Origin of the sequence: Streptomyces antimicrobicus (assembly GCF_020532625.1) — a bacterium.
GTDB classification, from domain to species: Bacteria; Actinomycetota; Actinomycetes; order Streptomycetales; family Streptomycetaceae; genus Streptomyces; species Streptomyces antimicrobicus.
The window spans coordinates 1-54,780 of sequence record NZ_JAJAUY010000028.1; the positions used below are offsets into that span (position 1 = coordinate 1).

Genomic DNA, 54,780 nt, shown 5'->3' on the forward strand with positions numbered 1-54,780 from the left:
CGGCGCCCGAACCCCGGCCTCCGCTGCCGCGCCGCCGGGCCCAGTCCCATCTCGCCCCGCAGCTGCGCGACACCCCCGCGCCGCGCCGCCCTGCCGCCGACGACGCCGAGGCCCCCGTGCACGACCCCCAGCTCATGGCGGCCTTCCGACGCGGCTTCGGCCGTGCCCAGTCGGAGAGCCCGTAAGCGATGGCCGGTCCTCGTCGTGCCCCCCGCGCCTCTCCGCCCGCCCCTGCCCCCGCCCCCGCCCACAGCCCCAGCGACAGCCACGAGACCCCCCGCGATCCGTACGAGGAGCACCTGCCCATGGCCGGCGAAACGATGACCACGACCAGTCAGCTGTCCGACCTCGACTGGCTGCTCAGCGGCCTGGTGCAGCGCGTGCCGTACACCCGTAGCGCCGTGCTCCTGACCAACGACGGCCTGGTCACCTGCCACCACGGGCTCGACGCCGACAGCGCCGACCACATGGCCGCCCTGGCCTCCGGCCTCTACTCCCTCGGCCGCAGCGCCGGCGCCCGGTTCGCCGACGGTGCCGAGGTCCGGCAGGTCGTGGTCGAGCTCGACTCCGCCCTGCTCTTCGTCTCGGCCGCCGGTTCGGGCACCTGTCTGGCGGTCCTCGCCGATCGGGAGGCCGACGCCGGGGTGCTCGGCTACGAGATGGCGATGCTGGTCAAGAGCGTCCGCCCGTACCTCGCGGCACCGCCCCGCCGGCCGACCGCCGCGCCGGAGCGGTGACCGCCATGAGCGCCACGAGGGCCACGGGCGCCACGAGCGCCGTCCGGGCCGCGAGAGCCGCGAGAGCCACCGGCACCGGCACCGGCACGCGAACCGGTCCCCGCGACACCCCCTGGCTGGACGACTCCGCCGGCCGCGTCATGCGCCCGTACACCGCCACCTCCGGCCGGACCCGCCCCGACGTGGCCCTGGACCTGCTGTCGCTGGTCAGCGCCACCGGAGTACGGCCGCGTACGGCGCTCGGCCCGGAGCACAGCCATGTGCTCCGGCTGTGCGCGGCGGCCGCCGCGCCGTCCGTCGCCGAGGTGGCCGCGCAGCTGCGGCTCCCGGCCGTCGTGACCAAGGTGCTGCTGGGCGACCTGATGCGCTACGGCGCCGTCACGGCCCGCGCGCCCCGCTTCCTGAACGACCCTGCCGACGACCTGACTCTGCTGAGGGCGGTGCTCGATGGACTGCGCAGACGTCTGTGAGGCCGGGCCCGGCACCCGGCCGCTGCCCGCCCCGGAGGGGCGCGGCGCCCAGGGGCCCGGCCCGGACCGCTCCGCGCCCCCGCCCGCCACCTTGAAGATCCTGGTCGCGGGTGGGTTCGGTGCGGGCAAGACCACCTTCGTCGGAGCCGTCAGCGAGATCGAGCCGCTGTGCACGGAGGAGCTGCTCACCGGCCTGAGCGAGGCCGACGACCCGCTGGAGGGGGTCGAGTCGAAGACGGCCACGACCGTGGCGCTGGACTTCGGCCGGATCACCCTGGACTCCCGGCACGTCCTCTATCTCTTCGGCACGCCCGGGCAGCAGCGCTTCTGGTTCCTGTGGGAGGAACTGTGCGCGGGCGCCCTCGGCGCGGTGGTCCTCGCCGACACCCGCCGGCTGGCCGACTGCTTCCCCGCCGTCGACTTCTTCGAACGCCGGGGCATCGGTTTCGTCCTCGCCGTCAACGAGTTCGACGGCGGCCACCGCTACACGGCCGACGAGGTGCGTGAGGCGGTCGGGCTCGCGCCCGAGGTGCCCGTCGTTCGGTGCGACGCGCGCCTGGCGAGCTCCGGCACGAGGGCCCTGGCCGCCCTCGTCCACCATCTGCTGACCACCGCCAGGCATCCGCGATCGGGGGGACCGACATGACGTACTACGAATCCACCGGACACCTGCTGCTGACCCCCGTGGACCGGGAGGCGCCCGCCCGGGTGCTCCGGTTGCGCGAACTAGGGCTCGGGGACCGGGTCGACGCCGACCTGGACGCCTTCGCCCGGCGCGTCGCGCGCACGCTCGGCGCGCCGTACGCGGGGGTCAACTTCATCGACGAGGAACGGCAGTTCTTCGCCGGGCTGCACCACGCCCCGGACGCGCCGCCCAGCGGCTATCCGGCCCGGGTCCTGGCCCGTGACCACGGGTACTGCCCGCACGTGGTGGTCCGGCGGCGGGCGCTGGTGCTGGAGGACGTCCGCGACTTCGCGCGCTTCGCGGGGAACGCCGTGGTGGACGAGAGCGGGGTGCGCTCGTACCTCGGCGCGCCGCTCGTGGACCGCCAAGGGGTGGTGCTGGGGACCGTGTGCGCGGTGGACGTCACCCCCCGCCGCTGGGGGACGGAGGGGCTGGGCACGATCAAGTCGCTGGCCGCCGACCTGGTCGCGGACTTCCACGCCCGGGAGGACGCCCTGCGAGCCGGTTGAGCCACCGGCCCGGGCGCCCGCCGCCCGGGCCCTCAGCGCCGGGCGCCGGACTGCCGGAAGGCGGTGATCCGCTCGCGCAGGGAGCGGGGGTCCAGGCCGTGGGCCGCGGTGTGCTCCTCGACGGTGCCGTAGCGGCGCAGCTCGGCGCGGCCGACGCCGAGGCCCAGCACCCGGTGCGGGAGGTCCGCCAGGGCGTCGTTCGCGGCCGCCGTCGAGGTGCCCGCCAGGTACGGCTCGACCAGGACCACGTCCGCCGGACCGGTCCCGACCGCCGCCCGCAGCGCGGCGGAGTCGAAGGGCCGGACCGTGGTCGCGTAGAGCACGGTCACGTCCATGCCCTCGGTCGCGGCGAGGACGTCGTCCAGCGTGGGTCCGACCGCGAGCACCACCCCGTCCGACCCCTCCCGGACGGTCAGGAAGCCGGCGCCGTCGACCGGCCTGGGGGCGCCGTTGGACAGCTGGGAGAGCCGGACGTACACCTTTTCGTCCCCGTCGGCGTACGCGTGCCGCAGCAGCGCCTCCGCCTCGTCCGGGTGGCCGGGGACGTGGATCGTCCAGCCGTCCAGGGTGTCCAGCAGCGCCACGTCGCCGGGTGACATGTGCGTGAACCCGCCGGCCGGCCAGTCGTACGAGGCGCTGGCACTGACCAGGACCCCGCCCGTGCCCTGGTGCCCGAAGTCGAGCTTGACCTGCTCGAACGGCCGCTCCACCAGGAAGCTGGCGAAGGTGTGCATGACCGGGCGCAGGCCGGTCAGCGCGAGGCCGCCGCCCACCCCGACGAGCAGCTGCTCGCGGATGCCGACGTTGATCACCCGCTCCGGGTGCGCCCGCTGGGCGGGGCGGAAGCCGTCCATGCTGATCTCGGCCAGCACGAGGGCCAGCCGCGGATCCTCGTCCAGCAGGTGCGACGTGACGGTGATGAAGCGTTCACGCATGGTGTCCATGGATGTGTCTCCCCCTCAGGCCTTCTTCTCGACACGGGCGACGACGGCGTGCGGCCGGCCCGGGTGCGGCGCGGTGAAGGCGGCGTACAGCGCCGCGTGGTCCCGGCCGTCCACGCTCACGGCCGACCAGCCGGCCGCCTCGAACCGGGAGGCGATCCCGCCCCGCCAGCCGTGGGTGGCCGAGTCGTTGTCGATCACGACCGTGTGCAGCCGCTCCAGTCCGGCGGAGCCGGCGTAGGCGATCGCCTCGTGGTTGCTGCCCTCGTCGAGTTCGGCGTCCCCGATCAGCGTCCACACCGCCGGCTCGCCGAGCCCCTGGGCGCGCAGTCCCAGCGCACTGCCGACCGCGAGCGGCAGGCCGTGCCCGAGCGAGCCGCTGCCGATCTCCACACCCGGTACGAGGGTGCGGTCGGGGTGGTGGCCGAGCGGGGAGTCGTACCCGCCGAATCCGCTGAGCCACTCCACCGGGAGGAAACCCTTCGCGGCCAGCACCGCGTAGTAGGCCATCGGCCCGTGCCCCTTGGAGAGCAGGAACCTGTCCCGCTCCGGGTCCGAGGCGGTGGCGGGCGTCACCCGCAGCACCCGGTCGTAGAGCACCCAGAGCACGTCGAGCGTGGACGTGGCCGCCGGCCCGTGCTTCTCGGCGCCGGTCATACGGGCCATGAGCGGCCCCAGATCCTCGTAGCGGAACCTCGCGTCCGCCGTTGTCTGCGTCATGAAACGATCTTTCAACCTCAACCGAAGTCGAGGTCAACCCCGTCCGCCGCGAAAAGGTGCGCGCGACCACCCGGGGATGTGCGGTATTGTTCTCATGCGCGTTCGCCCGGGGGAAACCCCAGGTCAACGGCATCGGGACGTGGCGCAGCTTGGTAGCGCACTTGACTGGGGGTCAAGGGGTCGCAGGTTCAAATCCTGTCGTCCCGACTCTGCTTTCGCAGGTCGGAGGCCGTTCTCTCATCGCTGGGAGGACGGCCTTTCGTGCGTCCGCCGCGTGGCCGCCCCTCAGGAGTCCGTGTCGGGCGCGGCCGGGGGGTCCGATAGCATGTTCGGACTATTGGTGATCGTCTTCAAGGTAACGGCCGGCTGAAACATTGATGTCTACGAGCTTCGCCGCGCTGCGCCGACCGCGGGTCCTGCTGTGGGCCGCGGCGAGTGCGGTGGCCGTCGGGTTTCTGGTCGCGCTGGAGGTCGCCGCCCGCGGGTACGGCGTGCCGGGGCCGGTCACCATGCAGGCGCGCGAGGTCATCTTCGCACCTCAGTCGGGGACCGTGCTGTACGCCGGCATGGCCCTGATGATGGTGGTGCTCACCTGGCGGCAGAGGTTCCTCGCCGTCGGGGCCGCGATCGGGATCGACGTCGTCTTCTGGCTGGTGCGGCGGGCCGTCGGCGCCGAGATGATGTTCGGCAACGGCGCCCTGTGGGTGACCCTCGGCTGCGCCGTCCTCGCACTCACCCGCCGCACCGGCCGCGAACGGCTCCTGCTGCTGAAGGGCGTCGGGCTGGCGCTGCTGCTCGTGGCCGGACGCAAGACCGGCTACACCTGGCTGCTGATCACGTCGAAGACCCGCCCGATGGTGCTCGACCAGTACGTGGCGACCGCCGACCACGCCCTGGGCAACCCCTCGTGGGTGGTCGGGCGGCTGGTGGAGGCCACCGGCGCGGTCGGCGCGAACGTCCTCGAATGGGTGTACATACAGCTGGCCGTCGCCGCGGTCGCCGTCGCGCTGTACCAGCTGCGCCACGTGGCGACCGAGCGCCGCCTGCCCACCCATCACCTGGTGCGCACCTTCCTCGTCATCGGCCTGCTCGGGCCGGGCATCTACATGATCTTCCCGGTGGTCGGGCCGATCTTCGCCTACGGCGCCGACGGCGGCCACTGGGCGGTGGCCGACCTGTGGCCGAACACGACGCCGCCGGTCGGCACGCCCCTGCCGATGCCGTTCGACGAGGTCACCCCCCGCAACTGCATGCCCAGCCTGCACACGGCGTGGGCCACCGCGATCTTCCTGCACTCCCGCAAGGGTCCACGGGCGCTGCGCTATGCAGGAACGTTTTGGCTGATCGCCACGCTCGGCGCGACGCTCGGCTTCGGCTACCACTACGGCGCGGACATCGTCGCCGGCGTGGTGTTCACGCTCACGATCGAGGCGGGGCTGCGCGCGTTCGACCGGGGCTGGGACCCGGCGGGCATCCGGCTGGTCGCCCATGGCGCCCTGGTCTTCGCCGCGCTGCTGGTCGCCTACCGCTGGCTGCCGCAGGAGATGGCCGCACTTCCCTGGCTCTTCGGGCCGCTGGTCCTGCTGGCGATGAGCTCGGTGATCTACGGCTACGCGCGCACGACCAGGCGGTGGGAGCGGCAGGAGCTGCCGGCGGGCCTGCCGGGTCAGCGGCGGCGAGCGCTCGCCGGAGCGGGGACCGGGACCCGACCCGGCGCGGAGCCGGACTCCGACCCGGACCCGGGCCCGGAGTCGGAGTTGGTGCGGTCCAGCTCGCGCCTGTGAAGGCCGCCCCGCGCTCGTCGCGGGGTCAGGGCGTGTCCCAGGTGACCGGCAGACGGTGCACGCCGTAGATGTTCATGCCCGTCCGCAGCGGCACCTCCTCGGCCGGCACGGCCAGCCGGAGGGTCGGGAAGCGGCGCAGGAGCGCCGGCAGGGCCACCGTCAGTTCGACGCGTGCCAGCTGGGCTCCCAGGCACTGGTGGATCCCGTGCCCGAAGGCGAGGTGGCCGGTCGCCTTGCGGCGCAGGTCGAGCACGTCCGGGTCCGGGAAGCGGGCCGGGTCGCGGTTCGCGGCCTCGTAGGACAGCGTGACGCTCTCGCCCGCCCTGATCAGCCGGCCCTCCACCTCGACGTCCTCCAGCGCGGACCGCACGCTCGTGGGGGCCACGGTCAGGTACCGCAGCAGCTCCTCGACGGCCTGGGGCGCCAGGTCCGGGTCCGAGCGCAGGGCCTCGGCCTGCTCCGGCTCGGCGAGCAGCGCGAACGTGCCGTGGGAGATCATGTTGGCCGTGGTGTCGAGCCCGGCCGCGAGCAGGAAGCCACCGATGCCGACGAGCTCCTCGTCGGTCAGGTCGGAGTCCCGGGCCAGGTCGCCGAGCAGGTCGTCCGAGGGCTCGGCGCGCTGGGCCGCCACCAGCTCCGCCATGTACTCCTGGAGCCCGGTCATCGCGGCGTACCGTTCCTCCGGGGCCACGTCCATCGTCATCACCGTGTCCGCGTGCCGCTGGAACCGCTCGCGGTCGGCGTACGGCACGCCCAGCAACTCGCAGATGACGAGGGCGGGCAGCGGCCGGGCGAAGGCCTCGACGAGGTCGGTGCCGGGGCCCTGGCGCTCCAGCGCGTCCAGGTGCTCGGCGGTGATCTCCTCGACGCGCTCGGTGAGCAGGCGCATCCGGCGGACCGTGAACCGGCCCATCAGGAGCCGCCGGAAGCGGGTGTGCTCGGGGGCGTCCATGCCCGTCATGTCGCCGACCGGCGCGGGCGGGAGCGGGCCGTCGGGGGCGCCCTCGGGGAAGGGGTGGTGCATCAGCTCGTAGCGGGAGCTGAACCGCGGGTCGCCCAGGACCGCCCGCACCGCGGCATGGCCGGTGGCCAGCCAGCCGCTGTGGCCGTCGGGGTACGTCATCCGGGTCAGCGGGGCCCGCTCGCGCAGCTCGGCCAGTCCGGCGGGCGGGTCGAAGGGGCAGCCGGCGGCGCGCCGGGTGGGGAGGGTGACGGGCTCGGCGGGGTCGATGGGCTCGGTGGGCTCGGGGCGCGGCGTTGCTTCGTGCTGCATGGGGTGCTCCAGGTGGCTCGGGGTGCCGAACGGGTGGGTAGAGCGGGTCAGCGGTGCAGGTCAGCGGTGCGGGTCAGCGGTGCGTGGTGCGGGTGAAGGCGGAGCGGGCCCAGAGGTAGCCGGCCAGGGTGAGGCCGGCGCACCAGGCGACGGCGACGTAGCCGCTGGAGCCGATGCCGGTGCCCGTCAGCAGCCCGCGCAGGGTTTCGATCACCGGGGTGAACGGCTGGTACTCGGCGAACCAGCGCAGCCCGGCCGGCATCGAGTCGGTCGGCACGACGGCGCTGCCGAGGAACGGCAGGAAGGTCAGCGGCAGCGGGATGTTGCTCGCCGACTCCGGGGTCCTGGCGATCAGCCCGACGGCGGCCGACACCCAGGTCAGCGCCAGGGTGAGCAGGGTGAGCAGGCCGAGCGCGGCGGCCCACTCGACGAGGGAGGCGTCGGGGCGGAAGCCCATGGCGACCGCGGCGACGATCACCACGGCGATGGCGGCCAGGGTCTGGACGGTGCTGCCGACGACGTGCCCGGTCAGGAACGCGGCGCGCGAGAGGGACATCGTGCGGAACCGGTTGACGATGCCCTCGGTCATGTCGACGCAGACGCCGACCGCCGTGGCCACGGCCCCGGACGTGGCGGCCATCAGGATGATCCCGGGTGCGACGTAGTCGATGTACTCGGTGCCCGAGCCCGTGCCCGCGCCGCCGGTGGGCGCCCCCGCGATCCCGGCGCCGAGCGCGCCGCCGAAGGCGTAGTTGAAGAGCAGCAGCATCATCATCGGCATCAGGACGACGGAGAAGGTCATCGCCGGATAGCGCAGCGCGTGCTTGGCATTGCGCCGCAGCATCGTCAGCGAGTCGCTGACGGCGTACGAGAAGGTGCTCATCGGGCCATCTCCGCGGTGGTGTCGGGGGTTCCGTGACCGGTGAGGGTCAGGAAGACGTCGTCGAGGTCGGGGGTGTGCACGGTCAGGGACTCGGCCTGGACCGCCGCGTCGTCCAAAACGTCGAGCACGGCGCGCAGGGCCGGGATGCTGCCGTCGCTGGGGATGCGCAGCGTCAGTTCCTCGGGATCGCGGGCCGCGGCGCGGAACTGCCCGGCGGCGGAGTCGAGTTCGGCGAGGCTCGCGAACCGCAGCCGGATGTGCCCGCCCGGCACGATGCGCTTGAGCTCCTCGGCGGTGCCCTCGGCGACGAGCCGCCCGTGGTCGAGCACGGCGATGCGGTCCGCGAGTTGGTCGGCCTCCTCGAGGTACTGCGTGGTGAGGAGGACGGTCACCCCGTCGGCGACGACGAGATCGCGGATGATCTCCCACATGGTGCGCCGGCTGCGGGGGTCGAGCCCGGTGGTCGGCTCGTCGAGGAAGATGATGCGGGGGTCGCCGACCAGCGTCATCGCCAGGTCGAGCTTGCGGCGCATGCCGCCGGAGAAGGTGGACACCGGCTTGCGGGCGGCCTCGGTGAGGTCGAACCGCCGCAGCAGCTCGGCCGCCCGCCGGCGGCCCTCGCGGCGGGGCAGGTGCCGCAGGTCGGCCATGAGGAGGAGGTTCTCCTCGGCGGTCAACAGGTTGTCGAGGGCCGCGAACTGGCCGGTGACCCCGATCAGGGACCGTACGGCCGCCGCCTCCCGCCGGAGGTCGTGGCCGCCGATCCGGGCCTCGCCGGCGTCGGCGGCCACGAGCGTCGAGAGGATCTCGACGGTGGTGGTCTTGCCGGCGCCGTTGGGGCCGAGGAGGGCGAAGACCGACCCCTTGGGGATGGTCAGGTCGATGCCGTTCAGGACGGACTTGTCGCCGTAGGACTTGCGCAGGCCGCGGGCGGAGATCGCTGTGGTGGTCATGGACGACCGCTCCTCAGATGTAATTTCGCATGTGACATTTCATTGGGCGTTACATGTCCGGACGTGGGAGGCTCCGCTCGTGCGAGGGGTGCCCGGGCGCCGTGGTGCGCCCGGGGGTGGGCGGGGGCGGGGGACCGGTGGTCGGGCCAGGTCGCCTCGCCGCTCGATGAGGGCGGCGGCGACGGCTGGTCGTCAGGCGCGGCGGATGACGATGTCGCCGATGCTCGTGCGGGCGTGGATCTCGACGGTCTCCTCGGCGCCGCCCGGTCCGTCGGCGGCACCGAGGGCGTTGCGGACGGTGCCGAGCTTCGAGTTGACGTCCAGCCAGGCCGCGGAGGACCGCCGGATGCCGATCTCCAGGTCACCGGCGGCGGCCTGGAGCTGCACGACGCCGCGCGCGACGTCGTGCAGCCGGATGGCGCCGTTGGCGGACCTGGCCTCGACCGAGCCGTGCGCGACGCCGACCGTGATGTGACCGTTGGCGTTGTTCACCTTGAGGTCCCCGGTGACCGCGCCGATCGTCGTCTCGCCGTTGCCGTTCTTGACCGTCGCCGCGCCCGCGATCTCCGCGACGTCGATCCGGCCGGCCCCGATGATCTCGGCGTCGCCGGTCGCGCGGCCGATGCGGATGTCCCCGTGCTCGGTCCGCAGGGTGACGACGCCCGCCTCGTCGAGGCGGATGTCCCCGAGGGAGGTCTTGACGTGGCAGTCGCCGAGCGGTCCTTCGCAGACGTGGTCGCCCATCGGGGAGGTGCTGCGCAGGTGCGAGCCGGCGGGCAGTTCGAGGGTGACGTCGATGGAGCCGGTCCTGCCGAACAGGGAGCGCTTCTTGGGGCCCTTGACGGTCAACGTCCCGTTGGCGTACGTGACCTTGGTCTGCTGGGCGGCGCGTACGTCGGCCTCCTCGGTGCCGTTGCTCGGGAGGACCTCGACGACCGTGTCGCGGCGCTCGGACGCGCGGACGCGCACGTCGGCGATGTCGAATTCCAGGACCGCGGTGATCGGTGCGGGGGTGTCGTAAGAAGGCATGGCTGTCCCGTCCTGTGGGCTCCCGAAGGGGGAGCGCTGGAGTGTGGTGGAGGGCCGGAGCGCGGGCAGGGCCCGCCGGGCGGCCCGGCCGCCCGCCCGGTCGGGGGGCGGCCGGGCGGTACGGGCGGCCGGGCGGACCCGGCCGTACGCCGCCCCGCCGGGCTGGCCTAGCGGACCCAGCCGCGGTAGCTCTGGCCGGTGCGGGGGCTGCGGGTGGGCGCCGCCGCCGGCGCGCCCGCGGGCGCCGTGCCCGCGGCGCCGCCCGGTTCCAGGGCGAGGGCCACGGCGCGGACCAGCCAGGCGTTGACGGACAGCCCCTCCTGCCCCGCCGCGTCCTCCACCCGGGCCTTGAGGTGGGCCGGGAGGCGGAAGTTGATGCGGGCGGTGCCGCCTTCGTCGGCGTCCGGCGCCAGGGGTGCCGATGGCGCCACGGGTGGCACCACAGATGGCGCCAAGGATGACGCCATCGGCCGTGCCATGTCGCCCACCCCCGGGCCGGTCGCCTCCGGTGCGGGCGGCGGCGTCACGACGAATTCGGGGTCGAGCCCCCGCAGTCGAACGTCCACGGAGCCCGGCGCCAGGTCCCGGGTGATCTCCTCCGAGGCCGCGGACAGCGCGTTGAGAAGAGTGAGCCGGGCGGCCGACTCCAGGGGCGCGGTCAGCCGTTCGGCCAGGGTGCGGGCTTCGTCCCCGCCGGCATCGGCGGCGACCGCCAACTCGTGGCGGAGGTGGTCGACGTAGGGGGTCAGGTCCATGGGTCCATAGTGGCACCACAATGGCGCCATGGCAAGCGAATGTGGCGCCACATGGCGCCATGTGGTGCCAGGGTGGCGCTCGGGTGTGCCGCTGAGGCAGGCAGGGGCGCCGCCGCGCGGCCGGTGGGGGGCTGTTGCGGGCCGCATCCGGCCCCTTACAGTGCGTGATGCGGAGATCGCGGTGATCGCGGTGGTGGCGGTGATCGCGGTGGTGGCAGGGCGTGACCGGCGGGGTCGGTCGGGGAGGGGCGGTGGCGGGTGGAGCGCGTGGTGGCGGAGACCTTCCCCGGCGGCCGCCGGGTTCCCGAGCTGGAGCCCGCCCTCGTCCGCGCATGGCGGGCCGGGGGAGGGGAGCTGGTCCACCTCTTCGCGCGGGCGCGCGAACGGCTCGGCGGCATCGCCGCGTTCCGGCTCGGCGACGCGCACCCCACCGTCCTCGTCACCGACCCCCGGGCCGTCCAGCACGTGCTGGCGCTGCGGGCCGACCGGTACGTGAAGCGCTCGCACCGCGCCCGGCTGCTGATCGGCGACGGCGTCCTCGCCGCGACGGGCGAAGCCTGGCAGCGCCAACGCCGCCTGCTGCAGTCGCAGTTCACCGGCCGCGGCATGCGCCGCCACGAGCAGCGGATCGCCGGGGCCGCCCGGACCACCGCCGCGCGCTGGGCGGCGTACGCCCGCACCGGCGAGGTGTTCGACGTCGGCGACGAGATGCGCCGCTTCGCGCTCGACACCATCTGGCGCTCCTTGACCGGCCACGCACTCGACGCCGCCACCGAGCGCGAACTGTCAGCCGTACCCGCCGTGGTGGCCGCCCTGCCGCAGCTGCCCGCGGACGGCACCGCCACCCCGGACGCCGTCGCCGCCGACCTGGCCCGCATCGACGCCGTGGCACACCGCGCCCTCGCCGCCGCCCGCACCGGCTCGGCCGGTCCCGACGGGCCGGGCCTGCTGCACGTCCTGCTCGACGCGGCCGGGACACGGCCCGAGTACACCGACCGGCTGATCCGCGACGAGCTGGTCACCCTCCTCGTCGCCGGACACGAGACCACGGCCTCGACCCTCACCTGGCTCCACCTCCTGCTGGACCGGCACCCGCGGGCGCGCCGGCGGGCACTCGCCGCCGGTCCCGCCGGCTCCCCGGCGCGGCGCCGGGCCGTGCAGGCGCTCGTCCACGAGACGCTGCGCCTGTATCCGTCCGCCTGGATACTGCCGCGCTGCGCCGCCGAGGACGACGTCCTCGCCGGCTACCGGGTCGAGGCCGGCACCGACGTGCTGGTCTGCCCCTACCTCACCCACCGGGACCCCGAGCTGTGGCCGGACCCGGACCGCTTCGACCCGGCCCGGTTCACCGCGCCCGGCGGCCGCCCCTCCCACCCGGGGAGCTACTACCCCTTCGGGGTCGGGCCGCGGGCCTGTCTCGGTCTGCAGTTCGCCCTGCGCGAGTCGACCGCCCTGCTGGAGCACCTCCTGCCCCGGTACGCCCCGCGGTTGCTGTCCGTGCCCGCCGGGGCGGCGTACGGCATCACCGTCCGCCCGGACGGTCCCGTGCCGGCCACCCTCACCCAGGACTGACCACCCCGTCCGGGACCGACCGGCTTCGCGGGGCGGCTGCGGCCCGGTCGCCGGGGGCGCGTTTGGCACCGCAGCGCCCGGGCAGGCGCCGGGAACCATCGACCGAGGCCCTGGAGGACGCGATGTCGACCGGAACCTTGCTTGCCATCATCATCCCCTCCGCGGTCGTACTGATCGCCCTCGTCGTGGGGCTTTGGATGTTCTTCCGGCACCGCCGGCTGCAACGGGAGTTCGGCACGGAGTACGAACGCGTCCTGGACGAGACGGGCGGCACGCTGGCGGCCGACCGCGAACTGCGCTCCCGCCAGCAGCGGCACGACGACCTCGACCTGCGCGACCTTCCGGCGGACACCCGGCGGCAGTACGCGGAGGCCTGGACCCGGGTCCAGGAGCACTTCGTGGACCAGCCCGACGAGGCGGTCGACGAGGCCGACGCCCTGGTGACCCGGGTGATGCGGGAGCGCGGCTATCCCACCGAGGGGTACGAGCAGCGCGTGCGTGACCTCTCCGTCGAGCACGGACGGACGCTGGAGCACTACCGCAGCGCGCACGAGGTGCACGAACGCCAGACCCAGGGCCGCGCCACGACCGAGGAACTGCGCGGCGCGATGGTCCACTACCGGGCCCTGTTCGACGAGCTCCTGGTCCCCGCGGGGCCGGCCGGCAGGAACGACACACGCGAATGAGGTGAGCACGATGCGGCACGAGAGCGAGTCCGGGGCCGGCACGGCGGGAGCGGGCGGCGACGCACTGACGACCGAGGACCTGGCGAACCCCGGCACCTCGAACGACACGGGCACGGACATGGGCACGGGGACGGGCGCGGGTGCGGACACCGACACGGGCACCGACACCGCGCTCGACACGGGCGCCGGCTCCGCCACGGGCACCGACACCGGCTCCGGCACCGGATCCGGTACCGCGGTCTACCCGGGTGAGGCGACGGCGTACGACCGTGACGACGTGAGCGGCACCGGCGGGAGCGACGACAGCGCCGAGGGCAGCGGCGGCGGCGACCTCGCCGACGAGGAACCGCTGATGTCGGAGTCCCGGGCCGCGGACTTCCGCGACCAGTGGAGCAACATCCAGGGCGGCTTCGTCGACGACCCCAAGGAGGCCGTCCACGCGGCGGACGCCCTGGTCGCCTCCGTGATGCAGCACCTGGCCAGCAGCTTCGCCGAGCACAAGGAGTCGCTGGAGAAGCAGTGGCAGAGCGGTGAGGAGGTCGCGACCGAGGACCTGCGCCTCGCCCTCCAGCGCTACCGGTCCTTCTTCAACCGCCTGCTCAGCACCTGAGGTGGTGCGCAATGGTGCGCATCGGCTACACGATGATGACCGAGCAGGCCGGACCGCGGGAGCTGGTGGAGCACGTGGTGGGGGCCGAGCGGGCGGGCTTCGACTTCTCCGTCGCCTCCGACCACGCCTTCCCCTGGCTGGACGCCCAGGGACACTCCCCGTACGCGTGGAGCGTCCTGGGCGCCGCGGCCCAGGCGACCACCCGGATCCCGCTGATGACGTTCGTGACCTGCCCGACGTTCCGTTACCACCCCGCGGTGGTCGCGCAGAAGGCGGCCACGATGCAGCTGCTGTCCGAGGGCCGCTTCCGGCTCGGCCTGGGCTCCGGCGAGAACCTCAACGAGCACATCGTGGGCGCGGGCTGGCCGGCCGCCCCGGTCCGGCTGGAGATGTTCGAGGAGGCGGTGGTGATCATCCGCGCCCTCCTCGCCGGCGGCCCGGTCAACCACCACGGCACCCACTACGACGTCGACAACGCCCGGCTCTGGGACCTGCCCGAGGAGCCGCCGCCCCTCGGCATCGCCGCCTCCGGGCCGCGCTCCTGCGCGATCGCGGGGGAGTACGGCGACCTGCTCGTGGCGGTCGAACCCAGCCGCGAGCTGGTGAGCGCCTTCGGCGAACGGGGCGGCGCGGGCAAGCCGTGCGTCGGGCAACTGCCCGTCTGCTACGACCGCGACCGCGATGCGGCGGTCGCCCGGGCCCACGAGCAGTTCCGCTGGTCCGTGGGCGGCTGGGAGGTCAACGCGGAACTCCCCGGTCCGGCCGGGTTCGCCGCCGCCACCCGGCACACCCGCCCCGAGGACCTCGCGGACACCATCCCGTGCGGGGACGACGTCGACGCCGTCGTGGAGGGCGTACGGGAGTACGCGGAGGCCGGTTTCACGGAGATCGCGCTGGTCCAGATCGGCGGCGACCAGCAGGGCCCGTTCCTGGAATGGGCCGAGGCCAAGCTGCTGCCCGCGCTGCGGGAGCTGTGAGGGCGGGGCGGCCCCGCAGGCGCCGACGTAACGGCTGCCGACGTAACGGCTGCCGACGTAACGGCTTTACGGGGCCGCCGTGGCCCGGCCGTGGTTGCCCAGGTGGTACACGGCGAAGGCCCGGTCGATGACCGCCATGGCGACGTTGCGGACCGGGATACCGCCGCCGGTCATGCCGTGCTCGGTGCCCAGGTGCGCGTGGCCGTGGACCGCGAGGTCGGCGCCCTCCGCGTCCATGGCCTCGGCCAGGAGGTAGCTGCCGAGGAACGGGTAGATCTCAGGGGGTTCACCGGCCAGGGTGTCGGGCACCGGCGCGTAGTGCGTGAGCGCGATGAGCAGGTCGCTGCCCGCTTCCCGCAGCTCCCGCAGGGCCTGTCCCAGCCCCTCGGCGCAGGCCCGGGTGTACTGCATGAACGACTTCATCTCCGGTTCGCCGAACTCGCTGCCGCTGCGTCCGGCGAAGCCACCGCAGAAGCCCTTGGTCCCGGCGATCCCCACCTTGGTCCCGTCGATGTCCAGGAGGACGCCGTCGCCCTCCAGCACCCGGATCCCGGCGGCCTGGAGTTCCTCGGTGACGGCCTTCTCCTGGTCGCTGTGGTAGTCGTGGTTGCCGAGCACGGCGACCACGGGCACCGGCAGGCCGGCCGCTTCGGCGGCCACCACCCGGGCCTCCTCCCGGGTGCCGTGCCGGGTCAGGTCACCGGCCAGCAGCAGCAGGTCCGCGTGGCGCGCCAGGGTGTCGAAGGCCGGACGCAGCAGCCCGGCGCTGTCCGGCCCGAGGTGGATGTCCCCGACGGCCGCCACCCGGACCGTGCCCGTCCGCTCGCTCGTGCCAGTCATGCCAGCTCCTCGGCGTAGTCGGGTGGCGTGGGACGGCTCACGACGAGGTCGGCGTACCAGTCGAGGCCCGCCAGTTCCTCCGCGACGACGATCAGGATGGCCGACCGGGCGTGTTCGTCGTTCACATGGCCCCGGACGACCGCACGGGCCCCGTGCATCTCGACGTGGACGCCGAGCTCCGCCTCGTCCTCCAGGGCCAGCCGGTCACGGAGCCGGCCGATGCGGTACTCGATGATCTCGGCCGTGTTCATGGGCGGTGCTCCGTCCTGTCGCTCCCGGTCACGCTCCTGGCGTCGGTGCCGTAGTACTCGGTGCCGTTCGTGTCCGTTCCGCTCTGGGCCGTCCCGTTCTGGGCCGTCCCGTTCTGGGCCGTCCCGTTCTGGGCCGTCCCGTTCTGGGGCGTCCCGTTCCTGTCGGTGGCGCTCCGGTCCGTCCCGTTCCTGTCCATGCCGCTCGCGGCGCTGCCCTCCTTGCCGTTCCAGGACGGCGCGCCGGTGTCCTCGGCGCGCTCGATGACGCGGAGCCGACCGAGCAGGTGCAGGAAGGCGTCGGCGAGCGGGGAATCGCGGTGGGCCCGTTCCAGCCGGTCCCAGTCGATCTGCTCGCGCAGCATCCGGGCCATCGGCAGCAGTTCGCCGAAGTCGCAGTAGTGCTCGCACAGCGCGGCCAGCCGGCTGTCCATCAGGTCGGTCGGCGCCAGGACCGGCATCCACACCGAGTCCACCGCCTTGACCGTCGCCCGGTCGAGCAGCTCCGTACTCACCGGGCGCCGGGCGAGCTGGAAGATCAGGTCGATCTCCTCCCCGCCCGACCGGCCCTTGACCAGCCAGTCCTCGGGCGCCCTGCGCATGCGGATGCCGCCCGCCTCCAGCGCCTCGATCACCGCGTCGGCGTCCTCGGGCCGTACGCAGAAGTCCGTGTCGTGCTGGAACGTGGCGGGCAGGCCGTGGGCGAACGCCGCCACGCTCCCGGCCAGGGCGAACGGCCGCCCGGACCGTTTCAGCAGGGCCGCGACCTGCTTGGTCGTCTCCAGGATCGCCTGCGTGTGGTCCTTGGGCAGCGGCGCTTCCTCGGGAGGCTCGACGGGAACGGCGGTCCCCGGCGGCGCCTGTCCGCCGGGGGCCCGTTCGCTCCGGCCGTTCCCGCTCCCGTTTCCGTCCCCGTGCCCGGAGCCGGAGCCGTGGGTGGTTCGACGAGTGGTCATGGCACTCCTCGCCTGGATCCTGACGGGGACGACCCGGCCCCGCCGCCCTGCGGCAGCGGGCCGGGCACGTCCCGGGGGTCACCGGTCACCAGTCTCGGCCGTCGGTGTCGGCGGCGTCACCAGTAGTGGGTACGGCCTCCCACCGCGTGACCGGCCGCGCCTAGCAGCCACAGGACCAGGCCGATCACGACGAGGATCACACCGATGGTCCACAGGATCGAGATGCCGGTCACGAGACCGACGATCAGCAGAATCACTCCCAGCACAATCATGAGTACCTCCTGGTCCCATGGGCCCCCGATCGGGGGACCCCCTGCGTCTACCACCGTTGCGGCTTCTCATGCGTCCGGACGCCCGTGGTCTGTACCCGAAAGCCCCAGCTCGCGGGTTCTCGCCCCCTGCTGGCCGGCGCGCCCGCTCCCAGGCCCTTGCTCCTCGGCGCGGGGCCCCCGGCCCTCGGCGCGCGGGGTTCCCCGGCGCATGGGGCAGAGATCAGCGGGCAGGCGCCAGCCGAGCGTCCGGGCGGTCGGCCCGGACCCGTACACCAGGAGGAAGACCCACCATGGGACACGGAGGAGACGTGGTGCAGGAGCTCGTCGCCGACCACGACGAGGTCAAGGACTACTTCCAGCAGCTCGCGAAGGCCACCGAGCCGGAGCGGCGCCGTGAGATCGCCGACCAGCTCACCATCGAGCTCGTCCGCCATTCCGTGGCGGAAGAGCAGCACCTCTATCCGGCCGTCCGCGAGCACCTCGAAGACGGCGACCGCATCGCCGACAAGGAGATCGCCGACCACTCCGCGGCCGAGGAGGAGATGAAGCGCCTGGAGTCGCTGGACGCCGCCGGCGAGGAGTTCACCCAGTGCGTGGTCCGGCTCCGCGCCGAGGTCCTCGCCCACATCAAGGACGAGGAGGAGAACCTCTTCCCGGCGCTGCGGCGGAACTGCCCGCAGCAGACCCTGGACGAACTCGGCGAGTACATCCGGCGGGCCAAGGAACTGGCCCCGACCCGGCCCCACCCGTCCAGCCCCTCCAAGCCCCCGGCCAACAAGCTCCTCGCGCCGGGCCTCGGGCTGGTCGACCGCGCACGGGACTTCGTCAGTGGCCGGGGCAAGACCTCCTGAGCGGGCGCCGGAGCGGGCGCCGGAGCAGGCGTACGACGCCGGTCCGTTCCTTCCGGCGCGCGGCGGGCTCGCCGCGCACCGGAAGGCGGCGGCCGGGTGCCGGGGCTGCCCGCTGTACGAGGGCACCACGGGCACGGTCTTCGGGGCCGGCGACGCCTCCGCCCGGCTGATGCTGGTCGGCGAACAGCCGGGAGACCAGGAGGACCGCAGGGGCGAGCCGTTCGTCGGACCGGCCGGCGGGCTGCTGCGCAGGGCGCTGGCCGAAGCGGGCCTGGACATGGACGAGGCCTACGTCACCAACGCCGTCAAGCACTTCAAGTACGTCCGGCCGGCCGGGGCCTCGGCCGTGTCCGGGTCCGCCGCTCCCGCGGGCGGCGGCAAGCGCCGCATCCACAAGCAGCCCAACCTGCGCGAGCTGTCGGCCTGCCGGCCGTGGCTGACCGCCGAGCTGCGGCTGGTGGACCCGGAGCTGGTGGTCGCCCTCGGCGCGACCGCCGGCAAGGCCCTGTGGGGCTCCGGCTTCCGGGTCGGCGAACGCCGGGGACTGCTGGTCCCCCTTCCCGACCTGGACGGCACGCCGCTGCACGGGCAGGGGCTCGCCACGATCCATCCCTCGGCCGTGCTGCGGGCCGAGGACCGCGAGGCGCTGTACCAAGGACTGGTGGAAGACCTGCGCACGGCCGCCCGGGCTCTGACCTGACCTGACGGGCCGGGGCCGTGGGCCGTGGGGGGAGGGGAGGGGCGGGGGGCAGGCGCAGAGGAGCCGTCCGCTCACACGCCGAAGGCGAGGGCTCGGCTCACGCCGCCAGGGCGTCCGCCACCCTGCGCAGGAGGGGCTGGCGCGGGCGGGCCGGGGCCTTCTCGCGGACCTCGGCCATCCGGGAGCCGATGGCCTGCAATTCCTTGCGGCCCAGCGACTCCCGCACCCGCGGGAACCACTGCTGCTCCTCGGACTGCATGTGCCGCTCCACGGCGTCCGCCATCACCCGTGCCTTGGCGTCGAAGGACTCGTCCTCGGGCTTCATGCCGGCCAGCTCAGCGGCCAGTACGTCCGCCACGTGGTGCTCCTCGTGGAACTCCAGGACCAGGGAGTCCGTCTCCGGTACGAGCCTGCGCACCAGGGGGTACACGACTTCTTCCTCGACGTAGGTGTGGACGGTCAGCTCGTGGAGCAGTTCGTCCATGACCTCGCCGCGGCCGCCGGTGTCCGCGGCCGTTCCTTCCCCGGCCCGCCCGGTGCCCGGCCCGCCGCCCGCGGCCCGGTACGCGCGGATCAGCTTGCGGATCCGCCGGTGGTCCTCCCGCAGCATCACGATCGCGTCGGTGGACATGGCCGCCTCCTCGGGGCGTGGCCGGACTGTCGGGTGGCGCCTTCCCGCGGGACCGCCCCGGCATGCCGCCGGAGGCGGTTCCGCCGCGCCGGTGTCAGCGGTCGTCGCGCAGGTCGTCCAGGTCCTCCTCGCCCAGGTCGCGCATCACGTCGCGCATCGTCGCGTCCTCGCGGCCGCGCTCGTGCGTAATCTCCTCGGGCGTACGCGGCCGGCCGCCCGTGCGCAGCTGGTCCGGCTCCGGCGAGCGTCCCCGGATCTGCTCCTCGCGGCCCTTGCCCGGCGACTGCCGCTTCTCGCTCATGCCGCCGCTCTGTTCCCGCTGCTCCTTGTCGCCCCGCATGACGGTTCACGCTCCTTGCTGCGCCCCCGTGACGTCACCCCGTGCTGATACGCGGCGGCTAACCCTCCTGGCGCGGCGTAAACCCGCCTCGGACCACGGTTTTCCCCCGTGCCGCCGGGCAGACGCCCCGGCAGCGGCGACACGGCGGAGGCGGTGAGCAGCATGGCCCGACCGGTATGGACGGGGGTCCTCACCTTCGGGCTGGTGAGCGTCCCGATCGGCGTGTACACGGCGACCGACAGCCACACCCCGCACTTCCACCAGCTGCAGCGCGGCACCGCCGACCGCATCCGCAACCGCCGGGTGAACGAGCGCACCGGCAAGGAGGTCGATGCCGACGACATCGTGAAGGGCTACGACGTGGGGGAGGAGTACGTCGTGGTCGAGCCGGCCGAGCTGGAGGAGATCGCGCCCGGGCGCTCCAAGGCGCTGGAGATCCGGGGCTTCGTCGACCTGGACGAGATCGACCCGATCTTCTTCGACCGGACGTACTACGTCGGCCCGCGGGGCAAGGAGTACGCCACCGTGTACGCCCTGCTCGAACGCGCCCTCGACAAGACGCACCGGGCCGGTGTCGCCACCTTCGTCATGCGCGGCCGCGAGTACCTGGTCGCCCTGAAGTCCGAGGACGGCGTCCTGACCCTGCACACGCTGCACTGGGCCGACGAGATCCGCGACCCGCGCGAGGAGATCCCGGACCTGCCCTCGTCCCGTACGAAGACGGGGGCGAAGGAACTGAAGATGGCGGAACAGGTCGTGTCGGCCCTCGGCATGGCGTGGGATCCCGAGGAGTTCCACGACACGTACCAGGAGAAGGTCGCCGCCCTGATCAAGGCCAAGCAGGCGGGCGAGACGGTGGACAAGGCCGAACCGCCGGCGGAGGCCACCAACGTGGTCGACCTGACCGAGGCTCTGCGCGCGAGCGTGGAACGGGCCCGCGGCGAGCGGAAGCGCACGGGCGCCGGCTCCCGCGCGAAGTCCGGCGCGAGGTCCGGCGCGAGGTCCCGCGCGAAGTCCGGCGCGAAGTCCGGAACGAGGTCCGGCGCGAAGCCCGAGGCGAAGTCCGGAACGAAGACGGCGGGGCGGAGCCGCACCCGGGCGGGCAAGGGCACGAAGAGCCGCACGGAGCCGGGGGCGAAGAAGCGCACGTCCACGTCCGGCAAGGCCGCCTGAGCCGGGGCGGGCGCGCGGCCGCCCTCCGCCACGCCGGGAGTGCGGCCGGCTCAGGGCGCGGCGGGCGGCTGCCGCTCCGCCAGCTGCTCCTGGGCCCACTCGGCCCAGGCCCGCTGCGTGGCGCTCGCGCGCAGGCCCCACTCCATGGCGATCCGGCCGTAGACGGACAGCGGGTCGTCCCCCTGGGCCACGGTCCTGCCGAGCTCGACGAGCCGCTCGTGCCGTTCCGCGGCGAGTTCGGCCTGGCGGCGCAGGTAGGCCAGGGCTTCGTCGCGTTCGAGCCGGTCGAGGAAGAACACGCGCAGGAGCATGTCGCTGCGGCGCACCTGGGTGGGCTCGACCTCGGTCAGCCAGTGGTGCAGCTCGTCGCGCCCGGCGTCCGTGATCGCGTATTCCTTGCGCCCGCGGGGCCCCTCGGCGGCGACGGCCACCAGGCCGCCCTTCTCCAGCTTGCCCAGCTCCCCGTAGAGCTGGCTCTGCGTGGCGGGCCAGACGTTGGCGAGCGACAGGTCGAAGGTGCGCAGCAGGTCGTAGCCGCTGGCCGGTCCACCGGCGAGCAGGCCGAGCACGGCGTGGCGAAGGCTCATGCTCTCACATTACATCTTTGACAGGTCAGCACAGGACCCTCTAGTTTCGACATGTCACTCATGGAATGTCGTCCCGAGAGGGTGTTCTCGTGCTCGGTCACCTCCGCTCGTTCCTGCCCTGGATCGCCTTCGCGGTCCTCAGTACCAACGGCCAGTACCGGTACGGCGCCCTCGCCGGCTTCCTGCTGGCGGTCGGCCTCGTGGTGGTGGACCGCCGCGCCGGACGCCCGTGGGACGCGCAGATCATCGAGCTCAGCTCCGCCGTCTTCTTCGGCGCCCTCGCGGTGGCGGCCTTCGCCGTGCGGCCTGCGCCCCTCGGCGACTACGGGCCGGCCGCCTCGGTGGGGTGGCTCGCCCTCACCGCGTGGGGATCGCTCGCGATACGGCGGCCGTTCACGCTCGGCATCGCCCGGACCATGGCGCCGCCGGAGGCGCACGGCACCCCGCTGTTCCTCCGCGCCAACGCCGTCGTCACGGGCGTCTGGGCCGCGGCCTTCACCGTCAACGCGGCCGTGCTGGCCCTCCTGCTGCACCTCGCCCCGCACGCCACGGCCGCCCTGGTCGTCGTGAAGGTCTGCGGCTTCGCGGTGCCGGCCCTCGTCACCGCCCGCTACGCGCGGTCCACGGCACGCCGAGCCGAATCGGCGCTGCCGACGCGACCGCCGCAACGAGCGCGGGCGTAACCCGTCCCCGCCGCCCCGCCGAAGCCCCCGCCGCCGCCGTCCGGTGGGCCCGGTCGGCCGTTTACCCTGCCCGGCCAGGGGCAGGCGCGCCGCGAGGAAGCCGAAGCGAACGGGAGACTCGGAGAGGAAGGCAGCAGAGATGTCCCAGAAGATCCGCGAGATCATGACCGAGCGGCTGGTCACCACCGCCGACCAGATGCCGGTGGCCGAGGCGGCGCGCCGCATGCGTGACGAGGACATCGGCGACGTCCTCGTCGTCGACGACGGCCACGTCAAGGGCGTCGTCACCGACCGGGACCTCGTCGTACGCGTCCTGGCGGAGGGCAAGGAGCCCGAGACGACGACCGTCGGCGAGGTGTGCAGCGGAGACGTCGTCACCGTCGCGCCGGACGACGACGTCAGCAAGGCCGTCGAGTTGATGCGCTCGCACGCGCTGCGCCGCCTGCCGGTCACCGAGAACGACCGCCTGGTGGGCATCGTCTCCCTGGGCGACCTGGCCGTGGAACGCGACGAGCAGTCCGCCCTGGCGGACATCAGCCGCGCGCAGCCCAACACCTGAGGAATCCACCGGCGCCCGACGCGGGGGCGTCCGGCACGGAACCGCACCCTCGGCCGAGTGGCCGAGGGTGTGGTTCTGTGCGGGCCGGGCGCGCACGGTGCGGATCGGGCGTCCCGCCCGCGTGCGCGTGCTCCGAACTCCCGGCGGTCACCCCGTCCGCGGTGCCGGAAGCGGGGCCGGATCGACCGGATCCGGTCAAGCTGAGTGGCCGTTCGGTGAACCGCGCGCGGCCGACAGCAGGTCAGAGGGTGCGGCCCGGCACGTCGTCGGCGGTGATCACGGTCGGTCCGCGGTCGGCTACGGAGCGCCGCAGGGGGTGTGAGCTGCGGGGATGGTCGCTCACCCCTCCGACTATCGAACACAGTGTCCGTAAATCGGCGATCGATGTGCGGTCGGTCTGCGTATCCGGCAAAGTCGCTGGCGTCAGGGCGCGAGATCGTAAGCGCCAGAAACGTTCAACCTTCGAATCGAAAGCGAGTGTTGTCGTGCGTCACCGTCGCGTTGCCTCCGTCTCCGCTGCCGCCCTGCTCTGCCTGGCCGGCGCCGCCACCGCCACCGGAGTGGCCGAGGCCCGGCCCACGAGCCTCTACGCCCCCTCCGCGCTGGTCCTGACCGTGGCCCAGGGTGACAACGCCGCCGCGAGCACCGTCGTGCGGGCGGTCACGCTCAGCTGTGCGCCCTCGGCCCAGGGCACGCACCCCGACCCCGCTGCCGCGTGCGCGTCGCTGAAGTCCACCGGCGGCACCTTCGACCGCCTGCTCGCCGCACCGGACCCGAACCGCGCGTGTCCCATGCTCTACGCCCCCGTCACGGTGACCATGGACGGCGTGTGGCAGGGCAGCCGCGTCTCGTGGAAGCACACCTTCGCCAACTCCTGCACCATGGCGGCCACCGTGAACGGCAACGCCGCCCTCTCCTTCTGAGCCGCCGCGCACCGGCTCACGGCGCCGTCGTGGCGCCCGTACGGCATCGGCCCGCGTCGCCACCCCGGCGGCGCGGGCCTTGATCGTTTCTTTGCATACCGGCCGGTTGTACCCGGCGGTAACACGGCCGCATCCTGACGGTTCGCCGCCCGCGCACCTTCAGGAGCCGCCGTGTCCCCCTCTCGTTCCGCCGTCTTAGCCGCCGCGACCGCCCTCGCGGCCTGCCTCGCCTCCGTCCCGCCCGCGGCGGCCGCCACGGCCCCGGCCGCCACCGCCCCCACCGCGTACGCGGAGTACGTCGCCCTCGGGGACTCGTACGCCGCCGGGGCCGGCATCCCGCGGCAGTCGGCCGGGCTGTGCCTGCGGTCGGACCGCAACTACCCGAGCGTGGTCGCCGCCCGGCTGCGGCCCGCCGTCGTACGGGACGTGAGCTGCGGCGCCGCCAAGCTCGACCATCTGACGAAACCTCAGCGCTACCCCGTGATCGGGGAGGTGAACGCCGCTCAGCTCGACGCGCTGACCCCGCAGACCCGGCTCGTCACGATGACCCTCGGAGGCAACGACCTGGGCGAGGGCCTGCTCGGCATGGGTGAGATCGTCGTCAAGTGCGTGGCGCTCGCCGCCGTCAGCCCCCTCGGCGCGCCGTGCCGCCACTCCTACGGCGACTCGCTCACCGCCCGCATCGAGGCCACCGGGCCACGGCTGGCCGCCGCCCTCCAGGAGATCCGCCGGCGCTCTCCCCGGGCGAAGGTGGTGGTCACCGGATACCCCTCGATCCTGCCCGACAACGAGTGGGACTGCCTCTTCCGGCAGCCGGTCACCGTCTCCGACGCCGCCTACCTGCGCGACGTGATCGCCCGGCTCAACGCGGAGATCGCCGCACGGGCCCGGGCCGACGGGGCGACGTACGCGGACGTCCACGCGGCCACCCGCGGCCACGACATCTGCCAGAGCCCGTCGCAGCGCTGGATCGAGGGCATCCTGCCGCACGAGCCGGCCATGTCGGTCCACCCCAACGCCCGCGGCGAGGAGGTCATGGCAGAGGCGGTCCTGAAGGCCGTGCGCTGACCGGCGGCCCCGGGGGCGCCGTGCCGACCGGCGGTGCCGAGGGCCCCGCGCCGAGCGTGCCGGCCCGGCCCGCGGGCCGGCAGACCGGCCGTTCGTGGTGGGTCAGGCGGTAGCGGAACGCCTCGCGGGCGAGGATCTCGCCGTCGCCGTCCATGAACGTGCCGGTCACCGTGTACGTACCGTGGGAGTGCCTGCCGGCCGGGAGCTTCTCGGGCGGCAGCACCACCTCGTACGGTCCGCCGGCGCGGAAGCTGCCCAGCGACGTCGAGACGGCGGGGAACGAGCAGCCGTCGACCTCGCGGGAGTCCACGTAGCACAGGCCGTCCACGTCCGCGGCCAGCCGGAAGGTGAGGCTCACGGTGAACAGGGCCCCTTCCGGCAGTGCGAAGGGGGCGCCGGGCAGGTCGTCCAGAGGCACCGCGACCCGGCCGAAGCTTTCCGACTCCAGGTGCACGTCGAGCAGCTCGAACCGCGCGTCCGTCATGTCACACGCCTACCCCGACGGGGACATCCCGATACCTGGAGTTTGTCACGGTTTGGTGTGAATGGTCCAGGGCAGGTGCCGAAGAGGAGGTGGCACGGCACCGTACGAGAGGAGTGAGCGGCCATGCGCGTGGCGTTCCTGATGGCGCCGGAAGGCGTCGAACAGGTGGAACTGGAGCAGCCCTGGAAGGCCGTCCTGGACGCGGGCTGGGAGCCGCGGCTGGTCTCCACGGAACCGGGCCGGATCCAGGCCTTCCACCACTTGGACCGCGGGGACACCTTCGCCGTGGACGACGTGGTCTCCGACACCCCGGCCGAGGATTTCGGGGCGCTGGTGCTGCCCGGCGGCGTCGCCAACCCCGACGCGCTGCGCACGGAGCCGCGGGCCGTGGCCTTCGCCCGGCACTTCTTCGGCATGGACCGGCCGGTCGCGGCCATCTGCCATGCGCCCTGGACCCTGGTCGAGGCCGACGTGGTGCGCGGCCGCACCCTGACGTCGTGGCCGAGCCTCGCCACCGACATCCGCAACGCCGGCGGCACCTGGGTCGACGAAGCGGTACAGGTGTGCCGGGCGGGCCCGGGGCCGCTGATCACCAGCCGGAAGCCGGCCGACCTCGACGCGTTCTGCGGAGCGCTGCTGGAGGAGTTCGACCGGCAGATGCACGCCGCGGCCCACCACGCCTGACGGGCCCGGGCGCGGGCGCGCCGGACCCGGCTGCGGGCCTGTTGCCGGTCGTTGACGTGAAGGAGGAGCTTGCGTCGGTCCTCCGCGGTCCACGTCACGACCAGAGCTCCGACCGTCGCGCTGCCCAAGGCGGTCAGCATGCCGATGGCTCCCGTCCTCGACTTACGTCGGAGTCCGAGTCCGCTCACGCGGCGCGGGGTAGGGAAACGGCCTAGTCCGGCGGCTCGGGCACGGCCGGGGGCTCGCCCGGGCCCCGGTCCGGAGCCGGTTCCGGGTCCCGGTCGGGGGCCGGGGGCTGCGGGTCGTGCGGGACCGGCTCCGGCTCACGCGGCTCGGGCGCCGGATCGGCCGGCGACGTCATCTCCGCCGCCCCGGCCGTCACAGCCGTCGCCGCCCTCGGTACCGCCCTCGGCCTGGTCGGCGTCGTCACTGCGGTCGTCGTCGCCCTCGGCGTCATCACCGTCATGAGGTGTCCTTCCCTGCGGTGGGGGATCGTCGCGTGTCGTGCGGGTCCACGCCCGTGACGTCCAGCGGCTCGGTCGCCGGCCCCTGGAGCACCCTGCCGTCCGCCGCCGCGAACCGCGAGCCGTGGCAGGGGCACTCCCAGGTCTCCTCGGCCTCGTTGAACCCCAGCTCGCAGCCCATGTGGGTGCACCGGGGCCCCGGGCCGAAGCCGGCCGCGTAGTGCCGGGCCACCGAGGCCTGCGCCCGGACCACACCGGGCAGGTCCCGCAGCGGCAGCACCCGGCGGGGGTCGTACAGCTCGGTCCAGGCCGGCCGCGGCCGGCCCGTGACGTGCGCGGCCAGCAGCTGCCCGGCCATCACCCCGTTGCTCAGGCCCCAGCCGCCGAAGCCGGTGGCCAGGAACACGTGCTGGGTGTCGGGGTGCTCGTGGCCGACGTAGGGCAGGTGGTCGGCCGAGAAGACGTCCTGGGCCGCCCACCGGTAGGGCGCCGGGCCGCGCGGGAAGCCGGGCAGGTGGCGGTGCGCCCAGTCCTCCAGCCGGGCCAGGCGCTCCGCGACGTCGGCCGTGCCGGGGACGTACTTCTCGCCCGCGACGATCAGCAGCCGCTGCCCGTCCCCGTCCCCGCTGCCGTCCCCGTACGGCGCCGACCGGACGGAGCGGGTGTTGTCCTCCGAGGTCAGGTACATCCCCTCGGGCACGTCGCGCGCCGCCACCGGCGCGGCCACCACCAGCTCCCGGTGGACGGTGAGCCGGGCGAGCAGGGAGGCGTGGCAGAACAGCGGGTAGTGCGTGGCCAGCACCACGTCGGCGGCGTGCACGGTGCCGCCGCCCGCCAGCGTCAGCCGGCAGTCCGCCCGCTCGTGCAGGCCGGTGACCCGGGTGTCCTCGTGGACGGCCACTCCCCGCGCGGCCAGGTCGCGGGCCAGCCCCAGCAGGAACCGCCGCGGGTGGAACTGGAGCTGGTCCTCCACGCGCACGGCCCCCGCGACCGGGTACGGCAGCCCGGTCTCCGTCACGTACCGGGCGTCCAGGCCGGCCGCCCGGGCGGCCTCGGCCTCGGCGAGGAACTCCTCGGTCCGGCTCTCGTCGGTGGTGTACGTGTACGCCGGCAGCCGTTCCGCCTCGGCGTCGATCCCCAGCTCGCCGCACAGCGCCAGCACGTGCCGCATCGCCTCTTCCTGGGAGCGGGCGTACAGGGCCGCCGCCTCGGCGCCGTGCTCGGCGGTCAGCCGCGCGTAGCACAGCCCGTGCGACGAGCTCAGCTTGCCGGTGGTGTGCCCGGTGACCCCGCCGCCCACCCGCCCGGCCTCCAGGACCACCACCTCGCGGCCCGCCAGGGCCAGCTCGCGGGCCGCGCACAGCCCGGCGATGCCGCCTCCCACCACGACGACGTCGGCGGTGAGGTCCCCGTCGAGGGGCGGATGCGCGGGGGCGGTGGTGGTGCTGTCCATCCAGTACGAGCGCACGGCGGGGCTCCTCCACTCGGACGAGGGCCGACACGGAACAGGGTCCTCCACGGGGGCGTGGTCCGCCCGGCGGATACCCCCGGGCGGGGCGTTGATGCGTACCGGCGCCGTACGCGGGAACACGCGGGGCATGTCCGACCGAGCCACACCACCCGAACGGCGGTACATCGCGGATCCGGAGCGCAACGAGTCGGAGCCGGAACGGGCCGACCGCCGCTGGAACGAGCTGCTCCAGGAGCTCCGCGTGGCCCAGACCGGGGTGCAGATCCTGTTCGGCTTCCTGCTGACCGTGGTGTTCCAGCCGCGGTTCACCGAGCTGGGTCCGCTGGACCGCGGGATCTACGTCGTCACCGTCCTGCTCGGCGCCGCCACCACGGGAGTGCTGGTCGGGCCGGTCTCCTTCCACCGCCTGGTCTTCGGGCGCCGGCTGAAGCCGGAGGCCGTGACCTGGGCGTCCCGGCTGACCATCCTCGGCCTGGTGCTGCTGTTCCTGACCATGGTCGCGGCCATGCTGCTGATCATGCGCATGGCCCTGGGCAGCCAGCTCTCGCTGTGGCTGGTCGTGATCATGGCCGTCTGGTTCGCCCTGTGCTGGTTCGTGGTCCCGCTGTGGGCCCGGCGGCGCACGACCCCCAGGTGAGGGGGTTTTCCCGTCCTGCCGATGTGCATCGGACCTGCTTGGCTGGGTACACGCCGCGCACCGGGCGAGGAGGCACCGATGAGAGTCCTGACCATGGGGGTGGAGGAGGAGTTCCTGCTGGTCGAAGCCACCGGGGCGGCCCCGTGCGGCCGCGCGCCGCAGGTGATCGCCACCGCCGCCGTCGAGCTCGGCGACCAGGTGCAGGCCGAGTTCTACACCGCCCAGGTGGAGGTGTGCAGCACGCCCGCGGCCGATCTGGAATCCCTGCGCGCCGACCTCGCCCGGCTGCGCCGCGTGGTCCGCGCCGCCGCCGCCGAGGCGGACTGCCGGGTGCTGGCGACGGGCACCCCGCCCGTGCGGCCGGCGCGCCCGCTCGCCATCACGGACTGCGCCCGCTACGGGGAGATGGCCCGCCGGTTCGCCGCCCTCATCGACGGCTACCACGGTCTGGTGTGCGGAACGCACGTGCACATCGGCACGCTGGCCCGGCACGAGGCGCTGGCGCTGGCCGCCCATCTGCGCCCCTGGCTGCCGGCCCTGCAGTCGCTCACCGGCAACTCGCCCTTCGCGCAAGGATGTGACACCGGGTTCGAGAGCTGGCGATCGGTGGAGTTCGCCCGCTGGCCCACAGTGGGGCCCACCCCGGTGCTGTGCGAGCAGGAGTACGAACACGTCGTCAGTTCCCTGGTGCGCGACCGGATCCTGCTGGACCGCAGGATGGTGTACTGGTACGCCCGCCCCTCCGAGCACGTGCCCACGGTGGAGATCCGGATCGCCGACGCCAACGCCGACCTGGACACCGTGGTGCTGCTGGCGGCGCTGGTGCGCGGACTGTCCGGCGTCCTGCTCGTCGACGTCGAACGCGGGGTGCCCGCCCCCGTGATGACGGACCGTCTGCTGCGCTCGGCGCACAAGTACGCCGCGGCGCACGGACTGGACGGCGCCGGGCTGGACCCGGTGGACGGTCAGGAGTGGCCCGCCGGCCGGCTCGTGGACCGGCTGGTCGAGCGCGCCGCGCCGGCCCTGGAGGCCACCGGCGACCTGGGACTCGTACAGGACCTGCTGCGGCGGCTGCGCGAAGAAGGCAGTGGCGCCGCCCGGCAGCGCGCGGCCCACCGGCGGCGCGGTTCGCTCGCCGACGTGGTGGACGCGCTGGCCGCGACCACCGCCGCCGCGTGAGCGGGCGCCGCCCGACGCGGGGAGTGGATGATGATGGAAGGCCGGGAGCTCTCCCCCCGGGAGCGGCAGATACTCGCGGAGATCGAACGGACGCTGGAGGCGGACGCGCTGCTGGCCCGGCGGCTGCGCACCATGCGGCGGGGCGTGCGCCCGTGGGCCGGACCGGCGGCGGCCCTGCGCGGTCACCTGCTCGCGGTGCTGGCCTGGCTCGCGGGACTGACGTCCCTGGTCCTGTTCGTGCCCGCCGCGGCCACCTCCTCGCCGCCGCTGATCTGGGGTTTCGCGGGCGCGTGGGTGCTCACGCTGGTGTGCGTGCTGCGGCTGGGGTGGCGGGCGTGCCGGCGCCGGGCCGCGCTGCGGGGCCCCGACGGGCCGGACGCACGGGACGGCCCGGACGGGCCGCTGCTGCAGTGATCCCGGTTGCTCCCGGAACCTGCCGAAAGCCGGTCTTCTCATGTGTTGCGAACCGGCTTGACCGCCACATAAGCGGGGCATAAGTTCTGCCTCGGCTTGCTCCGCCTGGACGGGCCGACGAACCGTCCACTTGGGGGGACACATGAACCACTACCTCGACGTTCTCAAGAAGTACGCCGTGTTCAGCGGCCGCGCCCGGCGCCAGGAGTACTGGCTGTTCGTGCTGTTCAACGTCATCATCAGCCTCGTGCTGGCCCTCGTCGACGGCATCCTCGGCACCAACGGCATCCTGGGCGTCGTGTACTCCGTGGCCGTCCTGCTGCCCTCCCTGGCCGTCGCCGTCCGCCGCCTGCACGACACCGGCCGCTCCGGCTGGTGGCTGCTGATCGCCCTCGTCCCGCTCGTGGGCGCCATCGTCCTGCTGGTCTTCCTCGCGACCGAGGGCGAGCCGAACCCGAACAAGTACGGCCCGAACCCGAAGTACGCGCCGGCCGCCTGAGCCGACCGGAACCCGAGCGCCGCCGCCGACACCGTGTCGGGGGCGGCGCTCCGCCGTTTCCCGGGGGACTGTCGGAGCTGCCGCGAACACGAGATATCTTGATGTCGAGCAATGTTGCAGACGTGGAGAGTGGAGCGGAGCACCCGGTGACTGACTCGACCATCATCTATACGCACACTGACGAGGCCCCGGCCCTGGCGACCTACTCGTTCCTGCCCGTCGTCCAGGCGTACGCCTCGACGGCCGGCGTGAGCGTGGAGACCCGGGACATCTCGCTGGCCGGCCGGATCATCGCCAGCTTCCCCGAGTACCTCGAGCCCGGGCAGCGTATCGATGACGCCCTCGCCGAGCTCGGCGAGCTCGCCAAGACGCCCAGCGCCAACATCATCAAGCTGCCGAACATCTCGGCGTCCATCCCGCAGCTGAAGGCCGCCGTCGCCGAGCTCCAGGGCCAGGGCTACGCGCTGCCGGACTACCCGGACGACCCCAAGACCGACGAGGAGCGCGAGATCCGCGCCCGCTACGACAAGGTCAAGGGCTCCGCCGTCAACCCGGTCCTGCGCGAGGGCAACTCCGACCGCCGGGCCCCCGGCGCCGTCAAGAACTACGCCAAGACCCACCCGCACCGCATGGGCGCCTGGACCTCCGAGTCCAAGACCAACGTCGCCACGATGGGCCAGGACGACTTCCGCTCCACCGAGAAGTCGGCCGTCGTCCCCGAGGCCGGCACCCTGCGCATCGAGCACGTCGCCGCCGACGGCGCCGTCACCGTGCTGCGCGAGTCCGTCCCCGTCCAGGCCGGCGAGGTCGTCGACGCGTCCGTCATGCGCGTCGCCGCCCTGCGCACCTTCCTCTCCGAGCAGGTCGCCCGCGCCAAGGCCGAGGACGTGCTGTTCTCCGTGCACCTCAAGGCCACGATGATGAAGGTCTCCGACCCGATCGTCTTCGGCCACGTGGTCCGCGCCTTCTTCCCGCAGACCTTCGCCAAGTACGGCGAGGTGCTCGCCGCCGCGGGCCTGTCCCCGAACGACGGCCTCGGCACCGTCCTGAACGGCCTGGAGTCGATCCCGCACGGCCTGGGCGCCGAGATCAAGGCCTCCTTCGACGCCGAGCTCGCCGCCGGCCCAGCCCTGGCCATGGTCGACTCGGACAAGGGCATCACCAACCTGCACGTCCCGTCCGACGTCATCGTCGACGCCTCGATGCCGGCCATGATCCGCACCTCCGGCCACATGTGGGGCCCGGACGGCCAGGAGGCCGACACCCTCGCCGTCCTGCCGGACAGCAGCTACTCGGGCGTCTACCAGGCCGTCATCGAGGACTGCAAGGCCCACGGCGCCTTCGACCCGGCCACCATGGGTTCCGTCCCGAACGTCGGCCTGATGGCGCAGAAGGCCGAGGAGTACGGCTCCCACGACAAGACCTTCGAGATCGCCGCGGCCGGCACCGTCCGCCTCGTGGACGCCGCCGGCACCACCGTCCTGGAGCAGGAGGTGTCCGAGGGCGACATCTTCCGCGCCTGCCAGACCAAGGACGCCCCGATCCAGGACTGGGTCAAGCTGGCCGTCACCCGCGCCCGCGCCACCGGTGCCCCGGCCGTGTTCTGGCTCGACGAGACCCGCGCCCACGACGCGCAGCTGATCGCCAAGGTCAACACCTACCTCGCCGAGCACGACACCGAGGGTCTGACCATCAAGATCCTCTCCCCGGTCGAGGCCACCAAGTTCTCCCTGGAGCGCATCCGCCGCGGCGAGGACACCATCTCGGTCACCGGCAACGTCCTGCGTGACTACCTGACCGACCTCTTCCCCATCCTGGAGCTGGGCACCAGCGCCAAGATGCTGTCGATCGTCCCGCTGATGGCGGGCGGCGGCCTGTTCGAGACGGGCGCCGGCGGCTCCGCCCCCAAGCACGTCCAGCAGCTGGTCAGGGAGAACTACCTGCGCTGGGACAGCCTCGGCGAGTTCTTCGCCCTGGCCGCCAGCTTCGAGCACCTCGCCACCACCACGGGCAACCGCCGCGCCCAGGTGCTGGCCGACACCCTCGACCGCGCCACCGGCACCTTCCTCAACGAGGACAAGTCGCCGACCCGTCGCGTGGGCGGCATCGACAACCGCGGCAGCCACTTCTACCTCGCCCTGTACTGGGCCCAGGAGCTGGCCAAGCAGACCGAGGACGCCGAGCTGGCCACCGCGTTCGCCCCGCTCGCCAAGACGCTCACCGAGCAGGAGCAGACGATCGTCGACGAGCTGATCGCCGTGCAGGGCCGGCCGGCCGACATCGGCGGCTACTACCAGCCCGACCCGGTCAAGGCCGCGGCGGTCATGCGCCCGTCCGCGACCTTCAACCAGGCCCTGGGCCTGCTGGGCTGACCCGGCCCGACCGCACGCGCGACCGCCCCGGCCGGCAGCACCTGCCCGGCCGGGGCGGTCGCGCGTTCCGCGGCAGCCGGAACGGGCCAGGGCGCGCCTGAACCCGCGCGTCCGGCACGCCCCGTCAGAGGCGGTGGACCCGTTCCTGCTCCAGCCCCAGCGCGGTACGGCCGGCCGCCAGGATCCGCAGGCCCGGTGCGACGCCCAGCAGGGTGCGCAGCCAGCGCCGGGCGCCCGCGTCGAGCTGGTCGCAGCCGTCGAGGACCAGCAGCAGGTCCCGTTCGGCCAGCCAGGACGCGGCGTTGGCCGTACCGCACGGCAGGTACGCCAGGCCCGGCACACAGCCCAGCCCGTCGACCAGGTCCCGCACCCCCGAGGTCCGGTCGAGGCAGACCAGGGCCACCCCGTCGTAGAAGTTGGACGACAGCCGCCGGGCGATCTCCCGCACCAGCAGACTGCGCGGCTCGCGGAACCGCCCGGTCACCGTCAGCACCCGGCCCCGCCGCACCGCCGTCAGCAGCCGCGACAGTTCGTCCGACGTCGCCGGCAGGACACGGGTGGGCGGAGCCCCTGAAGTCGTCATCGGCACGATGCCCCCCACTGCATGCGTGATGCCGGTTGCGGCCCCCTTGGGATGTTTCGCGCCGCACCAGATGATTATCCGCCAGATACGGTCGAAGGCCAGGGGGAGAACGGATTCACCGTCAGATCGGCGTACCGGCCGGTCACTTCGCGCTCCTCGCGACGGGCTACCGCCGGAGGCGGCCGCGCGGGATGATCGCGGCGGGAGATCCCCGTCGTGCCGGCCCTCCCGCCACAGCCGACCCCGTACTCGTGACCCGGAGGCCCCGTGACCGCGCTCGTACCGCCCGTCCCGCCCGCCGTGCCCGTCCCGCCCGGGGAATTCCCCGGAGGAAGGGCCCTCTTCCGCCTCGACCCCGGCATCGCCCACCTCAACCACGGCTCGTTCGGTGCCGTGCCCGTCCCGGTCCAGGAGGCCCAGGCCGCCCTGCTCGCCGAGGTCCACGCCGACCCCGACGCCTTCTTCGTCACCGCCCCCGAGCGGATCGAGGCGGCCCGGGCGCGCGTGGCCGCGCACCTGGGCGCCGACCCGGCCGGCACCGGCTTCGTCTCCAACGCCACCGAGGCCGCCAACCTCGCGCTCGACGCCCTCGATCTCACCGGCGACGACGAGGTCCTCGTCACCGACCACGGCTACGGCACGGTCGTCGCGGCCGCCGCCCGCCGCGCCCGGACCACCACCGTCCGCCTCGACCCGGCGCTGCCCGACGAGGACGCCGTCCGCGAAGCCGTGCTCGCGGGCCTCACCCCCCGCACCAAGGTGGCCCTGCTCGACCACATCAGCTCGCCCACCGCCCGGGTCATCGCCTCCCCGCGGCTGCTGGCCGAACTCGCCGAGCGGGGCGTCACCACCGTCGTGGACGGCGCGCACGCCCCCGGCATGCTCGCCGAGCCCCTGGCCGGCCGCGCCGACTTCTGGTTCGGGAACCTGCACAAGTGGGGCTACGCCCCCTCCGGCACCGCCGTGCTCACCGTCGCGGAGCCGTACCGCGCCCGGGTCCGCCCGCTGGTCCCCTCCTGGGAGGACCACCACGGCTTCCCCCGCTCGGTCGAGAACCGGGCCACCGCCGACTACACCGGCTGGCTCGCCGCGCCCGAGGGCCTGGACCTGCTGGCCCGGCTCGACGCCACCAAGGTGCGCGCCCACAACAGCGCCCTGGCCGGATACGGCGCCGCCCTGCTGGCCGACGTCCCGGGCCTGCGCCCGCTGCCGCACACCCCGGGGCTGGCCATGCGCACCCTGCGGCTGCCCCCGGGCACGGCCGAGGACCCCGAGGCCGCGCGCGCCCTGCGCGAGGACATCGCCGCGCGGCACCGGATCCGCGTCCTGATCTGGCCGTGGCCCGGCGGCGGCGGCATCCGGGTGTGCGGCCAGATCTACAACCGGGCCGAGGAGTACGAACGTCTGGCCGCGGTCCTGCGCACGTACCTGTAGGCCGGCGCCGACCGGGTGGGCCGGGCCGGCCGGGGCGCGTCAGTCGCGGCGCAGCAGGTACGTGTCCATGATCCAGCCCTTGCGGGCCCGGGCCTCGGTGCGCAGCCGCTCGATCCGGTCGGCGACCTCCGCCAGCTTGCCCTGCACCAGGATCTCGTCGGGCGTGCCGACGTACGCGCCCCAGTAGATGAAGAGGTCCTGGTCAAGGTGGCGGGTGAAGGCGTGCCGCGCGTCGAGCATCACCACGACGTCGTCGACGTCCTGTGGCCAGCCCTCGGCGAGCCGCCGGCCGGTGGTGATCTGCACCGGGCGGCCGACCCGGTTCAGGTTGGTCCGGTGCCGGGCCAGCAGCGCCGAGACGCTGCTGATGCCCGGCACCACCTCGTGCTCGAAGGCGACCCGGCCGCGCTCGTGGACCTCCTCCAGGATCGCGAGGGTGGAGTCGTACAGGGACGGATCGCCCCAGACCAGGAACGCGCCGGTCTCGCCCTCGGCCAGGTCCTCGGCGATGAACCGCTCGAAGATCTCCGCCCGGGCGCTGCGCCAGCCGTCGACGGTGGGGGTGTAGTGCGCGGGGTCGCGGTCGCGGTCGGGGTCGCGGCCCTCCACCAGCCGGTGGCCGGGACGGGCGTGCGCGTCGAGCATGGCGCGCCGCAGCCCGGTCAGGTCCGCCTTCTCCTCGCCCTTCTCCAGGATGAGGAACGCGTCCGCCGCGCCGATCGCCTTGACCGCCTGGAGGGTCAGGTGGTCCGGGTCGCCCGCGCCTATGCCGATCACTGAGAACTTCTTCACGCCGCTATTCTGCCCGTCATGCGAGTGGCCCTGTTCGTCACCTGCGTCAACGACGCGCTGTACCCCGCCACAGGGGTCGCGGTGGTGCGGCTGCTGGAGCGGCTCGGGGTGGACGTGGACTTCCCGGCCGGGCAGAGCTGCTGCGGCCAGCCGCAGTACAACACCGGTTACCGGTACGAGACCGAGCCGCTGCTGCGCCGCACCGCCGCCGCCTTCGCCGGGTACCCGTACGTCGTCACGCCGTCCGGCTCCTGCGCCGCGATGCTGCGCGAGCACTACCCGCGGATCGGGCGCCGGGCCGCCGCGGAGGGGCGGGGGAGCGAGCTGGCCGAGCTCGCCGACGCGCTCGCGCCCCGGGTGTACGAGCTGACCGAGTTCCTCGTCGACGTCCTCGGGGTGACCGATGTGGGGGCGTACTTCCCGCACACCGTCACCTATCACCCCTCCTGTCATGGTCTGCGGTCCTTGCGGCTGGGCGACCGGCCGCGCCGGCTGCTCGCCGCCGTCAAGGGGCTCGATCTGGTCGAGCTGCCGCAGGCGGAGGAGTGCTGTGGTTTCGGCGGGACCTTCGCGGTGAAGAACCCCGACGTCTCGGCCGCGATGGGGGCCGACAAGCTCCGCCACGCCCGGGCCACCGGCGCCGAGGTGCTGTGCGGCGCCGACAACTCGTGTCTCACCCACCTCGGCGGCATGCTCCGCCGCCAGGACGCGCCGCTGCGCACCCTGCACATCGCCGAGATCCTGGCGGCCACGCAGGAGGAGCCGGCGCGATGACGACGGACGGGCGGGGTCGCGGGGGCGGACGCGCCTTCCTGGGGATGCCCAGGGCGCGGGTCGGGGGCGGCGGCCGGGCGGCGGGCGAGGACCGGGCCGCGGGCGACGGCCGGGCGGCGGGCGACGGCCGGGTGGCGGGCCGGGCCCGGGCGGGGGGCGAGGATCCGGCCGCCTTCCCGCCGTTCCCGGAGGCCGCGCGGGCCGCCGTACGGGACGAGCGGCTGCGCGCCAACCTGCGGCACGCCACCAGCACCATCCGCGACAAACGCGCCCGCGCCGTCGGCGAACTCGCCGACTGGGACCGGCTGCGGGCGGCCGGCAAGGCGGTCAAGGACCACACCCTGCGCCATCTGGACCACTACCTCCTCCAGTTGGAGGAGGCGGTCACCGCCGCCGGCGGCACCGTCCACTGGGCGGCCGACGCCGCCGAGGCGTGCCGCGTCGTCACCGCGCTCGTCCGCGCCACGGGCGAGCGCGAGGTGGTCAAGGTCAAGTCGATGGCCACGCAGGAGATCGGCCTCGACGAGGCGCTGGAGGCGGCGGGCGTCGCGGCGTACGAGACCGACCTCGCCGAGCTCATCGTGCAGCTCGGCCGCGACCGCCCCTCGCACATCCTGGTGCCCGCCATCCACCGCAACCGGGCCGAGATCCGCGACCTTTTCCGTACCGAGATGGGCCGCTGGGGCCGCCCGGCCCCGGCGGACCTCGACGACACCCCCGCCGCGCTCGCCGAGGCGGCGCGGCTGCACCTGCGCGAGAAGTTCCTGCGCGCCAAGGTCGGCATCTCCGGCGCCAACTTCATGGTCGCGGAAACCGGCACCCTGGTCGTGGTCGAGTCCGAGGGCAACGGCCGGATGTGCCTGACCCTCCCGGAGACGCTGATCTCGGTCGTCGGCATCGAGAAGGTCGTCCCCACCTTCCGCGACCTGGAGATCTTCCTGCAGACCCTGCCGCGCTCCTCGACCGCCGAACGGATGAACCCGTACACCACGATGTGGACCGGCACGACCGACGGCGACGGCCCGTCCGCCTTCCACCTCGTCCTCCTCGACAACGGCCGCACCGACACCCTCGCCGACGAGGTGGGCCGCCAGGCCCTGCGCTGCATCCGATGCTCCGCCTGCCTCAACGTCTGCCCGGTGTACGAGCGCGCGGGCGGCCACGCGTACGGCTCCGTCTACCCGGGCCCGATCGGCGCCGTGCTCACCCCGCAACTGCGCGGCACGGACAGCGGGATCGACGCCTCGCTCCCCTTCGCCTCCACCCTGTGCGGGGCCTGCTACGACGTCTGCCCCGTGGCCATCGACATCCCCGAGGTCCTGGTCCACCTGCGCGAACGGATCGTCCAGGGCGGCCCGGTGACCCGCGGCGGCGTGCGCGTCCGCATCCGCCCGGCCCGGGGCCACGCCGCCGAGCGGGCCGCCGTACGCGCCGCCCGCCGGCTGCTCGACCGTCCGGGCGCGCTGCGCGCGGGCGAGCGCCTGCTGGCCCGCGCCCGCCGCCTGGGCTTCCGGCCCCACCGCCTGCCCGGCCCGGGCCGGGCCTGGACCGAGACCCGCGACCTGCCGGGGGCGCCGGCGGAGCCGTTCCGCGACTGGTGGGCGCGGGAACGGGGAGGCTGACGACCGATGACGACCAAGGACCGCATCCTGGGCCGTATCCGCCGGGCCGTGGGCGACGCGCGCCCGCCGGCGGCGGCGGAGGGCGGCATCGCGCGGGACTACCTGCTCCAGCACGGCCACCGCACGCCGGCCGAGCGGGTGGACCTGCTGGCCGCGCACCTCGCCGAGTACCGGGCGCGGGTCCACCGCGCGGACCCCGACGGCCTGCCCGCCCTGCTGGGACGGCTGCTGGCCGAGCCCGGCGCGCGCACCGTGGTGGTCCCGCCGGGCCTGCCCGAGTGGTGGCTGAGCGGCACGGACGTGACCCGGGTCCGGGACGAGGCGTCGACGACGGCCCACGAGCTCGACCGGGTCGACAGCGTGGTGACGGGCTGCGCGCTGGCCGTCGCGGAGACCGGGACGCTGGTCCTGGACGGTTCGCCGGACCAGGGCAGGCGCCGCATCACCCTGGTCCCCGACCACCACGTGTGCGTCGTACGCGTCCCGGACCAGGTGGTGGACTCGGTCCCGCAGGCCCTGCCGCTGCTGGACCCGGCCCGCCCGCTGACCTGGATCTCGGGGCCCTCGGCGACCAGCGACATCGAACTCGACCGGGTGGAAGGCGTCCACGGCCCCCGGACGCTGGACGTCGTGCTGCTCGGGCCAGAATAGGGACATGCCCTCCCACATCGCCCTCACGGCCCTGGTCGTCGCCGACTACGACGACGCCATCGACTTCTACACCCGCGCCCTCGGCTTCGACCTCGTCGAGGACACGCCCCGGCCCGACGGCTCCCGCTGGGTGGTGGTCCGCCCGCCGGGCGCCACGGAGGCCGCGCTGCTGCTGGCCCGGGCCAAGGACGAGGCGCAGCGGGCCCGGGTGGGCGACCAGACCGGCGGCCGGGTCGGCTTCTTCCTCCACACCGACGACTTCGCCCGCGACCACGCCCGCATGACCGCCGAAGGCGTCCGCTTCCTGGAGGAGCCGCGCCACGAACCGTACGGCTCGGTCGCCGTCTTCGAGGACCTGTACGGCAACCGCTGGGACCTCCTCCAGCCGGCCCAGCCGTAGCCCCTGCCGGCCGGGGCGGCGGGCCGGCAAGGGGCGGCGGCCGGCAGGGCCTACGGCCGGGGGCGGCGGTGCGGTCGGGCCCACGGCCGGGTCCGCCCGCCGCCTACCGGCCGGTGAGCCGGGGTGACTCCTGGGCGGCGTCGACGCGTTCCCCGTGCTCGACCCGCCCGGCCAACGCCCCGGCCCAGTGGACGAGCCCGGGCACGTCGATGCCGTGCCCGCCGCCCGACGCGGCGACGGACGCGGCACCGCGCCGGAGCAACCGGGCCCCGCCGACGGCGTTCCCGCGCGCGGCGTGCGTCAGCCCGACCGCGAGCTGCGCGAGCCCGCGCCACAGCCCGGCCTCGGCGGCGGGCCCGCTCTTCCACGCGTCCTCGAACACCTCGTGCGCGTGGAACGGCATCCCGGCGTCGAGCAGCCGCTGCGCCTCGCCCAAGGTCCCGGCGGGCGTCCGCACCACCCCCTCCGGCTGCCGCTCGACCCCTTCGGCCCCGTACGGCAACGGCCGCCCCAGCCCGTCCCGCGGCCGCGCGCTGCGCGCCCGCCCTTCGGCATCCCTGTCCCGCTTCTTCGCCGTCACACGACCATCCTCCCGCGCCGCCCGACTACCCGTGCGCACCCACCCCTCAGCGTGGGGTAATGTTCTTCCTGCACCGCCACCGGGGGCCAAAACCCCAGGTGAGGGCATCGGGACGTGGCGCAGCTTGGTAGCGCACTTGACTGGGGGTCAAGGGGTCGCAGGTTCAAATCCTGTCGTCCCGACTCTGCTTTTCGCAGGTCGGAGGCCGTTCTCTCAATTATGGGAGGGCGGCCTTTCGTGTGTCCGCAGCCATGGTGGTCGCACGTCCAACCTGCGGCCGGTTGGCCGTGGCGCTGAAGGCTGGCGGCGCGGGGGAGTGGAGGGCGCCGAGGGCCTCGCGGAGTTGGCGGATGTGGTCGCGTGGTGGTCGCAGCCATGCCGGGCGTCTAGTTTCGGGGCTGGTGTTCTGGGCTCCGGTGAGGGTTCGGTCGATGGTGTCGACGGCTTCGCGAGCTGCCTGCCGGGTGAGGTGGCTGTAGATGTTCGCAGTGAGTCGACAGGGTGGAGTGCCGCAGTGTCTAGGAGACCACGGTGAGCGGCACGCCGGCGGAGATCGTGATCGGGGCGGCCAGGTGGCGCAGATCGCGGACCGTGATCCGCGGGACGCCGGCTTCTTCGGACAGCTGGTGGAGCCGGTCGAGGACCTGGTGCGGTCCGAGCGGTCGGCCGTTGGGTCGGCAGAAGACGAGACCGGCGAACGGGTCGTCAGGAACGCTTCGCGTAGGTCGTGTTGTGCGGGCGTGGTGCCGCAGGGCGGTGGCGACGCGAGGTGAGATGGCGACCCACCCGCGGCTTGACCGGGTCTTGGGCGCCGTGATGACGAGGTGGTTGTTGTCGATGGCGGAGAGCGTGCAGCGCACGTAGAGGACGCCCTCGCCCAGGTGGACGTCGTCCCAGTGGAGCCCGAGGGCTTCGCCCTTGCGCATGCCGGTCCCGATCAGGAACTCGAACAGGTCGGCGATCTCGGGGTCGGCCTGGTGGCAGTAGGTGAGGAAGCGTGCGGCCTCCTCCGCGGTCCAGATGCGTCGTTCCGGTGCCGGCGGGCGGCGTAGGACCGGGGGAGAGGCGGGGTTGTGGGGGAGGCGGTGTTGTCGGACGGCGTCGCCGAGGGCGCTGGAGAGGGTGGCCAGGCAGCGGTAGAGGGTGGTGCGGCCGCGTCCGGCGGCGAGCTGGCAGGTGACGAAGGCGGAGATGTGCCGGTGGGCGAGCTGGTCGAGCTTGAGGGTGCCGAAGGCCGGGACGAGGTCGTTGCGGACGTAGTCGCGGTAGCGGGCCATCGTGGTCGGCTTCAGCACCAGGGCCTTCGCCTGCAGCCAGGCGCCCAGGTAGGCGGCGACGGTCTGGCTGGGGTCGGCGTTGTATCCGCCAGCCTCGCCCTCAAGGAACCGGCCCAGGGCCTGCTCGGCGGCATCCTGGGTGGAGAATCCGCCCCGTCGCACGGTGGTGCGGTGGTAGTCGGGGGTGGGGACGTCGACGGCGAAGTTCCAGGTGCCGTGCTGGCTATCGGTGAGCAGGTGGGGGCAGTGGGTGCCGAGCTGGTGGTGCTGGGGGTCTCTGCAGCCGCAGCGGCGGTAGATCCGGCCGCGGCCGGTGCTGGTACGCATGGGGATCGCCTCCGGGAGGCGAGAGCGGGAGTGGATGCTTCCAGCGTGCGACCACAGGCGACCACCGCGCCTTCCAGAGGCTCCTGACCAGCATGTTTCCCTTGTCGGAGCGCCAGGGACTCGGGGCTGCAGGGGAGGTCGGCTTCACATGCCCAGACCTGGAAGCGTCGTGCGTACGGCCCTGGCCTTGCTGGCCGTCGCATGCCGCGATCGCGAGATCGTCACCTTCACCTACCGTCGTGGCAGCGGCGAGACCGGACGCCGCCACGCCGAACCGCACGCCCTGGTCTGTGCCGCCCCGGCCTGGTACCTGGTCGCCTACGACACGAATCCGACGAAGGGCGCCTTTTTCCGTGTCGACCGCCTAACCGACCCCACCCCCTCAGGCCGCCGCCTCACCCCCGCGAGCTACCCGCCCGCGACGCCGCCGCCTACCTCGCCGAACGCCTCGCCGCCGCCCGCCCGCTACGCCCTCCACGCTACCGTTCGCGCCACCTGAAGCGGGCCATGGAGTCACAGCGGAGCTGCCGCCCGAGAGGCCCAAGAAGTACCCCCTGCGACAACGTCGGTAGGGACCGCGTCGTCGGGGCCAAGCTCGATGCTGAGAAATTATTCGGCGATGTGGTGGGCGTTGTTGGTGGCGAGGTCGAGGGTGCCGGTGTGGTCGTCGAGTGGTTGGACGCGGCCGGGCAGGGGGCCCTGTCGCGGCCCGACACCAGGCAGTTGGTGTTCCGCAACAAGGAGCAGAATGGCTGGGTGGTCCTCTCAGAGGAGACCCTCGACGATGCTGTCCTGGACTCCCGCCGAACATCTTCCCCGCGGTCACACCCTCCGGCTCAACAGCCAGGACCCTGCCCACCACCACACGCCCCCGACTCGTCCGGCCCTGTCCGCCGCCACGACCGGAAGACGGCTGACGGCCGAATGGAGGGACCGCGTCCGCCGCTGCACGCAGGGTTGACCTTGCTCTTGGCGTTGGATGAATGCTTCAGTGAACCGTTGTGAGGAGGAGTGCGTGCGCTTCATCGTGTTGGGGGCAGAGGGGCGGCCACAGGGACCGAGCAGGCAGCGTGCCTGCCTCTTGGAACCTGTACCGCTGTCGGACGATGACTACCTGACTCTCTATCGCCTTTGGTTCGCTGATGGTAGCGGGGCCGTGGATGAACTTGGGACGGTCAAGATCGGCTATGCCGATCTGGTCCGCGATGAAAGGCCTCTCGAAGAAGGGGAGTTCGACGAGCTGATGGGCCTGGATCAACGGCTGTATTGGTTTTCGCTGGGCCAGGACGCCACGTACTACGAGAGCATCAGCAGGCTGGGATCCTCTGTTCGCGTCGAGATCCTCGAGGGGTTGCGCGACATGGCGTTCGGTCATGAGGCAGCCCAGGAAGCCCAGCACTGGGACGTAACACAGACCTCCCTCCTGCGTAGCGTGGAACCGCAGACCGTCGAGATCCAGTTCCGGCGAATCGCGCGGGGCGGCTCTCGGTTGACGGCGTACCACTTCGAATATGTGATACCTCGTGCCAACCGGGCGGAGAGGCAGGCAGAAGCGTGGCGCCTGGCATTCTCGGTCACCCCTCATTCTCGACCACCGTCCAATATCCATGTGCTTATCGGCCGGAACGGAGTCGGCAAGACGACGCTGCTGGGTCACATTGGCGAGGCGGTGGTCAATCCGCATGCGCAACCCCGGGACGTCGGTGAGGTCGTGTGGGCAGACGACGGAATGGGAGCGTTCACGAACGTCGTAGCGGTCACGTTTAGCGCCTTCGATCCGGCTCAGGAAGGCGACGAGGCGGGAGCCGGCCAAGCTGAGGTCGACGGTGACGAAGGCCATCGCCTGCTAAAGGGCTGGGACCACGACGAGGATGTACCTGGCGATAACATCCCGCCGGCCGAATCGACTGAGCCGAACGTCAGATACACGTACGTGGGCCTGGCCAAAGTCGACGTGCACGGTCGTCCCACACGTGAGCGCAAGTCGTACGATGATCTCAGCTCAGAATTCTGCAAGAGCGTCGAAGAGATCCATGCAGCGGGGCGCATTGGCCGCTGGATCTCCGCGCTGACCGTGCTCAGCAGCGATCCGCACTTCTACGAGTCTCCAATCCATTCTTTTGCCCGAGACCTGCTGGATACCTTCTACTCCCGAGAAACTAGAGAACGGGCGCGGCAGATCTTCTCGTCGCTTAGTTCTGGGCATGCAATTGTCCTGTTGACGATCACGCGACTGGTGGAGACTGTTGCGGAGCAATCCCTCGTCCTCCTGGACGAGCCTGAGGCTCATCTGCATCCTCCCCTGCTCGCGTCCTTCGTCAGGGCCCTGTCCGATCTCCTTACTGACCGCAACGGCGTCGCGCTTATCGGCACCCACTCGCCGGTAGTCCTTCAGGAGGTTCCGCGTTCGTGCGTGTGGAAAGTCAGCCGCTGGGACCGGCACCTACCGCAGCGGCCTACCCTGCAGACCTACGGGGAGAACGTCGGTGTTCTCACTCATGAGGTATTCGGTTTGGAGGTCCGGGAGTCCGGCTTCCATGCCGAGATTGCTCAGGCAGTTGAGGAGCTGGGCTCGTTCGACCTGGTCATGAACCGATTTGAGGGACAGCTTGGTGGAGAGGCGAAGGGCCTGCTCCGCATTCTCCTGGCCCACCGGAATGCGGACGGACAGTATTGATGTGGCCTCTCGACCCACCCCCTCTGTCGGCTCGGGACAGCTACGAAACATGTGTGCGCGGCACCAGGGATGCGCAGCGGCGTCAGCAGCTGGTCACGGCCCGCGTGAGCGTGGACGCAGCAGGCGAGCGCTTCCGAGAAGCCGCAAGTCTTGGCACGCTGCATGACTTGGATGGCCAAGAGTTCACTGTGCCGGGGATCGCACCGGGGGAGCTGGTGCGATGGGTGTACGAAAACGGAATGGTCGGTTCCAAGGATGGGCGGGTCGTCTACGAGCAGATTCTGGCCGCCGCGCCGGACGAAAGGTGTCCTATGTGTGGGCATGGGATGGTCCGCACCCTGGACCACTTCCTACCCAAGAGACTGTTCCCTGCGCTGTGCGTAGACCCGCTGAATCTGGTGCCAGCCTGCGCAGACTGCAACCATGTCAAGGGTGAACGCATTCCAGCGGATGCCGAGACCACCCTGCTCCATCCCTACCTGGACCGCATAGACCAAGACGCCTGGCTGCATGCCCAGGTCGCCGATAGCAGTCCGGTGTGGCTGGAGTTCTTCGTCAGCCCTCCGTCCCACTGGGAGGACATTCTTATCGAGCGAACCACGTATCACTTCAAGCTGTTCGGATTGGCCAGGCTATTCGCCGTCCAAGCCAACCGGACTGTGCACAGTATCCGCCGCCAGCTGACTGCGATGCTCGGTGCCGGTGGCAAAGACATGGTGCGCGCCTACCTCGCGGATGAAGCCGAGACGCGGCTCGCAGCCCGGCTCAATGGGTGGGAAGGAGTCACTTACCGGGCGTTGGCACAAGATGACGCCTTCTGCGGCGGTGCATTCATACTCTGAGTATCGGTCTGTTGTCGGGCGGCCCAGGAGCGGTATTCGTGGGGTGACGGACTGCCGCGACGGCGCATCGTCAAGTTGAAGACGTCACGGAAACACGTTCGGGTCATTCGATGGCACTGTCGCCATGCTGTGATCCCCAGAGGCGCGCACGAGCTGTAACCATCGACTACTGGTAGTGATTGCCTCGCCGGTCTGGTGAGGCCTCGTGCTCTCGCGAAGGTTCGTCGTGGCGACTGTCTCTTCTGCTCAGCCGGTCCAGGTGCCGCGCCCATCGTCCGGTTCCCGGGTGGATCTCAGTGCTCTCGAGCCCTCGATTTTCTCCCGGCTGTTGGAGAAGGCGCATGCTGCCCGGCACCTCACGCCTGAGTTGGCTGCCGAGGCAGCCGTTCGGGCCGGGAACGGCCGGCTGGGTGTGAAGGAGTTGCGTCTGATTCTTCTCCGGTTCAGCGAATCGCGCCTGGCCGAGCAGGCGACTGCGGCGGCTTGGGCGGTGGTGACGGCACGGCCCGAGCTCGCCACGTCGGTGCTGCATTCCCATGCCCAGGACACGGGCGCTCCGACCGCGCTCGTGGTCCGGGAGCTGGGTGCCAGTGGTACTGACCTGTTCGTGGTTCAGGCTGGCTGGCGCGCTCAGACCAAGCGTATTCACGGCGCGGCCGTCTCCCGCGCGAGCAAGAAGGCTGCTTTGCAGGGTGCCGTGGTGAGCCTTCTCGGCCAAGCCGTGTGGAGTTCTGCCCCGCTGCTGCGTGCAGTCATGATGCCGGTGATGCGTCCTGGTGTGATACGGAGGCGCTCGATGCCCCGGCTGTCCAACTCCGCGCATCCTCTTGCCGCCCCTCACCGCCGATCAAACGGCAGCAATCTGCGCAGCCTCGCCCTGGTGCGAGCACCATTACCAAGACGGCGACAACGCTCTCCCCAAGTGCCTTGCCGACCCGGACCACACCGCTGGCGTACCCCTGGTGCCAAACCCCGCCGAACTCCGCTTCATCTGCACCTGCGGCACGGCATGCCCCTGCCGACACGCAGCCGCCCTAGTCCACGTCCTTACCGACAGGCTCGTCACCCATCCCCAAGACCTCGCCGTCCTGCGCGGCCTGCCCCATCCCCACCACCAGGCCGGCGACCACCCACCAGCGGGCGCGAGCACCGAGGCCAAGCCGAAGACGCAGCTCTCGGCCCACCACACCTGGGCCGGGTACCGAGAATGCCCCGACCTGCCACCGATCCCTCACTACTCTCCCGACACCGGTGCTGAAGCGCCATGTCCTCCAACCTGGTCACCACCTCCTCCTCCCGCACCCCGTGCCGAGCACTTGCATGCTCTCGTAGACGATGCCGCAGCACAGGCCCGAGCCTTCCTTGCCACCGGAACGCCGCTCGAATGCGTATGGGACGAGGACGCCATCCGGCTGGCCTCGCGACTCCCAGACACCTGCGTTGCGGGAGTCGCCGACCGCCTTGGTCTCGACATCGCGGACCTCCGCGACCGACTCACCGCAGCGCGCACCTCGCCGTAGCGGAGACGGGCCGACCAAGAACCCTTCGCGAGAATCGCCAGCGTCCGCAGAAGCACTCGAATCCTCCGGATCTGTGCGCGTACCAGCCGTCCCGAAGCCGTGCTGCCGTTGAGCCATGACCTATGTGAACGCAGGTGCGTCGTCGACCTGACCCCTTTCAAGAACCCAGCCGCGGCCTGGAGCAGCCGCGACAGCACGTCGGTGCGGCTGTGCAGGTCGGCGGCGCGGCGCCGGTCGGAGATCTCCGCGCACGCTTGTCACCAACGTCCCCGGACAACACACGTAGGTCGCACAGACGTTGCAAGGTCCCGTGATCTGGTTGCCCAAGATGCGCTGAGGCACTGGAACGCGAAGCGCGGCCCTGAGGGATTCGAGTAGCGCGTAGGCCATTTGAGCGAATCATCGCTCGCTTCCGGAATCGGCAGCTCCGGACCGGCCGTTCCCACAGCATGACCACCTGCACGTGCGACTTCGGCAGCGCCACCGGGCCGGGCCTGCTGGCCTCAGACTTCCTTCGCCGACACCTCGCAGCCAAGGAGGGCGAGGAGAAGCCGGAGTTGTCGAACCTCCCGGTGCTGTTGAGGATCGCCGGCTCTCTACGGGGTGACACGCCCGTCTTCTTCGACTTCACGAGCCATGCTGAGGCTCTGGGAACTGATGTTCCGACCCTGAGGGGTGAGATCCGTTGGCTCGTCGAGCACCGGTTCCTGGCCCTGGACGGCGATGTCGACGGAACTGCCCGGCTGTGGCTGAACCCTTGTGTGGCGTTTCCACCGTTCACGGATTGCCGCGTTATCGCGGCCCGGCACCGCTTCCCTTTCATCACCACGGTGGAGGGTGGCATGTCCGCTGCTGAGCCGGTCGTCGTCCACGAGTACGACGCCGAGGGCTGGGAGCAGGTCTACCAGGACACTGTAAGGATGACCGATGATCCGCCGTGCTTTTCGTCGGATGGCTGCTTGCTTCACGGACCACGAGGCTCCTGATCCGCCCGGCTCAGGTGGTTCTCGGCGGCGGGCCGGGCGACGCGGTCCGCGGCGTGGATCGCCTCGGGAACCAAGCCGCGGGCTCAGACGCGTCTCCGACGACACCAGGGCGGGCCGCCAACCCCGGTGGCTGGCCCGTACTACAGCGCAACCCCTGGGCCCGGCACGTCTGGTCAGGTATCAGCCAGCAAGTGTGGACTGGGATCACGGAGTCCGACCGCATTGCAGTTCCGGCCGCGCGTACCGGGCTTCACCAGAACTGGTGATCCAGGTGTGACCTCCGGGTTTTCGGGAGGTGCGGCCCCTTGCTGCCCTCTCTGCCGAGGCGGACTATGAGTTATGCCCAGACGAGGTGACCGACCGCCGAAGCGGTCACCCGAGGCGGCGCAGCGGAAGGGGACCCCCAGAGCCTCTGTCAGCCGATCCGCCGACCGCCCAGCCGGACCGGGCCTCACAGCGCCGGGGTGACGGAGGGGTCCCGCGTGACAGGGCGCCGAAGAGCCGGTTGCCAGGTGCCTGCGGGTCGTCGCTGGTGAGGTACCCGATGCCCCCCGCTAGGGCGGCAACCGGGAGCTGAAGAAGGTGATCGAGGGCGACTGGAAGGAGCGCGTCACCTCACTACGGATCCTTGGCGCCTGGAACAGCCCACGAACTAACGTCAGTCCCTATGGGCTGCAGGCGTGGCCGCCACCACGGCCGGGAGACAACTGAGCGCATGGGTTGGCCGACCCTAGGGGTGGAGATTCTCTGTCCAGCGGCAGGTGTCACTGCTCGGTCGTAAGCTCGCGAGGCAGGAGAAGGGGGCCTTACGTGCGCGACCGCATGCTGACAGCCGAGGTACCGCTCGGGCCGTTCGAAGGGACTGAGATCACGGTCCACTCGGCCAGGGGGAAGAACGCGAAACTGCACGTCCGCAGGGAGTGTGGCCAACTGCGAACGTCCAACGTAACGACTGCTGCGGTCCCGCTGAACGCGGCCGTCGTGGACAGATTCTGCTCTGGGTGCGCGGACTGGGGGCCGAGGGTCCGGCCGACGACGGGGCTGGGCATCTTCATGGGCGCACTTGGTGGAGCAGGACTGCTCCACCAACTGCAGGCCTATGCAGAGCCGGACGAGGACGTGTACTGGACTCAGGAAGAGGTACGAGCCGCAGCCGAGCTCCTGCGCGCGAATCCGGATCCGGAAGCGGATGACGACGACAGCCGGCGGGAGGCGCGCGGGGAAGCCGAGGAGCTCCAGGACCGGGTCTTGTCCCTCTGGCGTCACGCAGCCGAGAGCCTTTACCGGTCACAGGCTGTCATCGCTCACTTCCAATGGCTCACGGACTGGGCAAGGCCGAAGGTGGTCGTGAAGGAGAGCTACCTCGCCACTCTGCGGGAGCAGGCGGCTCTCTTCGTGGATCCGGCAGGGCTTGTCGTCGCTGCTGCGGCTGCGACACTGGAGACACCTCAGTTGCCGGCCGGCGACCCGGCCTTCGCGGTGCTCGGCGACGGCAGGAAGATCTCTGCCGGGCTGAGCGCGCTCTGGAGGCGCTGGCAGTACGACGCCGAGCGAGGGTGGGAAGGACCGGACTCACGGGAGATCGTTGGTCACCACCTCGTACGGGACATCAGGTCCAACAAGAAGGGATATGACGAAGCCCTGGCCGGTGCCGCCCGTCTGATTCGGTCCTGGGAGGAGAAAGCCCGGGCAGTAGCCGAGTCGACGGGCATGGAACCGACGGTGCTCATCACAGCACGTCTACCGGAGCACGAGGAGGAGCCTGCGCGCCCGGGTGAGGGCACGGCGGACGTCCTCGAGGGCATGGATCCGTGGACCACGGGCGTGCTGGTGACCTGGGCCGTCCATGCCGACTGGAGCCGCGGAATCCTGACTCTGAAGGTTCCCCCACTCGTCGCCGACCGGCTCCTAGCCATGTCGGGCAGCATCACCTGCGTCCCGGGCGGCACCGAAGACGCACCGATCGAGGCCGATGTCCGGGAGCAGGCCGATACCCTCCGCCCCGGGATCTTTGACGATTCCGAGGTCTTCGCCCGCCAGCCCGTCACCCTGGCGCACCTCCGGGCCCTGCGTGCCTACTCGTACGCGGCCGACCAGCTGTACATCGTCTTCTCGACGGGCGGCGGCGCCGAAGTCCTGTCTCTCGACGCCATCGAGCGGAGACTCGCCCAGGGCTGGACCGGGGTCATCGTGGCCAGCGCTTCGGACCTCCCGAACAGCGTGATCAGCCCGTGGGTCGAGCAGGTCGCCCTCGCGCCAGACACGTCAGACCCAAGCGACGCACGGCAGCCTGGGTTCGGCGCCGCCCTGAGCCTTACGGCCGGAGCCCAGGACGCGGTGCGCTGGCCACGCGGGGACCGGGCCAAGGAGCACAACCTGCGCCTGCTCGCCATGGCACGCGGCGTCTCCGATCTGCGAACCCTCGACACGGGCCGCTCCTCCACCCTGCCCCCAGCCGTTTGGGAAGGCCTCCTCGCGCCTGCTCGGCTTGACCTCTCCCCGTTCCGCCCGCCCAACGGTGACCGCTGGCGCAGCGGCAGCGGTCTTCCTCTCGGCGTGCTGCGCCACGCTCAGATCTACACCACGAACGCGGACCCACGGCTGGAGGGCAAGGGCCACTCGCCCCTGTGTCGGCACACACGGGAGCGGGGCGTTGTGGCGAGCGACGACCTCCTGACGGTGGCCGATCTGCTGGCCCGTGACGACTTCGACTGGTGCAGCAAGTGCGGCGGCTACGCCGTACGCCGGCTGACCGACACCCAGCTCTCGTACTACCGGGCAGCGCACAGCCTGCACGACATCACCAGGCAGCTGGACGACAGTCGGCCACACCGAGCTCCGGTCGACATCTTGGCGGTCGTCAACCAGCTGGAAGAGCTCGCTGACTGGCAACCCGGGAGCCGCGAGGGCTGGGGTGTGGAAGGCCATTGGCCCTGGCGCGAGGCTGTCCGAGAGCAACGACGCCGAGCCGAGAAGCTGCGATCCGCTGATCCTTCCTGACCCTCTTCTTCCTGGCTCCCCGCCCGTTTGCGAGCGGGCGGGGAGCCACGCGGCACTGATGACGCCCCCCCCGGTCGGCCCGCAGTGGGGTCTCCGACGACCAGTGCGGAAACGCAGGTCGGAGGCCGTTCTCTCATCCGGGGGAGGACGGCCTTCCGTGCGTCGGTCGCCGTGCGCTGAACCGATGGTCGGTCGGGAGCACGTCGGTGGTGGCGCGTGGCGGCGGGGCCGGGCCCGGCCTCAGGCCTCGATGAAGACCGCCCCGAGAGTGTGGGCGGCGTCCATGGTCACGTTGACCTGGTCGTTCGGGCCGTACTGTCGGCCGTCGTAGATCCAGGCCGCCAGGCGGTAGCCGGAGGCCGGGGTGGCGGTGACGGCGACGACCGTGCCCGGCTTGTAGGGGCCGTAGACGGAGGGCCGGACGCTGCCGCCTTCGGAGCTTTCCAGAGTGAGGGCGTAGCGGGTTCGGGGGACGGTCAGGGAGCGGTAGCCGGCCACGATCGGAGTGGTGAGGCGGGCGAGCTTGGCGTTGTTGTTGCTCTCGTTGCCGAGGGGCTGGCCGTAGATGCTGAGGCCTGGGTCGGAGTACACGTTCTCCGTGCGGCATGGCCGGCGGCAGGAGGTGGCGTAAGCCATGAGGTCGGTGTGCTGCTCGTCGGAGGTGATCCAGCCCGTCCCGTAGGGGGTGTTGAGCTCCTTGACCCAGCTGCCGTCGGGGACCTGCTGGGACAGGGTGCGCCGGTCGTGGAAGAGGCCGAGGTTGTGGCCGATCTCGTGGCCCAGGTTGTACCAGCCGGTGAGCGAGTCGTAGTCGACGACGGAGAAGGCGAGGCTTTCATCGAAGTTGCCGCGGACCGGCAGGCTGCCCTGTCCGGAGGACTGGCCCGGAACGCTGTTGACGACGGTGACCAGGTCCACGCCGTAGCGGCGGCGGGCGTCGGCGGCGGCGGCGCCCAGCTCGGAATCCTGCGGGTTGCTCAGCTTGCTCCACATCAGCGAGGAGGTGTTGTTGCCGGTGTAGTGGGTGTTGTACGTGCCGATGATGTCGATGCTGGCCGGGACGCCGCTGTCGGCGAGGGCCTCGTTCATCTTGCGCTCGGCCCAGTAGATGGTGTTGACGACCTGCTGCTCGCTGCCGGCCCGCTGGACGGCGAGGGGGGTGTACCCGGCGACGACGTCGATGACGGCCGGGTTCTGCGGCGTGGCCTCGGCCCGTCCGGCGAGGGAGCTGCGGGGAGCGGTGCGCGCCGCCGGGGCCACCGCCAGGTCGTCGGGAGCGTGGTGCGGCCGCTTGGCCGGGTCCTCCTCGGTGATGCGGGCGCGCGGGGGGCTGCCGGGCAGGGTCTCCAGACGGTAGACGTGCTCCCCGAGGTCGGCGACGACTTCGACGAGGGCGGTGCCGGGCGGGGTGCGGTCGGTGGAGCAGACTCCGTGCAGGGAGACGATGACGCTGGTGTCCGGCCTCCCCTGGACATGGCCGGACCAGGTGCGGGTGCCCCCGTCGTCGTCGATGCCGTCCTCGACGGCGGTGAGGCGGATGTTGTCGAAGAAGTCGAAGGTCCATGCGCGCGGGGCACCGAACGGGGCTCCGGTGCACAGCGTTCGGAAGGCGTCGAGAGCGAGCGGGACGGTGCGGTCGCGGAGCACCTCCGCCCCGTCGCCGTCCGTGGGCGACGGGGCGGAGACGACGGCAGGGGCGGCGGAGACACCGGTGGCGGAGAAGCCCGCCATGGGCAGCGCGGCCATGGCGGCGACCCCGAGCGCGAGGAGACGCGCTCGGCGGGGGTGGCGGGGAGAGGTCATGCCGCACACGAAGCCACAGGCGCCACCGCACATGCCGGAAACCTGCCGGGTCGCAAGGACGAGGTCACCCGACTGGCACGGCTCCACCACTCCGTTGCCCGGGGGACGCCACCCGTGAACCGGCTCCGGGCGGGGCTTCGACCAGCGCGACTCAGGGGAGGGGGAGGCGGGCGGGAGGTGCCGCGGGTGGGGCGCTCGAAGGAGCCGGCGCGGCGCGGTCGTCGCCCACGCCGTTCGCCGCGCCACGGACGCGGTGATCTGCCGGCTCCGCTTCCGCGTCACCCTCGTCCCGGGCGTCGGACGATGTCAGAACCGTTCGAGGAAGTCGGTGATGAGCCGCAGCCACTCCGCCGGGTTCTCCGCGAACGGCAGGTGCCCTGTGGGGAGTTCGGCGACCTCCGCGCCCGGTACGGCAGCGGCGAGGTCCCGCTGGAGGCCGGGCGCGACGAGCGGGTCGAGGGTGGTGACGACGACGAGCGTCGGCACGGCGATCCCGGCGAGGTCCTGACGTACGTCGATGCGCCGGACGAGGTCCACGTGTTCGGCGGTCCCGGTGGGCACGAGCGGCGCGAGCCCGGCCGCGGCGGCCCGGACCTGGGCGGGGGTGAGCGCATTGAGGGTGGGCGCGGCCAGGGCCATCAGGTTCAGGTACTCCGCCATCAGCACGTGCTGACCGGACTCGTACAGCTGCTGCCAGATGGAGGCGGCCAGTTCGGTGCGGGTGTCGGCGTACGCGAACGTGGCGCTGAGGACGAGTGCGCCGACCCGCTCGGGGTGCCGCGTCGCGAGCCGTACGGCGAGGGGGCCGCCCAGCGAGTAGCCGCTGACCGAGAACCGGTCGAGCCCCCGCTCGTCCGCGGCGGCGACCATCTCGTCCACGAGCGCGTCGGCGTCCAGGGGGACGGGGGAGCGCGGGGTGTTCCCGGCGCCGGGCAGATCCACCCCGACCACGGTGTGCCGGGCGGAGAGCCCCTCCATGATCGGCCCGTAGTTGGCCTCGATGCCGCCGCCGGCACCGTGCACGAGCAGGAGTCCGGGGCGTGCGGAACCAAGCGTCATGACCGCTCCTTTAGTGATCGCTAAAGCTGTGACGTCGAGGACCGTAGCAGAGCTTCTTTAGCGACCGCTACAGATGCCGGGTATGCTGGCGCCGTGAACACCACCCAGACCGGCAGTACGGGAACGGGCGAGAGGCCGAGGGCGCGAAAGCCCCGGCGCGCCTTCGACCGCGACGAGGCACTCGCCGTCGCGCTCCGCGAGTTCTGGATCCACGGCTACGAGACGACGTCCATCGCCTCCCTCACCAAGGCGATGGGCATCAACCCGCCCAGCCTGTACGCGGCCTTCGGCGACAAGCGGCAGCTGTTCGCCGAGGCCGTCGAGCTCTACCTCGCCCGTCACGGCGCCGGCCCGCTGGAGGGCCCCGACGCCCGCACCGCCGTGGAGGAGATGCTGCGGCGACTTGCCGTCGACTACACGGACCCGGCCCACCCGCCGGGCTGCCTGGTCATCACGGCGGCCACCAACTGCGGTCCGGGCGCCCAGGAGGTCAAGGACGACCTCCGCGACCGGCGCGAACGGACGAAGGAGGCCGTCGCCGCCCGCATCCGCGCCGATGTCGACGCGGGTCTTCTTCCGCCGGCCACGGACGCGGAGGGCCTCGCGGCCTACGTCGCGGCAGTCGTCCAGGGCATGAACCAGCAGGCCTGCGACGGCGCCACCCGCCAGGACCTCGACCGCATCGTCACCTTCGCCATGGCCGCCTGGCCCCCCACCGACCCACCCGCCGCCTGAGGCTTTTGACCGGCGCCCCGCGCCCCACGTCCGGCGTCCGGCGCCCCGCGCCCCGCGTCCGGTGCCCCGCGCCTCGCGGCCGGTCAGCCTTCGGCGCTGCGCAAGGTCAGGTGGGGCCGCAGCACCAGGCGTAGCCCGGCGACCGCGTGGTCGGGCGTGGTGGGCCAGGGCGTCATCCGGCTCGCGCCGTGGCCGCCCAGGCCTACGGGGCTGTGGCCGGGCAGGGGGTCCCTCAGGGCGGCGAACAGGCGGGGGACGGCGTGGTCCTGGGTGTCGTGGAGGTCTTCCACGCCGGTGACGATGTGCAGGAACGACTCGTGCAGGCGCAGGGGTTTCTGGTCGCGGTGACTGAGCTGCTGGGCGCGCCGGAAGTGGGCGTCGCGGCCCTGGTGGATGTCGTAGAAGGCGCCGACGAGGACGAGCAGGCGTTCGTAGGCGTGGCGGTAGGCGGCCTGGTAGAAGGCGGCCGCTCGGGATGCGGTGGTGTCGTGGCGGAGCGTCGCGGCGATGGAGGCGGCCGCGAGCAGGCCGCTGTGCATGGCGAGGTGGACGCCGGTGGAGAGCAGGGGGTCCAGGAAGCAGGCGGCGTCTCCCGCGGCGTACCAGCCGGGTCCGCAGAAGCGGTCGCAGACGTAGGAGTAGTCGCTCTCCACGCGCACGCCGGTGGCCTGGCGGGCGTCGGCCAGGAGGTCGGCCAGGGCGGGGGTGCGGGCCAGGTGGTGGGTGTAGAGGGCTTGGGCGGAACCGAGTTCCGTGCGCGCCTGGGCGAAGGAGCGCTTGTCGGTGACCAGGCCGACGCTGAGGGTGCCGTCGTGAAGGGGGATGGCCCAGAACCAGCCGTGGTCGGGAAGGGAGTACAGGCAGATCGCGCCCTCGGGTGCGCCGGGCACGGGTGCGACGCCCTGCCAGTAGGCCCAGGTGGCGACGTTGCGGAACGCGTCGTGGAAGCGGCGCAGGCGCAGGTGGCGTGCGGTCAGCAGGCCCGCCCGGCCCGAGGCGTCCACCAGATGGGTGAAGGCGGTGCTGCCCTGGTGGCCGTCAGGGGCCGTCCAGGTGGCGGAGCGCGGCCGGCCGTCGTGGAAGGCCACGGCGCCCACGG

At 72.4% G+C, this 54,780-nt stretch carries 57 protein-coding genes and 2 tRNA genes (1 of these 59 only partly in view); 36 read left to right on the top strand and 23 right to left on the bottom strand.

What is annotated here, in order from left to right; translation table 11 throughout:
• From LG632_RS10245 to LG632_RS10265, 5 genes are all read left to right on the top strand, one after another.
• A partial coding sequence (locus LG632_RS10245; protein ID WP_226726597.1) for a hypothetical protein occupies positions 1-185 on the top strand: 185 nt, incomplete at its 5' end.
• A gap of 120 nt (positions 186-305) precedes the next feature.
• Positions 306-737 (top strand): roadblock/LC7 domain-containing protein, encoded by a 432-nt coding sequence (locus LG632_RS10250; protein ID WP_374203448.1) that lies wholly within the window; start codon positions 306-308, stop codon positions 735-737.
• Between the two features lie 140 nt (positions 738-877).
• The gene (locus tag LG632_RS10255; RefSeq protein WP_226726652.1) at positions 878-1,207 is read left to right on the top strand and encodes a DUF742 domain-containing protein; all 330 of its coding nucleotides are present in this window, start codon (positions 878-880) and stop codon (positions 1,205-1,207) included.
• Positions 1,185-1,853, top strand: coding sequence for a GTP-binding protein (locus LG632_RS10260; RefSeq protein ID WP_226726598.1), 669 nt, complete (start codon positions 1,185-1,187; stop codon positions 1,851-1,853). Before LG632_RS10255 ends, LG632_RS10260 begins: the two co-directional genes overlap by 23 nt.
• Positions 1,850-2,401, top strand: coding sequence for a GAF domain-containing protein (locus LG632_RS10265; protein ID WP_226726599.1), 552 nt, complete (start codon positions 1,850-1,852; stop codon positions 2,399-2,401). Before LG632_RS10260 ends, LG632_RS10265 begins: the two co-directional genes overlap by 4 nt.
• A gap of 32 nt (positions 2,402-2,433) precedes the next feature.
• Here LG632_RS10265 and LG632_RS10270 read toward each other — a convergent pair whose 3' ends face one another.
• Complete coding sequence (locus LG632_RS10270; RefSeq protein WP_226726600.1) at positions 2,434-3,345, bottom strand: transketolase family protein; 912 nt, start codon at positions 3,343-3,345, stop codon at positions 2,434-2,436.
• 15 nt (positions 3,346-3,360) lie between these two features.
• A complete protein-coding gene (locus LG632_RS10275) occupies positions 3,361-4,062 on the bottom strand; it encodes a thiamine pyrophosphate-binding protein (protein ID WP_226726601.1) in 702 nt (233 codons plus the stop codon).
• 133 nt (positions 4,063-4,195) lie between these two features.
• Here LG632_RS10275 and LG632_RS10280 point away from each other — a divergent pair.
• Both LG632_RS10280 and LG632_RS10285 read left to right on the top strand, forming a co-directional pair.
• Positions 4,196-4,269: transfer RNA gene (locus LG632_RS10280), tRNA-Pro, on the top strand.
• Between the two features lie 170 nt (positions 4,270-4,439).
• Positions 4,440-5,846 (top strand): phosphatase PAP2 family protein, encoded by a 1,407-nt coding sequence (locus tag LG632_RS10285; protein WP_226726602.1) that lies wholly within the window; start codon positions 4,440-4,442, stop codon positions 5,844-5,846.
• A 25-nt stretch (positions 5,847-5,871) separates the two neighbouring features.
• Here the strand turns inward: LG632_RS10285 and LG632_RS10290 are convergent, their stop codons facing one another.
• From LG632_RS10290 to LG632_RS10310, 5 genes are all read right to left on the bottom strand, one after another.
• Positions 5,872-7,119, bottom strand: coding sequence for a cytochrome P450 (locus tag LG632_RS10290; protein WP_226726603.1), 1,248 nt, complete (start codon positions 7,117-7,119; stop codon positions 5,872-5,874).
• Positions 7,120-7,192: 73 nt separating this feature from the next.
• Complete coding sequence (locus LG632_RS10295) at positions 7,193-8,002, bottom strand: ABC transporter permease (protein ID WP_226726604.1); 810 nt, start codon at positions 8,000-8,002, stop codon at positions 7,193-7,195.
• Positions 7,999-8,955 carry an ATP-binding cassette domain-containing protein gene (locus LG632_RS10300; protein WP_226726605.1) on the bottom strand — a complete coding sequence of 319 codons (957 nt, stop codon included), beginning with the start codon at positions 8,953-8,955 and terminating at the stop codon, positions 7,999-8,001. Before LG632_RS10300 ends, LG632_RS10295 begins: the two co-directional genes overlap by 4 nt.
• Before the next feature lie 192 nt (positions 8,956-9,147).
• A complete protein-coding gene (locus LG632_RS10305; protein WP_226726606.1) occupies positions 9,148-9,984 on the bottom strand; it encodes a DUF4097 family beta strand repeat-containing protein in 837 nt (278 codons plus the stop codon).
• Positions 9,985-10,151: 167 nt separating this feature from the next.
• Complete coding sequence (locus LG632_RS10310; RefSeq protein ID WP_226726607.1) at positions 10,152-10,739, bottom strand: hypothetical protein; 588 nt, start codon at positions 10,737-10,739, stop codon at positions 10,152-10,154.
• A 270-nt stretch (positions 10,740-11,009) separates the two neighbouring features.
• Between LG632_RS10310 and LG632_RS10315 the strand changes: the two genes are divergently transcribed.
• The 4 genes from LG632_RS10315 (at position 11,010) to LG632_RS10330 (ending at position 14,584) form a co-directional block, all read left to right on the top strand.
• The gene (locus LG632_RS10315; protein WP_226726608.1) at positions 11,010-12,311 is read left to right on the top strand and encodes a cytochrome P450; all 1,302 of its coding nucleotides are present in this window, start codon (positions 11,010-11,012) and stop codon (positions 12,309-12,311) included.
• A gap of 122 nt (positions 12,312-12,433) precedes the next feature.
• Positions 12,434-12,997 (top strand): hypothetical protein, encoded by a 564-nt coding sequence (locus tag LG632_RS10320; protein WP_226726609.1) that lies wholly within the window; start codon positions 12,434-12,436, stop codon positions 12,995-12,997.
• Positions 12,998-13,007: 10 nt separating this feature from the next.
• Entirely contained in the window at positions 13,008-13,607 is a 600-nt protein-coding gene (locus LG632_RS10325; protein WP_226726610.1) for a hypothetical protein, read from the top strand.
• An 11-nt stretch (positions 13,608-13,618) separates the two neighbouring features.
• Complete coding sequence (locus tag LG632_RS10330; protein WP_226726611.1) at positions 13,619-14,584, top strand: LLM class F420-dependent oxidoreductase; 966 nt, start codon at positions 13,619-13,621, stop codon at positions 14,582-14,584.
• A 66-nt stretch (positions 14,585-14,650) separates the two neighbouring features.
• Here LG632_RS10330 and LG632_RS10335 read toward each other — a convergent pair whose 3' ends face one another.
• The 4 genes from LG632_RS10335 to LG632_RS10350 form a co-directional block, all read right to left on the bottom strand.
• Entirely contained in the window at positions 14,651-15,424 is a 774-nt protein-coding gene (locus LG632_RS10335) for a metallophosphoesterase family protein (protein WP_226726612.1), read from the bottom strand.
• Positions 15,421-15,675: a hypothetical protein gene (locus LG632_RS10340; RefSeq protein ID WP_226726613.1), complete on the bottom strand. Its 255-nt coding sequence runs from the start codon at positions 15,673-15,675 to the stop codon at positions 15,421-15,423. Before LG632_RS10340 ends, LG632_RS10335 begins: the two co-directional genes overlap by 4 nt.
• A complete protein-coding gene (locus tag LG632_RS10345; RefSeq protein WP_226726614.1) occupies positions 15,672-16,628 on the bottom strand; it encodes a nucleotidyltransferase family protein in 957 nt (318 codons plus the stop codon). The genes LG632_RS10340 and LG632_RS10345 overlap by 4 nt, the downstream gene beginning before the upstream one ends.
• Positions 16,629-16,744: 116 nt before the next feature.
• The gene (locus LG632_RS10350) at positions 16,745-16,900 is read right to left on the bottom strand and encodes a DUF6131 family protein (protein ID WP_226726615.1); all 156 of its coding nucleotides are present in this window, start codon (positions 16,898-16,900) and stop codon (positions 16,745-16,747) included.
• A gap of 290 nt (positions 16,901-17,190) precedes the next feature.
• Here LG632_RS10350 and LG632_RS10355 point away from each other — a divergent pair, with 290 nt between their 5' ends.
• The gene (locus LG632_RS10355) at positions 17,191-17,751 is read left to right on the top strand and encodes a hemerythrin domain-containing protein (RefSeq protein ID WP_226726616.1); all 561 of its coding nucleotides are present in this window, start codon (positions 17,191-17,193) and stop codon (positions 17,749-17,751) included.
• Positions 17,729-18,451 carry a UdgX family uracil-DNA binding protein gene (locus LG632_RS10360; RefSeq protein ID WP_226726617.1) on the top strand — a complete coding sequence of 241 codons (723 nt, stop codon included), beginning with the start codon at positions 17,729-17,731 and terminating at the stop codon, positions 18,449-18,451. The genes LG632_RS10355 and LG632_RS10360 overlap by 23 nt, the downstream gene beginning before the upstream one ends.
• 97 nt (positions 18,452-18,548) lie before the next feature.
• Here the strand turns inward: LG632_RS10360 and LG632_RS10365 are convergent, their stop codons facing one another.
• Together LG632_RS10365 and LG632_RS10370 are read right to left on the bottom strand one after the other, a co-directional pair.
• A complete protein-coding gene (locus LG632_RS10365) occupies positions 18,549-19,082 on the bottom strand; it encodes a hemerythrin domain-containing protein (RefSeq protein ID WP_226726618.1) in 534 nt (177 codons plus the stop codon).
• A 94-nt stretch (positions 19,083-19,176) separates the two neighbouring features.
• On the bottom strand, positions 19,177-19,422 hold the full coding sequence (locus LG632_RS10370) for a hypothetical protein (RefSeq protein WP_226726619.1): 246 nt from the start codon (positions 19,420-19,422) through the stop codon (positions 19,177-19,179).
• 162 nt (positions 19,423-19,584) lie between these two features.
• Here LG632_RS10370 and ku point away from each other — a divergent pair, with 162 nt between their 5' ends.
• The gene (gene ku / locus LG632_RS10375) at positions 19,585-20,595 is read left to right on the top strand and encodes a non-homologous end joining protein Ku (protein ID WP_226726620.1); all 1,011 of its coding nucleotides are present in this window, start codon (positions 19,585-19,587) and stop codon (positions 20,593-20,595) included.
• Positions 20,596-20,645: 50 nt separating this feature from the next.
• Here the strand turns inward: ku and LG632_RS10380 are convergent, their stop codons facing one another.
• On the bottom strand, positions 20,646-21,182 hold the full coding sequence (locus LG632_RS10380; RefSeq protein WP_226726621.1) for a PadR family transcriptional regulator: 537 nt from the start codon (positions 21,180-21,182) through the stop codon (positions 20,646-20,648).
• 89 nt (positions 21,183-21,271) lie between these two features.
• On the opposite strand from LG632_RS10380, the gene LG632_RS10385 reads away from it, so the two are divergent.
• The 4 genes from LG632_RS10385 to LG632_RS10400 all read left to right on the top strand — a co-directional run bounded on the left by LG632_RS10385 (position 21,272) and on the right by LG632_RS10400 (position 24,415).
• On the top strand, positions 21,272-21,865 hold the full coding sequence (locus tag LG632_RS10385; RefSeq protein WP_226726622.1) for a hypothetical protein: 594 nt from the start codon (positions 21,272-21,274) through the stop codon (positions 21,863-21,865).
• A gap of 139 nt (positions 21,866-22,004) precedes the next feature.
• On the top strand, positions 22,005-22,424 hold the full coding sequence (locus tag LG632_RS10390; RefSeq protein WP_226726623.1) for a CBS domain-containing protein: 420 nt from the start codon (positions 22,005-22,007) through the stop codon (positions 22,422-22,424).
• A 485-nt stretch (positions 22,425-22,909) separates the two neighbouring features.
• Complete coding sequence (locus LG632_RS10395) at positions 22,910-23,347, top strand: subtilase-type protease inhibitor (protein WP_226726624.1); 438 nt, start codon at positions 22,910-22,912, stop codon at positions 23,345-23,347.
• 171 nt (positions 23,348-23,518) lie between these two features.
• Complete coding sequence (locus tag LG632_RS10400; RefSeq protein ID WP_226726625.1) at positions 23,519-24,415, top strand: SGNH/GDSL hydrolase family protein; 897 nt, start codon at positions 23,519-23,521, stop codon at positions 24,413-24,415.
• On the opposite strand, the gene LG632_RS10405 is transcribed toward LG632_RS10400, so the two are convergent.
• Positions 24,381-24,899: a rho GDP-dissociation inhibitor gene (locus LG632_RS10405; RefSeq protein ID WP_226726626.1), complete on the bottom strand. Its 519-nt coding sequence runs from the start codon at positions 24,897-24,899 to the stop codon at positions 24,381-24,383. The two genes, LG632_RS10400 and LG632_RS10405, sit on opposite strands and share 35 nt — an antisense overlap.
• 123 nt (positions 24,900-25,022) lie before the next feature.
• Here LG632_RS10405 and LG632_RS10410 point away from each other — a divergent pair, with 123 nt between their 5' ends.
• Positions 25,023-25,583 (top strand): type 1 glutamine amidotransferase domain-containing protein, encoded by a 561-nt coding sequence (locus tag LG632_RS10410; protein WP_226726627.1) that lies wholly within the window; start codon positions 25,023-25,025, stop codon positions 25,581-25,583.
• Positions 25,584-26,045: 462 nt separating this feature from the next.
• Here LG632_RS10410 and LG632_RS10415 read toward each other — a convergent pair whose 3' ends face one another.
• The gene (locus tag LG632_RS10415) at positions 26,046-27,500 is read right to left on the bottom strand and encodes an FAD-dependent oxidoreductase (protein WP_226726653.1); all 1,455 of its coding nucleotides are present in this window, start codon (positions 27,498-27,500) and stop codon (positions 26,046-26,048) included.
• A 145-nt stretch (positions 27,501-27,645) separates the two neighbouring features.
• On the opposite strand from LG632_RS10415, the gene LG632_RS10420 reads away from it, so the two are divergent.
• From LG632_RS10420 to LG632_RS10440, 5 genes are all read left to right on the top strand, one after another.
• Positions 27,646-28,155: a DUF6328 family protein gene (locus LG632_RS10420; protein WP_226726628.1), complete on the top strand. Its 510-nt coding sequence runs from the start codon at positions 27,646-27,648 to the stop codon at positions 28,153-28,155.
• 78 nt (positions 28,156-28,233) lie between these two features.
• Positions 28,234-29,334, top strand: coding sequence for a carboxylate-amine ligase (locus LG632_RS10425; RefSeq protein WP_226726629.1), 1,101 nt, complete (start codon positions 28,234-28,236; stop codon positions 29,332-29,334).
• A 27-nt stretch (positions 29,335-29,361) separates the two neighbouring features.
• Positions 29,362-29,748 carry a DUF3040 domain-containing protein gene (locus LG632_RS10430; protein ID WP_226726630.1) on the top strand — a complete coding sequence of 129 codons (387 nt, stop codon included), beginning with the start codon at positions 29,362-29,364 and terminating at the stop codon, positions 29,746-29,748.
• A gap of 142 nt (positions 29,749-29,890) precedes the next feature.
• Positions 29,891-30,247 (top strand): DUF805 domain-containing protein, encoded by a 357-nt coding sequence (locus LG632_RS10435; RefSeq protein WP_226726631.1) that lies wholly within the window; start codon positions 29,891-29,893, stop codon positions 30,245-30,247.
• Between the two features lie 146 nt (positions 30,248-30,393).
• Positions 30,394-32,619, top strand: coding sequence for an NADP-dependent isocitrate dehydrogenase (locus tag LG632_RS10440; RefSeq protein ID WP_226726632.1), 2,226 nt, complete (start codon positions 30,394-30,396; stop codon positions 32,617-32,619).
• Positions 32,620-32,743: 124 nt separating this feature from the next.
• Here the strand turns inward: LG632_RS10440 and LG632_RS10445 are convergent, their stop codons facing one another.
• Positions 32,744-33,202 (bottom strand): hypothetical protein, encoded by a 459-nt coding sequence (locus LG632_RS10445; RefSeq protein ID WP_226726633.1) that lies wholly within the window; start codon positions 33,200-33,202, stop codon positions 32,744-32,746.
• A gap of 267 nt (positions 33,203-33,469) precedes the next feature.
• Between LG632_RS10445 and LG632_RS10450 the strand changes: the two genes are divergently transcribed.
• Positions 33,470-34,636, top strand: a complete 1,167-nt coding sequence (locus LG632_RS10450; protein ID WP_226726634.1) for an aminotransferase class V-fold PLP-dependent enzyme — start codon at positions 33,470-33,472, stop codon at positions 34,634-34,636.
• Positions 34,637-34,675: 39 nt separating this feature from the next.
• Here LG632_RS10450 and cobF read toward each other — a convergent pair whose 3' ends face one another.
• On the bottom strand, positions 34,676-35,428 hold the full coding sequence (gene cobF, locus LG632_RS10455; RefSeq protein WP_226726635.1) for a precorrin-6A synthase (deacetylating): 753 nt from the start codon (positions 35,426-35,428) through the stop codon (positions 34,676-34,678).
• Positions 35,429-35,446: 18 nt separating this feature from the next.
• Between cobF and LG632_RS10460 the strand changes: the two genes are divergently transcribed.
• From LG632_RS10460 to LG632_RS10475, 4 genes are read left to right on the top strand one after another with little or no spacing between them, the layout of a single operon-like run.
• Positions 35,447-36,202, top strand: coding sequence for a (Fe-S)-binding protein (locus tag LG632_RS10460; RefSeq protein ID WP_226726636.1), 756 nt, complete (start codon positions 35,447-35,449; stop codon positions 36,200-36,202).
• Positions 36,199-37,824, top strand: coding sequence for a lactate utilization protein B (locus LG632_RS10465; protein ID WP_226726637.1), 1,626 nt, complete (start codon positions 36,199-36,201; stop codon positions 37,822-37,824). Before LG632_RS10460 ends, LG632_RS10465 begins: the two co-directional genes overlap by 4 nt.
• Before the next feature lie 6 nt (positions 37,825-37,830).
• Positions 37,831-38,475 carry a LutC/YkgG family protein gene (locus LG632_RS10470; protein WP_226726638.1) on the top strand — a complete coding sequence of 215 codons (645 nt, stop codon included), beginning with the start codon at positions 37,831-37,833 and terminating at the stop codon, positions 38,473-38,475.
• A 4-nt stretch (positions 38,476-38,479) separates the two neighbouring features.
• Positions 38,480-38,875 (top strand): VOC family protein, encoded by a 396-nt coding sequence (locus LG632_RS10475; RefSeq protein WP_226726639.1) that lies wholly within the window; start codon positions 38,480-38,482, stop codon positions 38,873-38,875.
• Between the two features lie 103 nt (positions 38,876-38,978).
• Here LG632_RS10475 and LG632_RS10480 read toward each other — a convergent pair whose 3' ends face one another.
• Positions 38,979-39,455, bottom strand: a complete 477-nt coding sequence (locus LG632_RS10480; RefSeq protein WP_226726640.1) for a DUF309 domain-containing protein — start codon at positions 39,453-39,455, stop codon at positions 38,979-38,981.
• Between the two features lie 108 nt (positions 39,456-39,563).
• Between LG632_RS10480 and LG632_RS10485 the strand changes: the two genes are divergently transcribed.
• Positions 39,564-39,637: transfer RNA gene (locus LG632_RS10485), tRNA-Pro, on the top strand.
• Between the two features lie 336 nt (positions 39,638-39,973).
• On the opposite strand, the gene LG632_RS10490 is transcribed toward LG632_RS10485, so the two are convergent.
• Positions 39,974-41,059: a site-specific integrase gene (locus LG632_RS10490; RefSeq protein WP_226726641.1), complete on the bottom strand. Its 1,086-nt coding sequence runs from the start codon at positions 41,057-41,059 to the stop codon at positions 39,974-39,976.
• A gap of 169 nt (positions 41,060-41,228) precedes the next feature.
• On the opposite strand from LG632_RS10490, the gene LG632_RS10495 reads away from it, so the two are divergent.
• The 5 genes from LG632_RS10495 to LG632_RS10515 all read left to right on the top strand — a co-directional run bounded on the left by LG632_RS10495 (position 41,229) and on the right by LG632_RS10515 (position 50,084).
• Positions 41,229-41,558 (top strand): helix-turn-helix transcriptional regulator, encoded by a 330-nt coding sequence (locus LG632_RS10495; protein ID WP_226726642.1) that lies wholly within the window; start codon positions 41,229-41,231, stop codon positions 41,556-41,558.
• A gap of 516 nt (positions 41,559-42,074) precedes the next feature.
• Positions 42,075-43,736 carry an AAA family ATPase gene (locus LG632_RS10500; RefSeq protein ID WP_226726643.1) on the top strand — a complete coding sequence of 554 codons (1,662 nt, stop codon included), beginning with the start codon at positions 42,075-42,077 and terminating at the stop codon, positions 43,734-43,736.
• Positions 43,737-43,789: 53 nt separating this feature from the next.
• Positions 43,790-44,578: an HNH endonuclease gene (locus tag LG632_RS10505; protein ID WP_226726644.1), complete on the top strand. Its 789-nt coding sequence runs from the start codon at positions 43,790-43,792 to the stop codon at positions 44,576-44,578.
• A 1,969-nt stretch (positions 44,579-46,547) separates the two neighbouring features.
• Positions 46,548-47,084 (top strand): hypothetical protein, encoded by a 537-nt coding sequence (locus LG632_RS10510; protein ID WP_226726645.1) that lies wholly within the window; start codon positions 46,548-46,550, stop codon positions 47,082-47,084.
• Positions 47,085-48,137: 1,053 nt separating this feature from the next.
• Complete coding sequence (locus LG632_RS10515) at positions 48,138-50,084, top strand: hypothetical protein (protein WP_226726646.1); 1,947 nt, start codon at positions 48,138-48,140, stop codon at positions 50,082-50,084.
• Positions 50,085-50,324: 240 nt separating this feature from the next.
• Here the strand turns inward: LG632_RS10515 and LG632_RS10520 are convergent, their stop codons facing one another.
• Together LG632_RS10520 and LG632_RS10525 are read right to left on the bottom strand one after the other, a co-directional pair.
• Positions 50,325-51,887 carry an InlB B-repeat-containing protein gene (locus LG632_RS10520; RefSeq protein WP_226726647.1) on the bottom strand — a complete coding sequence of 521 codons (1,563 nt, stop codon included), beginning with the start codon at positions 51,885-51,887 and terminating at the stop codon, positions 50,325-50,327.
• A 306-nt stretch (positions 51,888-52,193) separates the two neighbouring features.
• Positions 52,194-52,946: an alpha/beta fold hydrolase gene (locus tag LG632_RS10525; RefSeq protein ID WP_226726648.1), complete on the bottom strand. Its 753-nt coding sequence runs from the start codon at positions 52,944-52,946 to the stop codon at positions 52,194-52,196.
• A 93-nt stretch (positions 52,947-53,039) separates the two neighbouring features.
• Between LG632_RS10525 and LG632_RS10530 the strand changes: the two genes are divergently transcribed.
• Positions 53,040-53,681, top strand: coding sequence for a TetR/AcrR family transcriptional regulator (locus LG632_RS10530; protein ID WP_226726649.1), 642 nt, complete (start codon positions 53,040-53,042; stop codon positions 53,679-53,681).
• Positions 53,682-53,764: 83 nt separating this feature from the next.
• Here the strand turns inward: LG632_RS10530 and LG632_RS10535 are convergent, their stop codons facing one another.
• Positions 53,765-54,780, bottom strand: partial view of an NAD(P)/FAD-dependent oxidoreductase gene (locus tag LG632_RS10535; protein WP_226726650.1) — the 3' portion only. The gene runs 391 nt beyond the window's last position; only the last 1,016 of its 1,407 coding nucleotides appear in the window; its start codon lies beyond the right edge, outside the window; it ends in the stop codon at positions 53,765-53,767.

Coding starts and splice junctions, on each gene's coding strand:
- LG632_RS10350 (WP_226726615.1), bottom strand. CDS start 16,900: ATGATTGTGCTGGGAGTGATTCTGCTGATCGTCGGTCTCGTGACCGGC.
- LG632_RS10490 (WP_226726641.1), bottom strand. CDS start 41,059: ATGCGTACCAGCACCGGCCGCGGCCGGATCTACCGCCGCTGCGGCTGC.
- LG632_RS10275 (WP_226726601.1), bottom strand. CDS start 4,062: ATGACGCAGACAACGGCGGACGCGAGGTTCCGCTACGAGGATCTGGGG.
- LG632_RS10265 (WP_226726599.1), top strand. CDS start 1,850: ATGACGTACTACGAATCCACCGGACACCTGCTGCTGACCCCCGTGGAC.
- LG632_RS10340 (WP_226726613.1), bottom strand. CDS start 15,675: ATGAACACGGCCGAGATCATCGAGTACCGCATCGGCCGGCTCCGTGAC.
- LG632_RS10445 (WP_226726633.1), bottom strand. CDS start 33,202: ATGACGACTTCAGGGGCTCCGCCCACCCGTGTCCTGCCGGCGACGTCG.
- LG632_RS10515 (WP_226726646.1), top strand. CDS start 48,138: ATGGGCGCACTTGGTGGAGCAGGACTGCTCCACCAACTGCAGGCCTAT.
- LG632_RS10345 (WP_226726614.1), bottom strand. CDS start 16,628: ATGACCACTCGTCGAACCACCCACGGCTCCGGCTCCGGGCACGGGGAC.
- LG632_RS10370 (WP_226726619.1), bottom strand. CDS start 19,422: ATGCGGGGCGACAAGGAGCAGCGGGAACAGAGCGGCGGCATGAGCGAG.
- LG632_RS10255 (WP_226726652.1), top strand. CDS start 878: ATGCGCCCGTACACCGCCACCTCCGGCCGGACCCGCCCCGACGTGGCC.
- LG632_RS10380 (WP_226726621.1), bottom strand. CDS start 21,182: ATGAGCCTTCGCCACGCCGTGCTCGGCCTGCTCGCCGGTGGACCGGCC.
- LG632_RS10295 (WP_226726604.1), bottom strand. CDS start 8,002: ATGAGCACCTTCTCGTACGCCGTCAGCGACTCGCTGACGATGCTGCGG.
- LG632_RS10365 (WP_226726618.1), bottom strand. CDS start 19,082: ATGTCCACCGACGCGATCGTGATGCTGCGGGAGGACCACCGGCGGATC.
- LG632_RS10510 (WP_226726645.1), top strand. CDS start 46,548: ATGACCACCTGCACGTGCGACTTCGGCAGCGCCACCGGGCCGGGCCTG.
- LG632_RS10290 (WP_226726603.1), bottom strand. CDS start 7,119: ATGCAGCACGAAGCAACGCCGCGCCCCGAGCCCACCGAGCCCATCGAC.
- LG632_RS10435 (WP_226726631.1), top strand. CDS start 29,891: ATGAACCACTACCTCGACGTTCTCAAGAAGTACGCCGTGTTCAGCGGC.
- LG632_RS10320 (WP_226726609.1), top strand. CDS start 12,434: ATGTCGACCGGAACCTTGCTTGCCATCATCATCCCCTCCGCGGTCGTA.
- LG632_RS10405 (WP_226726626.1), bottom strand. CDS start 24,899: ATGACGGACGCGCGGTTCGAGCTGCTCGACGTGCACCTGGAGTCGGAA.
- LG632_RS10520 (WP_226726647.1), bottom strand. CDS start 51,887: ATGACCTCTCCCCGCCACCCCCGCCGAGCGCGTCTCCTCGCGCTCGGG.
- LG632_RS10460 (WP_226726636.1), top strand. CDS start 35,447: ATGCGAGTGGCCCTGTTCGTCACCTGCGTCAACGACGCGCTGTACCCC.
- LG632_RS10310 (WP_226726607.1), bottom strand. CDS start 10,739: ATGGACCTGACCCCCTACGTCGACCACCTCCGCCACGAGTTGGCGGTC.
- LG632_RS10420 (WP_226726628.1), top strand. CDS start 27,646: ATGTCCGACCGAGCCACACCACCCGAACGGCGGTACATCGCGGATCCG.
- LG632_RS10325 (WP_226726610.1), top strand. CDS start 13,008: ATGCGGCACGAGAGCGAGTCCGGGGCCGGCACGGCGGGAGCGGGCGGC.
- LG632_RS10415 (WP_226726653.1), bottom strand. CDS start 27,500: ATGGACAGCACCACCACCGCCCCCGCGCATCCGCCCCTCGACGGGGAC.
- LG632_RS10430 (WP_226726630.1), top strand. CDS start 29,362: ATGATGATGGAAGGCCGGGAGCTCTCCCCCCGGGAGCGGCAGATACTC.
- LG632_RS10260 (WP_226726598.1), top strand. CDS start 1,185: ATGGACTGCGCAGACGTCTGTGAGGCCGGGCCCGGCACCCGGCCGCTG.
- LG632_RS10470 (WP_226726638.1), top strand. CDS start 37,831: ATGACGACCAAGGACCGCATCCTGGGCCGTATCCGCCGGGCCGTGGGC.
- LG632_RS10410 (WP_226726627.1), top strand. CDS start 25,023: ATGCGCGTGGCGTTCCTGATGGCGCCGGAAGGCGTCGAACAGGTGGAA.
- LG632_RS10300 (WP_226726605.1), bottom strand. CDS start 8,955: ATGACCACCACAGCGATCTCCGCCCGCGGCCTGCGCAAGTCCTACGGC.
- LG632_RS10285 (WP_226726602.1), top strand. CDS start 4,440: ATGTCTACGAGCTTCGCCGCGCTGCGCCGACCGCGGGTCCTGCTGTGG.
- LG632_RS10270 (WP_226726600.1), bottom strand. CDS start 3,345: ATGGACACCATGCGTGAACGCTTCATCACCGTCACGTCGCACCTGCTG.
- LG632_RS10475 (WP_226726639.1), top strand. CDS start 38,480: ATGCCCTCCCACATCGCCCTCACGGCCCTGGTCGTCGCCGACTACGAC.
- LG632_RS10250 (WP_374203448.1), top strand. CDS start 306: ATGGCCGGCGAAACGATGACCACGACCAGTCAGCTGTCCGACCTCGAC.
- LG632_RS10465 (WP_226726637.1), top strand. CDS start 36,199: ATGACGACGGACGGGCGGGGTCGCGGGGGCGGACGCGCCTTCCTGGGG.
- LG632_RS10525 (WP_226726648.1), bottom strand. CDS start 52,946: ATGACGCTTGGTTCCGCACGCCCCGGACTCCTGCTCGTGCACGGTGCC.
- LG632_RS10335 (WP_226726612.1), bottom strand. CDS start 15,424: ATGACTGGCACGAGCGAGCGGACGGGCACGGTCCGGGTGGCGGCCGTC.
- LG632_RS10305 (WP_226726606.1), bottom strand. CDS start 9,984: ATGCCTTCTTACGACACCCCCGCACCGATCACCGCGGTCCTGGAATTC.
- ku (WP_226726620.1), top strand. CDS start 19,585: ATGGCCCGACCGGTATGGACGGGGGTCCTCACCTTCGGGCTGGTGAGC.
- LG632_RS10355 (WP_226726616.1), top strand. CDS start 17,191: ATGGGACACGGAGGAGACGTGGTGCAGGAGCTCGTCGCCGACCACGAC.
- LG632_RS10390 (WP_226726623.1), top strand. CDS start 22,005: ATGTCCCAGAAGATCCGCGAGATCATGACCGAGCGGCTGGTCACCACC.
- LG632_RS10425 (WP_226726629.1), top strand. CDS start 28,234: ATGAGAGTCCTGACCATGGGGGTGGAGGAGGAGTTCCTGCTGGTCGAA.
- LG632_RS10330 (WP_226726611.1), top strand. CDS start 13,619: ATGGTGCGCATCGGCTACACGATGATGACCGAGCAGGCCGGACCGCGG.